The following is a 57,671-nucleotide window of genomic DNA, read 5'->3' on the forward strand; positions in this document are numbered from 1 at the left end:
CCTGAGTGCAACATTCTCACCAGAACTGGCAGACATCACACTTTATGTGATCGATGTTGCCGCTGGCGAAGAAATCCCCCGCAAGGGTGGGCCTGCGATCACGCGATCCGATTTGCTGATCATCAACAAAACAGACCTTGCACCCCATGTGGGTGCCTCGCTTGAGGTGATGGAGCGGGATGCCACGCGGATGCGGGCCGGGCGCCCCTTTGTCTTTTCCGCTCTCAGACATGGACAAGGGGTGGACGAAATCATCACTCAAATCCGCGCCCTCTCCGGTCTGGGCATGACCACCGCCTGAAAAACGCAAAAAACGGCCGGAGTGTGTTGCCACAACCACTCCGACCGTTTCGCACCAAAGGTTACTCGTTACATGCCTGCGGCTGTGGCGATCAGCCGACGACGACCTTGAAGCGTTTGAATGTCTTGAACAGGCTCTCGATGGTTTCGGTATTCAGAAAGCTGCCGGGCGCCGCGCTCTTCTGCAGAAGCTTGAAAATCGCCTTTGCGGTTGTTTTGTCTCCGGACATCCACGAATTGACCATGTCTTCGATACGATTGCGCACTTTCGCATCCGGCTTTTCAAACCCGCACAATTTCAGCTTTGTGATATCAACCTTGAAGGCTCCCGTTACGGTCAGACCCTTCTTGGTTTTAACCGCGTCAATGAACTCGGCAGGTGAGGCAGTCAGTTTGCCGCTACGGATCGCCACCTTGGCGCAGGCGACGGCACCGCTTTTGTCGCCCTTGATCATGCACACCATGACTCCGCGCAAGGCGGACATGTCGCTCACGTTCAGGCGGATAGAGATGTCATCAGCACTGCCAAACTTCTTTTCTGCAGCCGCGAGCAAGCGTGTTGTGTGATGGCTTTTGAAGGCCGGACAGCTTTTGACATCAAAGAAATCGGACATGATTTCCTGCTCGATAAAGTTTCGGCAGTTCGCCTCGACGAGGTCCGCAATGCCTTGCCAAAGGCGCGGTTCGTGGTCGTTGCTTTGGATCAGGTCTGTCGCCATTGCTTTGATGTGGTTGGGCAGATCGATACGATTGGATGCGTTGGGAGCAATGTAGTCCGTGTAGACGACCGCCCGCTTGGGTGGATTGATCAGAAACTTGATCCGGTTTTTGACCTCATTTGATGTGTAGGTCTGCAGCATCATGCGGCTCAGCTCACGGTTCGCCAAAAGCTCGGCTACGGTCGAAGGGTAGGTCAATCCGTCAATTTTCTGGGGCATCTTTTTATCTCCATGTTCAGGGCGCGGTGTGCGCTGGGGTTACGGAAAGAAAACACGGAGGCCCCACGGATTATTCATTTTCAGTTTCAATTTTTTCTCAGCTGCTGGTTCTGGTCACTTATTGCGCCGAGACAGCGCATGAAAAAAGGCGCACCGAAGTGCGCCTTGCTTTGTCGCGAATTGTAAGGCGGAGGTGTCTTCCGCAACGCGGCTTTAGAACTCGACGACCGCACGGATCGATTTGCCCTCGTGCATCAGATGAAAGCCGTGGTTGATCTCATCCAGTGACAATTTGTGAGTGATCATCGGATCGATCTCGATCTTGCCGTCCATGTACCAGTCCACAATTTTGGGCACATCGGTACGCCCTTTGGCACCGCCAAAGGCCGTTCCACGCCAGACGCGACCGGTGACCAACTGGAATGGGCGGGTCGAGATTTCCGCGCCCGCCGGGGCGACCCCGATGATGATGCTTTCGCCCCAACCCTTGTGGGCGCACTCAAGTGCGTCGCGCATCACCTTGGTGTTGCCTGTGGCGTCAAAGGAATAATCCGCACCGCCCTTGGTCAGTTCCACAAGGTGTCCCACCAAATCGCCGTCCACCGCTGTGGGATTGACGAAGTCGGTCATACCAAAATACTTGCCGACCTCGGCCTTGTCGTCGTTCAGATCCACACCGACAATCTGGTCCGCACCGGCAAGGCGCAGCCCTTGGATCACGTTCAACCCGATGCCACCCAGACCAAAGACCACGCAGCGCGCGCCAATCTCGACCTTGGCCGTGTTGATCACCGCTCCGATGCCCGTGGTCACGCCGCAGCCGATGTAGCAAATCTTGTCAAAAGGCGCGTCCTTGCGCACCTTGGCCAGTGCGATTTCGGGCACGACGGTGTGGTTGGCGAAGGTGGAACAGCCCATATAGTGGTGGATCGGTGTACCATCCAGCATCGAAAACCGCGTGGTGCCGTCCGGCAGCAGGCCCTGTCCTTGGGTGATCCGAATTTTCTGACACAGGTTCGTTTTGCCCGATAGGCAGTATTCGCATTCGCGGCATTCGGGCGTGTAAAGCGGAATCACATGATCGCCCACTTCCAGCGTTGTGACGCCCTCGCCCACTTCCAGAACGACGCCCGCACCTTCATGGCCCAGAATGGCCGGGAATATGCCCTCAGGGTCGTCACCCGAGCGGGTGAATTCATCTGTATGGCACAGGCCTGTGGCTTTTATTTCGACCAGCACTTCGCCCTTGCGTGGGCCATCCAGGTTGACCTCCATAATCTCAAGGGGTTTGCCAGCTTCGACGGCAACGGCGGCACGGGTTTTCATCATCGCTTTGTCTCCTCACGCATTTGCGCACACAAGGCCCGTCAAATTGGTGTCTGTCAATGCTGACGGGTTTGGGAAAAGTGGCGGATCGACCCTTCGGGGAGGATTTATTTTAATCAGAGAAGGACATAACCAATGTACCTTGCTTCTCTGATTGAAAAAATCCTCGGGGGGAGACGCCGAATGGCGTCGGGGGGCAGACAGCCCCCGACCGGCTTTGCAAAATATCGCGGCACTCTGGTCTACTCAGACAGTTATGTGCTCAGGACCGCTGACAGCACGCGCAGCAGGTCCGCTTGTGCCGTATCGCTCGCCCCACCGCTGCGCCATGCCACATGGTGATCCGGACGCACCAAAACGCATCCCCCGTCGCCGATTTCACGCGCACGTGCCCAATCCCCGGTGTGATCCACGAGGGTCTGGCGCGGCCCAATGACATAGGCTGATAACTTGATCCCAAGCTGTTCCGCCACCTTCACAGCCGCATCTGCCCAGGCCTGCCCGCTTAGTCCGGTCAGCAATGCAAACCCACCTTTGGTCAGGTCGAGCGTGGAGTGTTTCGCCCCGTGCCCATCGTATAGCCAGACATGGGGAAGACGCGCGCCCGGCCATGTGGTGGGTTGGTAATGCAACTCGGGGTCCGCTTCAAAACCCGGTTCGGCCTGCCCATCTGCAACAACTGCGTCAGAGCGATAGCGCTGGTTCATTTCTACTCCGTGGGCGTCGAACTCATACTTTTTGAAGGCGATCGCTTGGCGCAGGGCCTCCCGCTGCGCCTCAGCTTCATCCGTGCTCTCGCAGCGCTTTTCCATATTGGCCTGCATCACATCCGGGTCCGTATGCCCGATCAGCCCGAGCGCCTCAAAGATTGGCCCGAACTCCCCGATGGATTTGTTGGCGCGCGTCACGATCTGTTTTGCGACAGGCGCGCGTTCGGCGTTGTAGCTGTCAAGCAGCCCTTCGCCCGCCTGTCCTTTCAGCACCATCGCCAGTTTCCAGGCCAGATTGAACGCATCCTGGATCGACGTGTTCGACCCCAGGCCGTTGCTGGGAGGGTGCCGGTGCGCCGCATCCCCCATAATGAAAACCCGCCCCTTGGACATTTCGGTGGCGTAGGCGTCATTGACCGTCCAATAGCTGATCGACTGCATCTCGATCTCAAGCTCGGGATCCCCTACCAGATCGCGGATGATCTTCTTGGCCTCGTCATCGGTCAGTTCCGGGCGTTCGCCATCGATGTCATAGCCCCAAATCGCCATCCAATCATTCCACGGGCGGATCATACGTACGACGCCCATTCCGATGCCGCCCACATTCGATCCTGGCTGCATAACCCAATAAAGGACCGACGGGCGGTGCGCGACATGCGCAGTCAGGTCCGCCTTGAACAGAAGGTTGATGGAACCTGCGACACCCATTTTGCCTTCAATTGGAACACCAATGTGTTCGGCGACAAGTGAGTTGCCGCCATCGGCCCCAACGAGGTATTTCGAACGCACGGCAAAGGTTTTGCCCGTCAACCGATCGAGTATCGTGGTCGTCACACCCTCGGCGTCAGCTTCGTGGCTTTGGTACTCGCAAGACATGCGCGCCTGTGTGCCACGCGCGCAGGCCGTCTTGAACAGAAGTGGTTCCATGAACGTTTGCGGCAGATCGTTCATCTTGCTTGGCGAACTTAACTGATGCTCGGCACGGCTGTTGGGATGGTTGCCCCATGTCTGGATACGGCCCAACTCCTCGCCTGTCAGGCTTTCGCAGAACACATTGGTACCCATGAGATCCTGTTCGGTGGCATGCATGTAGGCCTCGGCTTCGACCTCGGGGCCAAGATCCCGCAAAACTTCCATGGTGCGTTGGTTCGTAATGTGCGCGCGGGGGCTATTGGCCAGCCAACGATAGCGGTTCACAGCCATGTTCTCGATCCCGTATGAGGACAGTAGTGCTGCGCAAGCTGAACCCGCGGGTCCGGTGCCGATGATCAGCACATCGGTGGTCATATCTGCCATGGTGTCTTCCCCTCCCAAGGATCTTTCTTCTTGTGACGGCACACCCTCCCAAGCGGCCAGCCTCGGTATTTGACATCACTTTGAACAATTTGGGGAGAGAAAAGTAAGACGCCTCAATGACTTTGTCGCCACCCGGCGCCACGCCGTTCTGGTTATGGCAGAACAGCCCAGACCATCACCAGATAGGTCCACTGGTGCAACGCCTGATCCACACCAAAAGCACGCCAGTAACCAGCCTGATCCGGGCCATGGCCCGAGCGATCCGACCACACACCCTTTGCCCAATCGATGTGAAAATGCACAGCCCATTCTACCACGGCGACCGTCACAGCCAGCCCCAAGGGCACTCCCATCAGGACAAATGCGATCAGCGACCCAGCACTGTGTACACCCGCGTGATAAAAGCGCCCAACGTGCACGTATCGACCCCGGTCGCGCAACATACGGGCGGTTTGCAGGTAGAAATCCGCAAACAGATGCTTGGCCTGCAGCAAGAACAGCAGCCCTAATACAAAAGAAACAGGATCACTCAAGGCCGCACCTTTACGGATTACACTGCCCCCTATCCTAGGATGGCAATCCGCTCTGGGCAATCCACCTCACGCATCTGTTCAATATCGTGCCACAAAGCATTGATTTAAGGACCCGCGCGCGCTTAGATTGGATGCAGGCGCAGGGCGTCAATATTGCGCAAGGTCAAAGCTATCGAATCCTCCATTTTTGCCTTTATCTGGAAGTATTCCAAACGCGATCAGCTGATCCTTTTGATGGTGACGCTGTCCCTTTTTCCTTTGCTGTACCTCACGCTGGAACTGCCCAAGCAGATAATCAACGATGCGATCGGGTCAGGTTCTTCGACGATCACGGCATTCGGAATGGACTTTTCCCAGATCAACTACCTGTTGTTGCTCTGTGGCGGATTTTTGCTGGCTGTGACTGCCCACGGTTTGATGAAAATGCGGATCAACACCATGAAGGGGGTGCTGGCAGAACGGTTGCTACGTCGCTTTCGCTATACACTGATCGCCCGCATTCTGCGCTTTCCCCAACCTTACTTTGAGCGCACGAGCCAAGGTGAGTTGGTCAGTATGGTCACCGCCGAGAGCGAACCTATGGGCGGGTTGATGGGCGATGCCGTGGCCCAACCTGTCTTGCAGGCGGGCCAGATGCTTACCATCCTTGGTTTTCTGTTTCTGCAATCGGTGGCCTTTGGCCTTGCGGCCTGCGCGCTGATCCCTTTGCAGGCTTGGCTGATCCCGAAACTACAGCGCCAGATCAACCTTCTGAACAAGAAACGGGTGATACAGGTCCGCGCATTGGCGGCAGAGATTGGCGAAGGGGCAGTCGGGGCCTCGACCCTGCGCGTGAATGGCGGCTGGCGCTATCGGATGGCGATGATTGGCGACCGGCTCGGGCGCCTGTTTGAGATCCGGTTCCAGATCTACCAGAAGAAATTCTTCATGAAGTTCCTCAATAACTTCATCACGCAACTTACCCCATTCTTTTTCTTTTCCATTGGCGGTTACCTGGTCATTCAGGGGCAGGTCACCATTGGCGCGTTGGTCGCCGCTTTGGCCGCCTACAAAGACCTGTCTTCTCCCTGGAAAGAGCTGCTGGCCTATTACAACCAGTCCGCCGACATGTCCCTGCGCTGGGAAACGATCACAGAACGCTTTGCCCCCGACGACATGGTGGATGAGACCTTGTTTTATGGCCCCGCCCCTGAGGCCCCGCGCCTGACGGGTGACATCGTTTTGGATCAGGTGACCGTGCGGGACGGCGACGGCAACCCGGTGCTAGAGGACATATCAATCACGCTGCCCGCCGGGGGTCTGATTGGCGTCAGCGCAGAGAACGACGAAGACCGACGCGCGCTGGCTGAGGTGCTGACGCGAGAAACGTTGCCCACCAGTGGCACAGTCATGCTGTCCGGGCACAACATCACAGCCTTGCATCAAGCTACCATTTCGAAACGGATCGGCCACGCCAGTTCACGGCCCATCCTGTTTCAGGGCAGCTATGGGCAGAACGTGATGATGCCAATGCGCGCGGCGCCACTTGAACCGGGAGATGACACCGAATTCGCCCGCGAGGCCGTGCGCGCAGGGAACTCCCCCGACATGCTCAAGGCCCATTGGGTCGACCCGACCCTTGCCGGGGTCGACGACAGAGATCAGTTGCGCGCTTGGTGGTATACGTTGATCGACGGATCGGGCAGTGGCGAGGTACTGACACGGCGCACATTGGATCAGGCATATGACGCCGAAAAGCACCAGGCTCTGACGTCCGCCCTGATCGACTTGCGCCCCAAAGTCGCGGCAGCGATTGAGGATGCAGGCCTGTCAAACTTTGTTCACCGGTTTGACAGAGAGGCGTATAACCCCGCGCTCCCAATTGCGGAAAACCTGCTTTTTGCGACTCCACGCGAGACGATCACACCCGAAATTATCGAAGCAAAGATCGAATTCCTGCGCCTGCTCCATGCACTCGAACTGGCCGGCAATCTCGAACAACTGGCCCGTAACATTATCGAAATGCTGCGTCAGATCTTTGGCGCCAATGGTACCGACCACCCCCTGTTTCGCAAGGTCGGGCTCGACGTCGAGGTTTATGAGGCCGCCCTTGATCTTGTGAACCGCAAACCGCCCGGATCAGAGATCACGGATGGTGACTTGGCACTGCTGCTTAGCGTGCCCTCGGCGGTGACCGCTGAACAGGTTGGTCCATCCTTTCCTGAGGAGATCAAAGGCCGCATTCTGGCCATGCGCACCCAGCACGGGGACACGCTGCGAGAGCAGATGGATGACCTTTTTGTCCCGATCGACGAAGGGTCATATGTCTTTGGGCTGACCGTTCTGGAAAATGTTTTGTTTGGCAAAGTGGCCGAAGGGGCCGGGACACGGGGCGAAGAGTTGCGGCGCATCGTGGTCCAGGTCCTTGGGGATGAAGGGATCAGTCCGCTGGTGCTTGAACTGGTCTTTGACGTGCCGATCGCCCTCGGCGGGGCCAACCTTCCGGCGCTTTTCGCCGAACCGCTGTCGATTAGCCGCGCCACGATCAAACGGCCTGATCTGTTGATCCTGGACAAGGTGATGTCCAGCTATGACGCCGAAACACGCGAGGCGTTGATCGCCAATCTGCGCAAGCTGCTGCCAGAGTCGATCATCGTATTCCTCGATGACGCCTTTGAGGATGAGGGCGCGTTTGATCTGCAATTTGAAATACAGCAAGGGCGCCTTGTCGGGGCCGAAGGGGCCCGGGTCGAGGCCGACAGTGAAGTGGGCGCAGACCTCGCACGCAAGCTAGAGGCCCTCAGCCGTACCCCCCTCTTTGCGGGCCTCAAACGCAAACAGCTGCGTCTTTTGGCGTTCGGAGCGCGCTGGTACAAGGCCATCCCCGGTGAGTACGTGTTCCGCAAACACGACGATCCCACCGACGGCGCATATATGATCATCGACGGGGAAGCGGACCTGCTCTTGCCCCGCCCGGGCGGTGAAGATCAACTGATCGCCACAGTCGGAGCCGGCGCGCTGGTGGGCGAATTGGGCCTGATCCGTCGCGAGCCACGCGCGCTCGACATGCGTGCCCGTACCCCCCTGTCCTGCCTGCGTATCAGCGAAGAAGACTTTATGGCCGTTGTCGAAAACGATGCCGCCACCGCCTTCCGCTTGCTTCAGGTGGTGGCGGGCTACATCAAAACGTGACTGTGATGCATCCAAGAGCACAAAACTTGTGCAATAAAGTGTGTTAGACACTGGTGCCCAAGGCGCACATTTGGCATTCATAGGACAAAGCCGCCCAAGATAGTGCGGTGAGGTGTTGTTTTATGTTCGGAACAATCCGAAGTGCTCTTGTTTGCGTTGTGATCGCAACTGGCGCCGCATCCACTGCGTTCGCGCTTGAAGTGACAATCAACGCTCCTGACGAAGTGGCCGATGATTTACGAATCGGCTCGCTTGCGGCGGCCCTTGTGGGCGGTACCGACACGGGCGAGCCCGCAAGCGGTATCGAAGTGCTGAGCGCAGCGCAGGCTGACTACAGCCGCTTGATCGGCGTTCTTTATGAGAAAGGGTATTTTGCCCCCACGATCAGCATTCAGGTGGATGGGCGCGAGGTGTCGTCCCTGTCTGCAGTGGCCGCGCCACCGACCATTCCACGGGTTGTAATTACGGTAGAGCCGGGTGCTGTGTTCACTTTTGGCAACGTCACCATTACGCCAGAGGCCCCAACATCTGAACCTGTGCTTGGCCTGATGCCGGGCGACACGGCGCGTGTGTCGACTCTGCGCGCCGGGACCGCCGCCCAGATTGATGGCTGGCGACATGCCGGACATGCCAAGGCGGCTGTGTCAGATCAGAAAATCACAGCACGCCACCCGGATAAGACACTGAGCGCTGCAGTCACCATCGATCCCGGTCCCCGACTGCGGTTCGGGGAACTAATCTTGCAAAGCGAAAGCGCGGTGCGCGAAAAACGCATCCGCGAAATCATGGGCTGGGAAAGTGGCGAGGTCTTTGACCCTGACCACATTGATGATGTCAGAACCCGGATGCGCCGCACCGGGACCTTTGCCGCCGTCACACTGACTGAAGCCGAAGAACCCAACGCTGATGGTACTTTAGACGTCACGGCGACCGTTTCAGACCAACTTCCGCGGCGCTACAGTTTCGGGGCCGAATTCAGCACGCTGGACGGTGTCAGCGTCAGCGCACTCTGGCTTCATCGCAACATTTTTGGCGGCGCCGAACGGTTGCAAATCGACGGCGAAATCTCGGGCGCTGGTGGACAAACCGGGGGTGAGGATTATCGCTTGACCGCTCTGCTGTCACGCCCTGCAACGTTCCGAACTGATCTTGAAGCCTTTGCGTTGGCCGAGATCGAACAAGTAGACGATCCAAACCTCTTCTCACGCACGGCCCGCCTCGAGGTCGGTGGGGTCTATTTCGCCAGCGACCAAAGACAATACAGCTATGGTATTGGTTTCCGGCGTTCACTGACCCGGGACGATCTGGGCGAACGCAACTATACCATCTTCACCGTTCCACTGAGCGCCACCTTTGATCATCGTGATGATTCATTGAATGCGACGTCCGGATACTATGCCAAAGTCGGACTGACCCCGTTCTTTGACATCAGCGGAACGGAAAATGGCATTGTGACCACGGTTGATTTGCGCACCTACCGGAAAGTCGGCGAAAAGGTCACTCTTGCAGTACGGGGCGTTTTAGGCTCCGTCGCAGGGCCCGACATCACATTGGCGCCTGCCGACTTCCTATTCTTCTCGGGTGGATCAGACTCGGTTCGCGGGCAGGAGTACAAATCGCTCGGCGTCGAACTCAGCCCCGGCGTTATTATCGGCGGCAAATCTTATGTGGGCCTCTCTGGTGAGGTCCGCGTCCAAACGGGCGCAAACCTTTCTGTCGTCGGCTTTTATGACGCCGGATATGTGGGCGAAGAGTCTTTTTACGACGGGTCGGGCGAATGGCACACGGGCTACGGAGCAGGTGTGCGCTACAACACTCCCATTGGTCCCATCCGATTTGATCTGGCGGTTCCGGGATCAGGACCCGGCGACAACTCAGGGGTCGAAGTCTACATCGGGATTGGGCAGGCCTTTTGATGCGTTACCTTCTGATCCTCATTGCCTTTGTGTTCTGGCCTCTCGCTGCGATTGCGCAAGAGTCCGAGGACGACGAAGACCGCGGCTTTATCGCAGGACTGCTTGAAAGCGCATTGGGGGGCGACGGGCGCACTGTGCAGATCATCGGCTTTGCCGGAGCGTTGTCCAGCACCGCAAGCATCGAGCAGATCACCATCGCTGATGATGAAGGTATCTGGCTCACGATCGACGATGTCGCACTGACATGGAAGCGCAGCGCCCTGTTGCGCGGTATCATCGACGTGCAAGAATTGCGCGCGACACGCATACAGTTGCCCCGCACGCCCGTCGCGCAGCCGGGGGTCGAAGTCCCGGATGCAGAGGCCACTCCCTTTGCTCTGCCTGACCTGCCAGCCTCAATCCTGCTTGAAAAACTGGACATTGGTGCCGTGGAACTAGGTGCCCCTGTGCTGGGCGAAGCGGCAACGCTGTCTCTCAGTGGCAGTGCCACGCTTGCGGACGGTGCGGGGGATGTCTCTTTGCGCGCGCAACGCTCAGACGGGCCGCGCAGCACAATCAGCATTGATGCGTCCTATGCCAACAAGACCCGCGATCTGGCGCTTGATCTTGAGGTCACAGAGGACGCGAATGGGCTTTTGTCTGGGCTGATGAACCTGCCCGGTCGGCCAAGCGTGGATTTGAACATCGAAGGAAATGGTGCACTCAGTGACTTCGCTGGCACACTGGATTTGCGCACCGACGATACGCCGCGGCTTGCAGGGACACTGGCCCTGCAAAGCGAAGAAGACGGGCCAATGGACTTTGAAGTGGACCTTGGCGGCGACGTCACAGCCCTGTTCTTGCCGCAGTACGCTGCCTTCTTTGGTCCCGATGTTTCCCTGAGTGCACAAGGCAATCAAGACAGCGACGGCGCGCTCACGCTCAGCCAGTTTGACCTGCAAGCCCGCGCACTGGAACTGAGCGGTCAGGTTGCGCTGAACAGCGATCGCTGGCCCATACTGCTGGACGTTAAGGGACAAATCGCGGACCCCAGCGGTACACCGATCCTGCTGCCCGGAGCAAGTGGAGCTGAAACACGCATCAACAGCGCTGACTTGGCCGTTACCTTTGATACCAACGACAGCGACGCGCTGACCGCGCAAATCTCCATCGCGGGTCTGGACCGGGCAGAATTGACCGCCGTAGCACTCACGCTTGATCTGGACGGCACCCTGTCGGGCGACGTGGATGCCATCGGGTCGCTCGCTACCCGCATCGATCTGGCCGCATCCGGCCTCGGATTTACCGACCCCGCGCTGACGCAGGCTATTGGCAAAATCGTGCGCGGTGGGTTGGATGTGCAATATGCCGATGACGCCCCTTTGCAGCTGACCAATCTGTCCTTGACCGGTGCGGCATGGCAAGCGAGCGGGTCCACAACAGTAAAAAGGCTGAGCGAAGACTTTTCCACCGCTTTTGATCTGAAACTGGACACCCCTGACTTGTCGGCCTTTGCCGCGCTCGCAGGTGTCGAGCTGACCGGCGCCGGGCAGATCGGTGTGACGGGCAACGCGGCATTGGGCGGCTTTTTTGACGTCGCGATCACTGGCACCACCCAAGACCTCGCGCTCGGCATCCCGCAGGCCGACGCGGTGCTGGCCGGTCAAACTGCGGTCAACCTGGCCGCGCGACGCGATTCAACCGGGACTTTTCTGGATCGCCTGACTCTCAACAACCCCGCTCTCTCTGCCGACGTCTCCGCCAATTTGCAGACCGGCGCTTCTGAGGCCCGCTATGCTTTCCGCCTCGACGATGCGGGACGGGTTGTGGATACTCTCGAAGGTCCACTCAGCGTCGAAGGCACGGCACGGCAGACCGGTAAGGCTTGGGATGTTGGGGCGACGCTGGCCGGGCCACTAGATGCATCAGCCACGTTGGATGCGCGGATTGAGGGCGCCCAGATCGATATCGACCTCGACGCGGGCGTGCCCGACCTGAAACCACTTGTGCCGCAACTGGAAGGTGGGGCGCAGTTCGCTGCCAGCGCACAACAGCGCAACGGGGCGTGGGACTTTGACACCGAAATAGACGGACCCTTTGACAGTGCAGTGACGGCCTCCGGGCGTTTTGCCGATGGCATTCTCAATGCAAACTATTCGGGCTTCCTACCTTCGCTTGATCCGTTTGCACCCGGCATTCCCGGAGCACTCAATCTGAACGGTGAGGTACAGCAGGTACCAGACGGCTACGAGTTCGCCACGAACCTGTCTGGCCCCTATGATGCTACCGTAAATGCAACGGGAGCGCTGCTCGCCGGCATCCTAAACGCCAAATACTCTGCCAATGTGCCGGACGTATCGACACTCGCCCCCGGCGTCACCGGCGCGCTCGACGTGAACGGAGAAGTGCAACAAGTGCCGACGGGTTGGGAATTCGTAACGGACCTGTCCGGCCCCTATGACGCTCAGGTCAATGCGACAGGGGCACTCCTGTCCGGCATCCTCAGCGCAGATTATGCAGCTCGTCTGCCAGATGTGTCTGCACTCGCCCCCGGCATCAACGGCGCTGCGACTCTGGATGGAAACGTGCAGCAGCAAGATGACGGTTGGGCCTTTGCCACCGATCTGACGGGGCCATTTGACAGCAGCGGCAATGTTACCGGCACCTACAAATCAGAGCGACTGGCGACCGACTTCGAACTGGCAATGCCAAACGTGGCCCCTCTTGCTCCCGGTGTTTCGGGGCCACTAAACGTGGCAGGCACAGTGGCGCAAGTCGATCAGGGTTGGACCGTTGAAACGGACATAAACGGCCCATACTCAAGCACCGCGAACATCGACGGCACCTACAGTAATGATGGGGCTGCGGCGCGCTATGAGGTTCAGGTGCCAGATGTGGGCGCACTGTTGTCGGGGTTCTCCGGGGCCGCTGCTCTCTCCGGAACGGCCACGCAGGTCGCGCGCGGTTTTGACGTCGATGCCACTCTTGAAGGACCCAGAGGCACCACCGCGCAGGTTCAAGGGCTGGTTGGGAGTTCTGGGGAACTCGAACTTGATGCCAAAGGACAGGCACAGTTGGGGTTGGTGAATACCTTCATTGCACCCCGCTCTGTTTCGGGGACTGTGGACTTTGATCTTACCGTTGATGGCCCTGCGGCGCCGTCTTCAGTGCGGGGCCGGATCAGCACTTCCGGAACACAATTTGCCGACCCCAGTTTGCCACTCTCCTTTTCAGACATCACCGCCTCTGTTGACCTATCGGGCGAACAAGCGAACCTGGGGGTGACCGCACAGGTGAGAGAGGGCGGGTCAATCGGCGTGAACGGACCGATCACTTTGGACGGGGCGTTTCCGGCGCAACTGGAGGTCGGACTGAACAGTGTCGTCGTGACGGACAACGTGAACTATACGAGCCTGCTCAACGGCGGGATATCCGTCAACGGCCCGCTTTTGGGCGGTGCACAGATTGCGGGCACAATCGATGTCGGGGAAACGACAGTGCGCGTCCCAAACAGCACTGTGTCCACCCTCGGAGCGATCCCGGACATCACACATATCGGCGAAACCCGGCCCCAACTGCGCACGCGCGAGCGGGCCGGTCTGGTGACACAAGACAGCGACAACGACGCAAGTGGAGGCGGCAGTTCCATCGCATACCCGCTTGATGTAAAAATCAATTTGCCATCGAAGGTCTTCGTACGTGGGCGCGGGATCAACGCGGAACTCGGCGGAGATTTACAGATCTCCGGCAGCTCTGCGGACGTGATCTCGATAGGGCAAATCGATTTGATCAGGGGACGGATCGACGTCCTCAACAGGCGGTTTGATCTGACTGAGGGGCGCGTAGAATTGGAGGGGCGGTTCGAGCCGTTTTTACGGCTGGTAGCAGAGACGACAACTGATACAGGCACCGCCAGCATCATTGTCGAAGGCCCGCTGGAAGACATAGAAGTGTCATTTGAATCCAGCCCCGAGGCTCCGCAGGATCAGGTTCTGGCTCAGGTCATTTTCGGGCGCGACATCTCGCAACTTTCTGCGTTCCAAGCGCTACAACTGGCCAGTGCCGTTGCCAATCTTGCTGGAGTAGGCGGCGAAGGGCTTGTATCGCAACTGCGCGGATCCATTGGCCTTGATGATCTGGATATCACAACAAACGAAGATGGGAGTTCCGCCTTGCGGGCGGGCAAGTACTTGTCAGACAACGTTTACACCGACGTAACGGTCGGTGGCCAAGATGGGGCCGAATTGTCCATCAACATTGATCTAAGCGACAGCCTGACAGTGCGTGGCAGCGTGGCGTCAGACAGCAACACAAGCCTCGGGCTCTTTATCGAAAAGGATTATTGAGCACGCGCTTTGACAGTGCGCGCCCAGAGTTCTAGTGTGCCCATGTATCCAAGCGGATACAAATATGAGAGCCTGCCATGACCACTCCTGATATGAGCCAGGGCGAAACCGCCTATGCCAAACTGCTTGCCGCAATTCGCAACGGAGGGTTCGCCCCCGGTGACCGATTGCGGGAAACGGACGTCGCCAGCCGGCTGAACCTGTCCCGCACACCAGTGCGCGAAGCCCTGCGCCGACTTGAAGCGGACGGGATCGTCGAACACCGCCCGCGCCTTGGGGCCATCATTCGCCAACTAAGCCACGGCGAGTTGGTCGAACTTTACGAAATGCGAAGCGTTCTGGAACGCACCGCCGCCGAGATGGCAGCCAAGCATGCAAGCCCCGCAGAAGTCGCCGCTCTGCGCGACCTCAATGAAAAAATTGCCTCTAGTGATCCGGCTGAGGCTGCCGCTCTCAATCAGGACTTTCACCGTGGTATTTACCTTGCCACCCGGAACCGTTTCCTGTTGGACGCTGCCCGCGCGCTCAACAATGCTCTGATGCTGCTCGGGCCGACCACGCTTGACGATCCCGCGCGCATTGCCGAGGTCAGCACACAGCATTCTGCGATCCTTGACGCCATCGCTGCAGGTGACGTGACGGGTGCAGGCGTAGCAGCAGAAACACATCTGCAAACGTCTCTGGTCCACCGTCTCAAGGTGCTGGCCCGGTGAAAAGCACCGCACTGACCTTTGCCATTGCAGCCATTGGAGTTGCGGTGTTTCACGCCGCCGCCCTGCCTCTTCCCTGGCTGCTTGGGCCGATTGCGGCCTGCCTGATCGCGGCGCTCTCTGGTGTCAGAATGAACGGGATCAAACCGCTCAACGAGGGGATGCGGACCATCCTTGGCCTCGCTGTTGGGGCCACGTTCACACCGCTCGTTCTGGCCTCAATGGTTCAGATGTGGCCAACGCTTGTGTTGATCCCGGTCATGGTATTGCTGATCGGGTTGATCGGAGTGCCCTATTTTCAGCGTCTCTGGGGCTATGACTTTGCGACCAGCTACTACTCGACCATGCCCGGTGGTCTTCAGGATATGCTCGTGTTCGGAGAAGAAGCCGGCGGCAACCCGCGCGCCCTGTCGCTGATCCATGCCACTCGGGTGCTGGTGATCGTCGTGGCACTGCCGTTCCTGCTGCAAGGGGTGTGGGGCGCGGACCTTAGCAACCCGCCCGGTGCGCCCGCGAGAAGCGTGCCACCCGGGCAATTGCTGTTGATGGTCGCCTGCGCGCTGATCGGCTGGCAAGGCGCCAAGCGGATCGGCATGTTCGGGGCCTCAATCCTTGGGCCGTTGATTGTGGCCGCCGTTTGTGCCCTCACCGGGCTTTTGCACCACCGCCCGCCGGTCGAGGCGATCTGGGCCGCACAGTTCTTTATCGGGATGGGCGTTGGGATGAAATATACCGGAATCACCATGCAAGAAGTGCGCCGCGATCTGACAGCAGGCTTAGGCTTTTGCGGCATCCTGATCGTTCTGACCCTCATCTTTGTCGAAGGGATCTACTTGATGGATCTGGCTGGCGGAATGGACGCCCTGTTGGCCTTTGCGCCCGGCGGTCAGGCCGAGCTTACGATCCTAGCCCTGATCGTGGGGGCCGACGTGGCCTTCGTCATCGCTCACCACGTCTTACGCATTTTCGTTGTGATCCTTGGCGCACCGCTCTTTGCGCGAATGTTCAAAAGACCTCAGGATTGATCATGTGAATCGGCGCGCCCGCGGCATAGGCATTGATCTGATCAAAGATGTCCGAAAACTGCATCTCGAACTCATCTTCGGTCACAAACCCGATATGCGGGGTGGCCAGAACATTGGGGTGGGTCGCCAGAATGCTATCCGTATCGACCACCGGCTCGTTGTCAAAAACATCGACAGCCGCATAAATACGGCCCCGTTCAATCTCGGCCTCTAGCACACCGGGGCCGATCAGGCCGGAACGAGAGGTGTTCACAAGCAGACTGCGGGGTTGCATCGCGGCCAGATCATCAGCAGTGATCAGCCCCCGTGTGTCCGGCTTCAGTCGCACATGAAGGCTGACAATATCGGAGGTCGCGAAAAACGCTTCGCGGCTCTCTGCCACAGTCTCTCCATCCGCAACAGCACGCGCGCGACCTGCTGGCGAGGCCCACCATTGGACATTCATCCCAATAGCCTTGGCATAGCTCGCCACAGCCCCCGCAATCCGGCCATAGCCATAAAGTCCAAGGGTGCGTCCCCGCAATGTCCGCCCCACACCCATCTGCCACTGCCCAGCCTTTAAGGACGCTGCCTGCTGCGGGATCTGACGGTAATGACCCAGCATCAGCGCCAGTGTCATCTCGGCGGCGGCATACGAAGGGGCGCCCGCGTGCATGTTTGAACACAACAAAACACCATTGGTAGTGCAGGCTGGAACGTCAACATGGGGATAGACGCTGCGCTGACTGATCAACTTCAACGCGTCGAGCCGGTCTAGCAGGTCCGCCCCAATCTTGGTGCGCTCTCGAAACAGAACCAAACACTCAGCATCCGCCACCCGTTGAGCGAGCTTGGTAGGGTCAGGTTCGTGATCCGTCCAAACGGTGACATCATGTCCATCTAGTTTAGTAAAACAAGGTAAGCCACGCAGCGTGTCGAACCAATCATCCAGAATATGAACCTTCACCGGCTTTCCATCCGATCCGCAGGAGTGGGCATGCGCGGCGTGGGCACAAAGACGGATGCGTTCAATTGAGACAGGGCATCCGCAATACGCACCCTTTCAGCCAACAGGTGATTGAACTGCGCGTCGCATCCCGAGATGGGCGTTGGATAGGCGCTGATTTCAGCGGCCAAAAGGCGTTGCGCTGTCGCCAGTTCCGACCGCGCAACGATCAAACAGTCGGTGTAGCTGTCTTTCATTTTTGATACTCTCCGCTGAATTGTATACTACAGTATACCAAAATTCGGCCTTATTCAATCCTGCATAATCCGCCGCGCTAGGTCCGCCATCAAAAGGGCCTCCTGCCCCGCACTCATATCCAGGTGGTTCTTACCATCAATCTCCAGAAACGCATGGCCATGTACAAACATATGGAGCATGTAAGAACGTCGCTCGATCTCCTGATCCGGGGGCCCTTCGCCCAGAAAGGTGCGCACCTCTCGCTTTACCACGTCAAAGCACGCCTCACCGTGAGCCTGCAACTCGGGATCTTCGTCGTGATCCTTTGTCAGGCCGAACATCAGGCGGAACACGCCCGGTTCGGTGCGAGCAAAGTTGGCGTAACACAAACCCAGCGCCATGATCGGGGCGAGAGGATCACCAGTTGCTGCTTTTGCCGCGGCATCCATCTGGTCCCGCATCCGGTCGATTCCCGCCAATGCGACGGCGCGCACGATCTCTCCACGGTCCGAAAAATGCTTGTAAGGTGCCGCAGAACTGACGCCCGCTCGGCGCGCCGCCTCGGATATGGAAAAACCATCCGCGCCCTTCTCTTCGACAAGAATGCGAACGGTTTCAATAAGATGCGCGCGTAAATCACCGTGGTGATACTGCGTGCGGGGGATAGTCTCCACGTCCTGCTCCAACTTTTTTTGCCTCATGCCCTTGCCAAAGTAAGTGGCTATTACATATGCCTTAGAACAGCAAGTAAGCGCCACTCACTTCGAGTCAAGGAATGACACCATGACCCAAAGACGCCCCGAGGATACACGCAAAGCGCCCCTTTGGAAGCGTGCGTTGCGCGGTTTTGCAACGCTCACAGGAACGGTGTCGGTGATCGCTCTTGCAACTGGCGCGGTTTCGCTGGCCAGCGCGACCCTTGCCACGCGGGCGTCGGCCGTCGACGCGCCTGCCCCCGCGCCAACAACCACGGTTGAGGCATTGCGCATCTCGCCCACAGATCAGATGCCTGTGACACGCCACTTCTATGGTCAGATCGAAGCGGCCCAAACCGTCTCCCTTGGGTTCGAGCAGGGCGGTCGCCTCAACGTCCTGACAGTGGACGAAGGTGACCGCGTCGAGGCTGGGGACGTCATCGCGAAACTCGACACGCGCATTCTGATGACCGAAAGGTCCCGTCTGGTGGCGTCCCGTGACAGGCTCGAGGCACAAGCGGAACTCTCCCGCCGCACGACACAGCGCCAAACCGAATTGCGCAATCGTGGATTTGCCTCAGATCAGGCCGTGGACAACGTGGCCCTCGCCCTCACCGCGATTGAGGCGCAGATGGCCGAAGTCGACGCGGCCATCACCCAAGTCGAAGTGCAGCTTAGCCAGACCGAACTCACTGCCCCTTTTGACGGCACGATCGGCGCGCGCCACGTCGATCCCGGCGCCATCATGTCTGTGGGCGCCCCCGTCCTGGATATCAGGCAGGCGGCAGCACCACTGTTCCGGGTTGGCATTGACCCCAAACTTGCCAGCACGCTGGCTGATCATCCGGCGAAAATAACCTTGGATGGATCGGAATACGCTGCGCGTTTCATTGGGTTCCGGCCCGATCTGGACGCCCAGACACGGACCCGGACCGCCTTGTTCGAAGTGGAAACCGACGCGCCTGTTTACCTCGCTGCTGGCACACTCAGTGTGCAGACCTCGCTGACGCAGTTGGGCTATGCCGTGCCATTGTCCGCCCTTCAGGACGGTGTGCGGGGCCTTTGGACCATACTGGTGCTCGAACCAGAAACAGACGGTTTTGCCTCAGCACGCGCAGCAGCCGTCGAAGTGCTGCAAATCGAAGGCGACACTGCTTATGTGCGAGGGACGCTGACCGGTGATGCGCTGATCGTCCCCCATGGCACACATCGCCTTGTTCCCGGAGACCGGGTGCAACTGACCGAGGCGGACTAATGGAAACCCTCACCTTCCGCCAACCCCGCATTGTCGCACTTGCCCTGTTGGTCATCATCGCGGCGGGCCTTGCGTCGCTGTTGGCCATCGGACGGCAGGAAGACCCGACAATCACCAACCTTTTTGGCACCGTCACAACCCAGATCCCCGGGGCAGACCCGGCCCGCGTCGAGGCACTGGTCACACAACCAATCGAAGACGTGCTGCGTGAAGTGGCCGAAGTAGACGTGATCGAAAGTACGTCGGCCACTGGTATCTCGATCATCTCTGTCGAACTGGGTGTCACCGTTGCTGACACTCGGATCGAGGAGGTCTGGGCCGAAATCCGCGATGATCTTGTCGCCCTCTCCCCCACCCTTCCAACGGATGCTTTCGAGCCGGAGTTTGACACCGAAGGGGGCAGCGCCTTTGCCGCCATCGCCGCCTTGTCGGCAGAGCCCGGCGTGCCCACCACGATCCTTGGCCGCTACGCCCGCGATTTTGCCCAAAACCTGCGCAACATCCCTGGCACGGAACTGGTCGAGCTGTTCGGCGCGCCGGAAGACGAGGTGCTGATCACGCTTGACCCTACGGCCACTGCAGCCCTTGGGCTGACAGCCAGCGACATTAGCCGCGCCATTGCCAGTGGAGATGCCAAGGGGCCAGCCGGGCGTGTCCGTCCATCGGGTTCAGACCTGCTGGTGTCCATCGCAGGCGAGGTTGAAACGTTGGACCGTCTGGCCGACATCGTAATCCGCCGCTCAGACACCGGGGCGGTTACTTACCTCTCCCAAGTGGCCGAGATCACGCGCGGGCCTCGTCTGCCACACACAGAATTGGCCATCTATAACGGCAAGCCCGCCGTGCTGGTTGCCGCCAAGTTGGAACCCGGCCTGCAAGTCGACGTCTGGTCCGGCTTTGTCCGCGATGAAATCGACGCCTACCAAGCGCAGATGCCTGTTGGTACACAACTGGACCTGACCTTTGATCAAAGCCGCTATACGGCTGACCGCCTGACTGAGGTTGGGGTCAACATGGCCATCGGTGTCAGTCTTGTTGTCGGTGTACTGCTGCTGACCCTCGGCTTGCGCTCGGCCATGATCGTGGCACTGATCCTGCCTGTGGTGACGCTCGCGACCCTATTCACCATGAACTTTATCGGTCTGGCCATTCACCAGATGTCTGTCACGGGCCTGATCGTCGCCCTTGGGCTCCTCGTCGACGCAGGCATCGTGATGACAGACGAAGTAGGCCAACGCTTGCAGAAGGGCATGAGCCGAATGCAGGCCGCAGGCAGCTCAGTCAAGCGACTGTTTGCACCTCTGCTGGCCTCAACCATCACCACGGCATTGTCCTTTACTCCTTTGATCCTGTTGCCCGGGCCTGCGGGCGACTTCGTGGGCTCCATCGCCATTGCGGTGGTGATTATGCTTGGGTGGTCCTTTGTTGTGGCGGTCACGTTGACACCAGCCATCGCAGGCCACCTTCTGCCAGCCAACGGCACACGCGGCGGAATGAAAGGAGGCGCAGTTGGTCGGACATTTGCAGCGTCCTTGCGCTGGTCCGTCAACAACCCGGTGCGATCAATCGCTTTGGCGCTGGTGCTTCCGATCACCGGTTTTGCCGCCATGCCCACACTGACGGCGCAGTTCTTTCCCGGCGTGGATCGCGACCAGTTCACCATTGAAGTTGACCTCGCCCCCGGCACCGGGATCGACGACACGCAAGCTGTCGTAGAGCGGCTCAATCAAAGGCTGGCGACCGTCGACTCAATCGAGCAGGTGATGTGGGTCGTCGGCCGCTCGGCCCCGGCCTTCTACTATAACATCGTCGGCGCGCGCGAAAATGCACCAGGTCACGCCCATGCGCTGATCACGACAGCCTCGCCCGAAGCGACCGAAATAATCTTGCGTGATTTGCAGCGCACCCTTGCCCCCGTCGCGTCAGAAGCCGACATTTTGGTGCGTGGTCTGGTGCAGGGCCCGCCGGTGAATGCGCCAGTCGAACTGCGCTTTGTCGGCAACGATCTGACCGAACTGCGCGCCCTCGGAAACGAAGCCCGGCGGGTTCTGTCGGGGGTTGAACCCGTGCTGATCACCCGGTCGACCATTGGTGCTGGCGCACCGAAAGCAACGATCACTGTGGATGAAGCGCAGGCACAAGTGCTTGGCCTCGACCTTGCTCAAATCTCTGGCCAGTTACAGGCGGGGCTCGAAGGGATCACCGGCGGGTCTATGGTTGAAGGGGATGAGGAACTCCCCATACGCGTCCGCCTCGGAGCTTCGACCCGCGGTTCTGTACAGGCGATCCGCGATCTCCCCATTCTGCGCCCAGACGCTCAGGCCCTCGCCGCCCAAGGCCGCTGGCCCGCCCTCCCCCTCTCTGCCATCTCAGAGGTCGCCATAGAACCTGCCGCCAGCACCATCACACGGCGCAACGGCGAGCGGGCAAATACGGTTCAAGCGTTCATTCTGCGTGATGTTCTGCCTGAAGAAGCCTTGGTCGAGGTGCAAGCTGCCCTGGACACCGCCGGGTTCTCTTTGCCTCAAGGCGTGCGGCTCGAATTGGGCGGAGACAGCGATGCGCGGGCAGACACCTTGTCAGACTTGCTTGCATCGCTGGGTTTGATCGTAACTCTGTCCATCGCGGCCATTGCACTGACGTTTAACTCCTTCCGCCTCACAGCCGTTGTGCTTGTGGTGTCAGGCCTCAGCGCGGGCCTTAGCCTGTTGGCACTGGCTGTGTTCCAATACCCGTTTGGGATCAACGCCATCATTGGCGTGATTGGCTCAATCGGCGTGTCGATCAACGCGGCGATTATCATCCTGTCGGGCCTTGCCCAAGACGAAGACGCTGCCGCCGGGGATCGCGCGGCCATGGTGACAGTGGTCATGGGATCAAGCCGACACATCGTATCGACCACGATCACCACATTTGGAGGGTTTTTGCCGTTGATCCTTGCCGGTGGAGGCTTTTGGCCGCCGTTCGCGATGTCCGTGGCAGGGGGTGTCCTTCTGTCCACAGTGGTGAGTTTTTACTTTACTCCCCCCCTGTTTGCACTGATCCATCGGCGACCCAAACCCAAAAAGGATGGCTTGATCATCGACCTGCCGAATGACCTGCCTTTTGTCCTTTATCCGCCGCACCAACAGGCCGCAGAATAAGTTCACAGCTGTCCGTTTTGGCGGCAAAAGTCATTGCAAGCGTTGTGTCCGGTCCCAAACCGACTTGCCAAGCGCTGCGAAGTCGCGAACACTCTGCCCCATAACGTAAAATGGGGAGTACCAAATGAAACTGACAACATTCCTGTCTGTCGCGGCACTGTTATCCAGCACTGCGCTGGTCAGCGCCGACACGCTGAAATGGGCACGCGCGGGCGATGCGCTGACACTTGATCCGCATGCCCAGAACGAAGGACCGACAAGCACGCTGGCCCACCAAATCATGGAGCCACTGATCATCCGGGATCACACTGGCGCCATCGAGGCGGCTCTTGCCACCGAATGGGGTCCCTCGGCTGACGATCCGAACATCTGGGTGTTTAAATTGCGCGAAGGTGTCACCTTCCATGACGGTGCGGCCTTCGATTCTGAAGACGTCGTATTTTCGATGAACCGCGCGATGACGCCGGACAGCGACTACAAGGAACTGCTCGCATCCGTCAAAGAAGTCCGTGCCGCTGGCCCCTACACAGTCGAGATTGTGACCGACGGTCCGAACCCCATCATGCCCAACAACCTCACCAATCTGTTCATCATGGACAAGGACTGGGCCGAGGCCAACGGCGCCACCAAAGTACAGGACTATGAAGGTGGCGAGGATACATACGCTGCCAAGAACGCCAACGGCACCGGTCCTTACAAACTGATCAGCCGCGAACCAGACGTCAAAACCGTGCTTGAAGCCTTTGACGGGTATTGGGGTGCAGGTGAATTCCCGCTGGATGTGACGGCCATTGAATACACGCCAATCCAGAACCCAGCCACACGCGTTGCCGCGTTGCTGTCAGGCGAGGTCGATTTCATCCAAGACGTCCCGGTCCAAGACCTTGAGCGGGTCGCAGGTACCGATGGTTTGGACGTGCGCACAGCACCGCAAAACCGCGTCATCTTCTTTGGGATGAACGTCGGCGATGCGGACCTCGCAAACGACAACGTCGAAGGCGCCAACCCGCTGGCAGACGTGCGCGTGCGCAAGGCGATGTCGATGGCCATCAACCGCGACGCGATCAAGCACGTGGTCATGCGCGGCCAGTCTGATCCCGCAGGTATGATTGCACCTCCTTTCGTGAATGGTTGGGATGAGGCGATGGATTCTTCGTCAACAACCGACTTGGAGGCCGCCAAGGCGCTGATGGCCGAAGCTGGGTATGGCGACGGTTTCTCGATCCAGCTTGATTGCCCCAATGATCGCTACATCAACGACGAAGCGATCTGCCAGGCGTCTGTCGGTATGCTGGCGCAAATCGGCGTGACCGTGAACCTCGACGCCAAGCCCAAGGCGCAGCACTTCCCGCTGCTCAGCAATCTGGAAACAGATTTCTACATGCTTGGATGGGGCGTTCCAACTTACGACTCCGAGTACATCTTCAATTTCCTCGTTCACGGACGTGACGACAAATACGGGTCGTGGAACGCGACACGCTACACCAACGACGACTTGAACGCCAAGATCGTCAGTCTTGCATCCAACACCGATTTGGAAGCGCGCAATGCCGACATCGCTGCGATCTGGGAAGTGGTACAGGACGAGGCGATCTATATCCCCTTGCACCACCAGGTTCTGAACTGGGGGATGAAGTCGAATGTGGGCACGATTGTCGATCCCGGCGATGCGCCCAAAATGAAGTATCTTGAACTGAACTGATCCACACGTTCAGCTACAGAAATGGCAGGCCCCGGCGCACCAAACCGCCGGGGCCTGTTTTGCTTTTGACCGGGCGCCCTGCTTTTGGGCAACCCGACCCACCCAAGGGGAATACCCTTGATGACGCAATCGCTCCCTTTCCATTGCACGGCTTCGTCGCATAGGCTCTCCCGATACACAGACTCGAATGAGGGGTAGAAATGATGCGTAAACTGACCGGAACGGCGCTGGCCGCAATGCTGATCGGCAATGTGGGCCTGGCCGAAGAATTCAAATGGGCCGAAACGACGGACCCTCAGACGATGGATCCGCATGCGGTGAACTCCGCCCCTGTTTTGGGCTTTCTCAACAACGTCTATGAAGGCCTCGTGCGGCGCGGCAAGGACATGGCCATCGAGCCCGCTCTTGCGACTGCATGGGAACCGATTGGCGAAGGAGAAGGTTGGCGGTTCATGCTCCGCGAGGGCGTCACCTTCCACGGCGGCGAAGCCTTTGATGCGGACGACGTGATCTTTTCCTACCAACGTGCCAGCAATGAAGCCTCCGACACCCGCAGCTGGTTTGCGCCTGTCTCGGATGTGATCAAGGTCGATGACTACACCGTCGACATCATGACAACGGCCCCCAACCCGATTTTCCCGGACTCGATCGCCAACTGGATGATCATGGATTCTGGATGGGCTGAGGCCAATGGCACATCGCTGCCGGACAAGGAAAACGGCAACTATGCCACGCTCAATACCAACGGGACGGGCGCCTTCATGGTCACAGCGCGCGAGCCGGGGCTGCGCACGGTTTTGGAACCTCATGCGAGCTGGTGGGATGAAGCAGAGCATAACATCACACGCGCAGAACTGACGCCGATCCAGAACCCGGCGACGGCTGTGGCCGCGTTGTTGTCCGGAGACGTGGACCTGATCAACCCCGTGCCCATTCAGGATGCAGCCCGGTTGAGCGCGGATTCGTCTGTTCAGGTTATTCAGGGCATTGAGGCGCGCGTGATCATGCTGGGCTTTCCACATGAAGCTGACGCGCTGAAGTATTCGGCCGAGACCACGGACGCCAACCCGTTTGCGGACGCCCGCGTGCGCCGCGCTGTCGCCCACGCCGTGAACGTGCCTGCCATCCTCCAGACCATCATGCGGGGCAGTGCGGAACCGGCCAGCCAGTTGGTAAGCCCTGCGATGCGTGGCTATTCCGCGGCCCTTGCCGAGCGGCCTGCATTTGATCCGGACATGGCCCGCGCCTTGCTGGAAGAAGCCGGATATGGGGACGGGTTCTCCTTTGGCCTTAAGTGCCCCAACGATCGCTATCTGAATGATGAAGCGGTCTGTCAGGCGGTCACGGGGATGCTGGCTCAGGTCGGGATCACGGCGGTTCTGGATGCGATGCCGGTTCAGAATTACTGGCCTGAACTGCGCGCCGACAACTATGACATGTACCTGCTTGGCTGGTCGCCGGGCACCTTTGATGCCGAGCATCCCGTGCGCTTTCTCGCTTCTACTCCCAACGAAGAAAAGAAGCTGGGATCGTGGAACTTTGGCGGTTTTTCGAACGCCCGCGTGGATGAATTGCTGCCTATGATCCAGTCGGAAATTGACGATACCAAGCGTCAGGCCATGCTCGATGAGACGGCTAAAATCTTGCAGGATGAGGTGGCTTACGTGCCTATGTATGTCCAGCCTTTGGTCTGGGGCGCTGGGGCAAATGTTGCCCTCACACAGCGGCCCGATAACTTCTTTATCCTGCGCTGGGTTACCGTCAACTAAAGGACGTGTCCCAGCATGGGACACATTCGCGCCTAAGCAAAATCAATGGCTTACAGAGGCGCATTTACAAATTATTAGGAAACAGGGGCGCCATCGGCGCCCCTGTTTTCGTTTGGCCAACGCCGTTGCACGACCCTGATCCGCCACGTTGTTTGTGAAGGCAAAGCGGTCTCGCCAAGGCGGTCAAAAAACCCCCGGCAAGATGGCCCTCGCACCGAAGGGCACGGGCGTACAATTTCGCAGACAAGTGTGGTATGGCCCGGCCAAAGCAAAAGGCGGGAGGGCCGTGCGATGACGGGTGACCACGTTTCGATCAACAAAGACATCTGGAATACGGACGCGCCCAATTGGGCAAAGTTTGCGCACCGCCAATGGACCCTAGACACCCCCGAGTGGGGCACGTGGAACAACTCAGATGACGGCATCAACATGTTGCCTGCAACGATGACAGACGTGGATGCGATCGAGCTTGGGTGTGGGACGGGATACGTGGCGTACTGGATGTACAGGCGCGGTGCGCGGGTGACGGCCATTGATATCTCTGCCGAACAACTGGCGACCGCGCGCAAGCTGGCGACACAGCACAGCGCGGACATCACGTTCATCGAAGGCAACGCCGAGGCGACCGGCCTGCCCGATGCCGCCTTTGATTTTGCGATTTCGGAATATGGTGCGTCGATCTGGTGCAAACCAGAGACGTGGTTGCGCGAGGCATGGCGGTTGCTGCGCCCCGGTGGGCGGCTGGTGTTCCTTGGTAACCATCCCCTGTCGCTGATCTGCTCACCCCTGAACGGAGCCCCGGCGGAGCGGGTGCTGCACCGCCCCTACAAGGACATGTGGGGCGCGGATTGGACCGAAGTGGAATTCGAGCCCACGGGTGTATGTTTTAATCTGACGATGGCGGGGTGGATGGACCTGTTTGCACAGATCGGGTTTGTCGTCACGCGGTATCAGGAGCTTTATGCGCCCAACGACGCCACCGGCACGCGGGACGAGGTGCCTGCGGACTGGGCCAAGGACTATCCCGTGGAGCAGGTTTGGCATTTGGCCAAACCGGGCTGACTGTTTGGAGCTGCCGGTTTTTTCGACCGACGCCCTCTGTATGCTCTGGAATTAAGTAAATTTTTCCTTTTGCCGCCTAAGCGTTGCACACGTGAAGCCATCCAGCGCAGCAAAGGAGCATGTCGCATGTTTCAGGCCAATCTTCGGCGTTCCCAGATTGAGGAGCGCAACACGACCATGTTGCAGGCTGCCGAAAAGTTTCGGAACGGATTGAAAGACGGGAGTGCGTCTGTGAATGACCTGCCCCGCCTTAAACAAGAGTTTCCGTCTTTTGGAGTGATGCCCTGCAAGGCGGGCAACATTGAATTTGTTATGTTTCACGCCCATGACGACGTGGTGGTGTGGGAGTATCTGTGGAATGGACCGGATGGCTATGAACGCAACCTGGTCCGCACCTGGATCGACTGGTGTCGCGCCCGTCCCGGCGACATTCTGGACATTGGTGCCTACACGGGTCTGATGTCTTTGCTCGCCGCTCACGCGCATCCCGACAATACCATCCACTTGTTTGAACCGCTGGAACGAATCATCGAACGGGCCAATGTGAACGTCAAACTGAACGGCATGGGGCGGCGCATTGCGCGCCATGCCGTTGCCGCGTCGGATACCAACGGGTCGACTGAGATCACGCTTTACCGGGGCGAAGATGCTTTGGGAACTGGCAGTGGGATCGGGACCAAGAAGGACAAGAAAGTGATCGGCACCAAAGCCATTGCGACCGCGCGGATCGATGATTTCTTGCCTGATCTCAATGCCAAAGCCATCAAACTGGATGTCGAGGGGCATGAACTGGCCGCCCTTTTGGGGCTGGAAAAAACCATCAGCCGGTGCCGCCCTCATATGCTGGTGGAAAGTTGGGAAAGTGATCGCACGCAGGTTTTGAAGATCATGGCCGAGCACGGTTATGACATGCAGCGCACCGAGCCCGAAGACCGCACGGTAAACAACTATATCGCCACGCCGCGATCTTAAGTCGCGCGCGCCGGACGGGCGTCTGTGTGGGCGTCAGATGCTTAGATAACTGGCATGTTCCACGCACAATGCGCGCATTCCCCTTGACCATCGTCGCGCAGCATTAGCATCCTACCCCAATGCTCGCCTATATCATCCAACGCGTTGTTCAATCCGCCCTTGTCCTGCTGGTCGTGGGGCTGGTGGCGTTTTCCATGTTCCGATTTGTTGGCGATCCTGTCGATAACATGCTGGGGCAGGAACGCACGCAGGCCGATATTGAGAGGCTGCGCGAGGTTCTGGGCCTCGATCAGCCGTTTGTGGTGCAGTATTATAAATTTTTGAGCAATGCAGCACAGGGCAATTTTGGTGTGTCCTACCGGCAGGGGCGCCCTGTGGCAGAGATATTGATGGAGCGGGCCCCCGCAACACTGGAGCTGGCCGCGGTCAGTGGTTTTCTGGCGATTTCCATCGGGATTGCGTTGGGCGTGTTTACCGCCATTCGCCGCAACGGAGTGGGTGCCAACCTGATCATGTCGGTGTCCCTGATTGGGGTCTCTTTGCCGACGTTTTTGATTGGTATCTTGTTGATTTACCTATTTTCTGTGGAACTTGGCTGGCTACCAAGTTTTGGGCGCGGGGATACGGTGATGATTGGCGGCTGGTCGACCGGGTTTTTGACCAGTTCGGGTTTGCAGGCGCTTATTCTCCCATCGATTACCTTGGGCCTTTATCAGATGACGTTGATCATGCGCCTTGTGCGATCCGAGATGTTGGAGGTGCTGAGGCAGGATTATATCCGCTTTGCCCGCGCCCGTGGTTTGCGGGAACGTGCGGTGAACTTTCGCCATGCGTTGAAGAACACATTGGTGCCGGTGATTACGGTGACGGGATTGCAGTTGGGATCTATCATTGCCTTTGCCATCATCACCGAGACGGTGTTTCAGTGGCCGGGCGTGGGATTGTTGTTCATCAACGCGATCCAGTTTGTCGATATCCCGGTGATGGCCGCATATCTGATGCTGATTTCGGTGATGTTTGTGGGGATCAACCTGATCGTGGACCTGCTGTATTTTGCCATTGATCCGCGCCTGCGCGTGGACCGGACAGGGGCGCATTGAGATGGTAGATACCCCCCTTCCCGAGGTCGTCGAAAAAGACCCGTCGCGCCTGAGCCTCGCGCTGCGTTCTGATTTTTTCTATGCATTCAAGCGGTCGCCTGTCGCTGTGGTCAGCTTTGCGTTGGTGGCGCTCTTGGTGCTGTCGGCAGTGTTTGCGCCTTTGATTGCGCCCTATGACCCGTTTGACCCTGCATCCTTGAACCTGATGAACGGGTTTTCGGCGCCCATGACCCCCAATGCGTTCACGGGCGAGACCTTTTGGTTGGGCACTGACGATCAGGGGCGCGACGTGTTTTCCACCATTCTTTACGGGATGCGGATATCGCTGTTTGTGGGGGCTGCGGCGGTCGCCTTTGCGATGGTGTTGGGCATCACTTTGGGGCTGTTGGCGGGCTATGTTGGCGGGTGGACCGAAACGATCATCATGCGCGTTGCGGACGTGCAACTGACCTTTCCGGCGATCCTTGTGGCGATGTTGATTTTTGGCGTCGCCAAGGGCGTGACCCCGGTGGAATACCGCGATCAGATGGCGATCTGGGTGTTGATCATTGCCATTGGCCTGTCTGATTGGGTGCAGTTTGCCCGTGTGGTGCGCGGTGCGACACTGGTCGAAAAGAACAAGGAATATGTGGCGGCGGCCAAGCTGATTGGCCGTACCGGCCCCGCGATCATGGTGCGTCACATCCTGCCCAATGTGCTGTCGCCCGTGTTGGTCATTGCCACGATTTCGCTGGCCTTGGCGATCATTGCCGAGGCCACTTTGTCGTTCCTTGGGGTCGGGGCACCGCCCACACAACCCTCGCTGGGCACGCTGATCCGCATCGGGCAAGGCTTTTTGTTCTCGGGCGAGTGGTGGATTTTGCTGTTCCCTTCCGTCACGCTGCTGGTGCTGGCGCTTAGCGTCAATTTGCTGGGAGATTGGCTGCGCGATGCGCTGAACCCGAGGCTGAGATGACACGGGCCTTGTGCGCCGCTGTCGCGATGAGCCTGTTTGCCACCAGCCTCTTGGCACAAGAGCGTGACACATCCGATCTTGCCCGCGAATTGATTGCGGCCCCGCCTTTTCAAACCAAGATCGACCGAATTGTCTTTCTCTCAAAGCACCGGGCGCTGCTGCCATTTACGGGATCAGACCTGAGGCCCGACCAGATTGAAATCATCCGCAGCATTTCGGTCAATGAATGGTCCGAGGCGCGCGGCGAGGTGGTCGATCTTTATGTTGAAGCCTTTGCAAAAACCTATTCCGAGGACGCGCTGAAGAAGCTGATCGCCTTTTACGCAGATGAGGAATTGCAAAACGCCCTTGCCATGCAAGCGAGCGCCGAGACGCGGGCAACAGACACTCTGATCTCGCTCACACCCCTCGTCGAGGCGCGGATCAAATCGCGGATGACCAAAGAATTGAGTGACTGACCCGGCCGCCGATCATCCAAGGCACGCGGGGCAGTCGTCGCTTAGATGCGGGTGACCGCATCATCCAGCATGGCCAGTGTTCCACCGTCAGGCGCTGTTGTGCACCACAAGGCACCGGTGGCCATCCAGGTCACGTCCCGGTCGGGCGTGTGTACGGTCACCAGCCCTTGTTCGACAGAGACGTTGTGCAAAGAGATGATGGAGAGGAACAATCCGAACGCTTCGGCAGTCAGGCACATGGGAAGGGATCCTTTCAAAAGGGGTTCAAGTCCTTTGGCGTCCTCCCGCATCGGTCGTGAGTCTGAGCGTATTGTGCACTTGCAGCATCTCGATGCGGCATTTGTTAAGGCCGGTGCATAGCAGGCAGATATGCCTGTATTTTTGGCCCACGCCCCCATTTGGCCCGCAAATTAGGCATGTGCGGCGTCCTCACACCGGGACTTGGGCGACATATGCGGACATTTGCGCGAACACCCGATTTGCTGTAGCGTCCCAAGTCCGGATTGCAGGCGTGGGCCACCCGCGCCGTCCCATCAACGGACAGGAGGCAAGTATGGAAGCAATCAAAGTCGCAGAATATGCACAGGCGCTTTATGCCGCCCACGGCGATAAGGCCGAGGTCGAGGCCGCGCGCAGAGCAAATGAAGCGCTGGATGCCAAAAAGATGGACGAGGCCGAAAACTGGCAGGCCGTCAGGGCGTCAATTCGTCGGCTGCGGGGCCCGAACCAAAGCTGACGGCGCAAAAGGCACAAGTGCTGCATGAAATGTGCACTGGATCGGTTTGCCCCGGACCGGTTGCAGTTTCGCTTGCCATGTCGCTTGCCATCGGGTGGCGAAGTTCCCATAAATGATGTGACCTAACCACTGGATCACCGTGTCTGCCCCCACCCTTTCCATTCGCGATCTGACGGTCGATATTCCCACCCGCCATGGCGTCCTGCGCCCTGTAAGCGGAGTGTCTTATGACATCGCGCCCGGAGAGATCCTTGGGGTTGTCGGTGAATCTGGTGCGGGCAAGTCTATGGCCGGGAATGCCGTGATCGGGCTGCTTAGCCCCCCTGCGCATATTTCGGCTGGTGAAATTCACCTCAATGGCACCCGGATTGATCCGCTGAAAGGCGAGGCGATGCGCCGGTTGCGTGGCAAAGAGATTGGGATGGTCTTTCAGGACCCTCTGACGTCTCTTAACCCACTTTTGAAAATCGGCGATCAATTGAGCGAGACGATGCTGGCGCATCTGGACATTTCGCAGTCCGAGGCCCGCACGCGCGCGATTGCCGCGCTGGACGAAGTGGGTATTCCGGGCGCGGCCCAACGTGTCGACAGCTATCCGCACGAGTTTTCCGGCGGTATGCGACAACGGGTGGTGATTGCGCTGGCCTTGTGTGCCGAACCATCCCTGATCATCGCGGACGAGCCGACGACGGCGCTGGATGTGTCGGTTCAGGCCCAGATCATTGCGCTGCTGAAACGCCTGTGCCGTGAGCGCGGCACCGCAGTGATGTTGATCACCCATGATATGGGCGTGATTGCCGAAGCCTGTGATCGTGTCGCTGTGATGTATGCGGGCAAGTTGGTCGAGCTTGGCCCGGTGCGTGACGTGCTGAGTGCCCCGCTGCATCCCTATACGGATGGTCTGATGGGCTCGACCCCGCTGGCCTCGCGCGGGAAGGATCGCTTGCATCAGATCCCCGGTGCGATGCCGCGTCTGGACAGTCTGCCGACGGGTTGTGCCTTTCATCCGCGCTGTCCGCGCGCATCCGATCAATGCCGGGTTGATCCGGGCCCTGCCATTGAGGATGGCGCGGGTCGGGCGGCCTGTTTCTTTCCCATCAATCGGGAGGCCGTCGCCTGATGTCTTTGGTCAGTGTGCGCAACCTCACCCGCATTTTTGATGTGTCCAAGCCGTGGCTGAACCGTGTGATCGAGCGTCGCCCCCGCGCCCTGCTGACTGCAGTTTCGGATGTAAGTTTCGAGATCGAAGAACGCACCGTTTACGCCCTTGTGGGGGAAAGCGGATCGGGCAAGTCGACCATCGGAAAGATGCTGGTGGGTTTGTTAGCCCCCTCCGATGGGGTGGTGGACATTCGCGGTGTTGATCTGTCGCGCGAGACCGACGCCGAAAAGGTCGACGCTGTGCGTGCGGACATTCAGATGATCTTTCAGGACCCGTTTGCGTCCCTCAACCCGCGCTGGCGGGTGCGCGATATCATTGTAGAGCCGGTGGCGGCGCGTGGCGGCGAGACGGCGGGGCTGGCGGAACGCTTGCTTGAGCAGGTGGGGCTGAGCGCGCGTGATGCGGGCAAGTTTCCCCATGAGTTTTCCGGCGGTCAGCGCCAGCGTATCTGCATTGCCCGTGCGCTCGCCTCTGAACCCAAGCTGATTGTGTGTGACGAACCGACTTCGGCCCTTGATGTGTCCGTTCAAGCGCAGGTGTTGAACCTGATGAGTGATCTCAAGGACGAGTTTGGTCTGACCTATTTGTTTATCAGCCACGATCTGACGGTTGTGCAGCATATGGCAGATCGGATTGGGGTTTTGTATTTGGGTCGTTTGGTTGAGGAAGCGGCCCCGTCAGAATTGTTTGAGAACCCCAAGCACCCCTACACGCAGATGCTTTTGGCCGCGGCCCCCAAGCTGGATGGCTTTGGGCGCGAAGTGGCCCCACCCACAGGCGAGATCCCTGACCCGATCAACCCGCCGCCCGGCTGTGCATATAACCCGCGTTGTCCTTTGGCCCAAGCGGTGTGTCGCGAAGAGCGCCCTGTGTTGCGTAACGTCGGCGGGGCACGCGTGGCCTGTCATATGGTGGACTGAGCCGAGCCGGTCTCTGATCAGTCCTTGCGCGACCGCAGTTCCACAATGTTGGCCCCATGTGCCCCCTCCACATCGCCAAACAGCGCGCGCAGATCCAGTGTGCTTTCCACTTCGATCTTGTCGAAGTGCGAAATTAGCCACCGATCCGCGTGTTCACGTCCCAGATCGCGCAGGTGCTCTAGGAACGCCCATTCGGAGTTCACCTTGGAGGACGCATCCAGTTCGAGCATGTCATCGCACCCGTCGATCATGTGCATGTTCATGGTGCGGTATTCGTCGTTCGACAGGGCCCCGTCATCGATCAGACGGTGGATCAGATCGATCGTGCGCAGATCACGCAACAGCGAGGCGTTGAACGTGATCTCGTTTAACCGGTTCTGGATATCGCGCGCCTGTTTTGGGGTGCCGGGGCGCAAAAGCGGGTTGATCTGAACGATCACGATGTCGTCCGAGGGCGAGTCGTCGATGAACGGGAACAGCACCGGGTTGCCCATATAGCCGCCGTCCCAATAGGGCACCCCGTCGATCTCGACCGCTTTGAACATCGTGGGCAGACAGGCCGAGGCCATGACCACGTCCAACGTCACTTCGTGCCGTTTGAAAACCCGCGCGCGGCCCGTTTCCACGTTGGTGGCCGAGATATACAGGCCCATGTCGGTGCAATTGGCGACCTTGTTAAAATCGATGAACTCTTCCACCAGATCGCGCAGCGGGTTGATCCCGAGCGGGTTGAGATCATAGGGCGAGGCCATGCGGCTGAGCGCGTCCATCATGATGTAGCCCGGCGATGTGTCCAGCGACCATGACCCGAACAGCACATCCAAGGGCGAGCGTTTGATGGGGCTGGCCTGTCCGGCAATGCTGACGGCGTGCCAGAATTCTTCCAGTGCCTTGCGCGCACCTGCCGCCCCGTCGTCATACATGCCTTGGGTGGCGACAACGGCGTTCATGGCCCCGGCAGAAGTGCCGCTGATCCCTTCGATCCAGAGCCGGTCTTCTTCGAACATCCGGTCCAACACACCCCATGTAAACGCCCCGTGCGACCCGCCACCTTGCAGGGCGAGGTTGATCGACTTCTCGTGGCGTTTGGCGCGGCCGTTTTCCTTGGACATGGGCTTGGGCCCCTCCGGATTGGTGTGCTCGACTTAAGGCGCGCCTACTGCGCTTGATTTAATGCGCACCTACTGCGCTTGGTTTAATGCGCGCCTACTGCGCTTGATTTAATGCGCGCCTACTGCGCGACCCACCCGCCATCGACAGGCAAGGACGCACCGGTGATAGAGGCCGCAGCTTCGCCCGACAGGAACACGCAGAGCGCGCCCAACTGTTCTACAGTCACGAATTCCTTGGTCGGTTGGGCCTTGAGCATGACGTCGTTCTTGACCTCTTCCTCGGTGATGCCGCGCGCTTTGGCGGTGTCGGCCACCTGACCTTCGACCAGCGGTGTCAGCACGTAACCGGGGCAGACGGCGTTCACGGTCACACCGTGCTCTGCGGCCTCAAGGGCCACAGTTTTGGTCAGGCCCACCACACCGTGCTTGGCCGTCACATAGGCCGATTTGAAGGGCGAGGCGACAAGGCCGTGGGCCGAGGCGATGTTGATGATCCGCCCGAACCCGCGTTCTTTCATGCCCGGCAGTGCCGCACGGATGGTATGAAAGGCCGAAGACATGTTGATCGCGATAATGGCGTCCCATTTTTCCAGCGGGAAATCCTCGACCGGGCTGACGAACTGGATGCCTGCGTTGTTCACCAGAATGTCGACGGCCCCGAAACGTTCCTGGGTCTGCAAAACAAGGTGTTCAATCTCTTCGGGTTTGGTCATGTCAGCGCCGTGATAGCCAACTTCGCCGTCGCTGATTTCTTCAAGGCGCGCGCGTGTTTCTTCGATCTCGGCAGCGTCGCCAAACCCATTGAGCATGATGTTGAACCCTTGGGCCGCAAAGGCTTCGGCAATGCCAAGGCCGATGCCGCTGGTCGATCCGGTGATGATGGCGGTGCGTGTCATGGGGTGCCCTCTCTTGGTCATGCTGCAGTGCGGAAACTCTTACCTACACCTAGCGGCCAATCGCGACAGGCACAATTCAACTTTCGTTTTGGCGCGGACCAGCGCGCCTCAGAGCGTGATGTCGCGCAACGGGCCTGTGTCCAGCCGGTGGATGTGATCGGCCATCGCCTGCGGGAAGTACGTGCGCACCAGCGGGTCGTGGCCGGGAATGATCAGGTTGGGTGCGCTGGAAAGCCGGTTCAACGTGTCAAAGCCGTCCAGCATGTCCTGAAGGTCTACAACGATGGGAAACGGTTTTCGCGCCATGAAATTTTCGTAGAAATGAGAGGCATCCGAGGCCAGCACCATCCATCCCGCCTGCGTGCGCACCCGCACTGCCTGAAGCCCGCGTGAGTGCCCGCCAATGCAGTGCAGCGTGATACCGTCGGCCACCTCGGCCTCTCCGTCGTGAAAGATCACCTGCCCCGAATAAAGCCGTTTGACCGCCTCGCAGACGTGGCCCGCCGTGAATGGCATGCGCAGCGTGTCGTGGCACATGCACGGACCCGTCGCATAGGCCATTTCCGCCGCCTGCATGTGAAGGCGCGCGTTGGGAAACAGATGCAGCCCGCCTGCGTGATCGTAATGCAGATGGGTGACGATGATTTCGGTGATGTCCTGCGGTGTCAGATCAAAGGGTTTGAGAGCCTCGACCGGGTCCAGCCTGATGGGGCGACCACGTGCGGTGGCTTCCTCCATGTCATAACCGGTATCCACAAGGATGTTGCGCCCCTGCCCCCGGATCAACCACATGTAATAGTCGATGGCGTGCGGCGCGTCGTGATTGTCATCAAAGATAAAGCTGTCCGCCCGCGTGCGCCCGCCTCGGTCGCCGTATTTAATGGCGTAGATTTCCCAAGCGCTCATCTGTCCACACGCTCGAATGTGCGCAGGGTTTTGTTGGCCACAAGGTCAGCAACTTTGGGACCTGTCGCCTTGTAGTGCGGCATTTGCTGATGCGCCTCGAAGGCGGCAAGGTCGTCGTAAAGTTCGTAGAGAAAGACGGTATTCGGCTCGCCCGGATCGGTGCACACATCAAACTGACGGCAGCCCGGTTCGTTGGCGACGGAACTGCGAGCGTTCAACAGGATGGCGTCCATAAACGCCTCCATCTGTCCTTCTTTGATGTCGAAAACGACGGTGACTGCATATGGCATGGCCTGCCCTCCCTTTGGCATTGTTTTGATGCGCGTGCATCAATGGATTTACAAACGCATACTTTAATGTATACGTTATTGCAATCCTCTGACGACTCAGTTGTCAGTCTAAGCACAATGAAAGGCCGACCCCCATGAAATCAACGTTTCAAATTGCAGTATTTCAGGGCGATGGGATCGGGCCAGAGATCATGGTGCCGACGGTGGAGCTGCTGTCTGGATTGGCCACTGCGGGTGGGTATGGTTTGAATTTCGCCGATGCCCCTGCGGGGGCGGCCCACTACCGGGACACAGGCGAAAGCTTTCCTGTCGCCTCGATGGAGGCGGCGCGGTCGGCGGATGCCATTTTGCTGTCGGCGATGGGGTTGCCGGATGTGCGATATCCGGATGGCACCGAGATTTCGCCGCAGATTGATTTGCGCAAGGCCCTGACCCTGTTTGCAGGCGTGCGCCCCGTCACCATTCGCCCCGGTCAGCCCACCCCGCTGGCCACCGACAAGCCGGTCGATTTCGTCCTGATCCGCGAAAGCACCGAAGGTTTGTTTTACACCCAAGGGCGCGGAGAGGTGGAACGCGATGAGGCCCGCGAGACGTTGCGCATCACTCGTGCGATTTGCGAGCCACTTTTTAAGTTCGCCTTTGATCTGGCCGCGTCGCGCAAGGCAGCGGGCCGTGGGCCGGGCAAGGTTACTTGCGTTGACAAGGCCAACGTGTTTCGCGCCTTTGCGTTTTTCCGCGAGATGTTTGATGCAGAGGCCGCCAAGCACCCCGGTTTGGAGGCCGATCACGCCTATGTGGACGCCACCGCCCTGTGGATGGTTGAACGCCCGTGGTCCTTTGATGTGATGGTGACCGAGAACATGTTTGGCGACATTCTGTCGGACCTTGGGGCGGGATTGATGGGGGGCCTTGGCCTTGCGCCATCGGCAGATATCGGCGCGGATCATGCGGTGTTTCAGCCCTGCCATGGGTCAGCCCCCGACATTGCAGGCCAAGGGGTGGCCAACCCCATGGCGATGATCCTGTCGGCGGCGATGATGCTGGAATGGCTGGGCGGGCGCCACGGCGTCCCCGCGATGACAGCCGATGGGGCGCGGTTGCGCGACGCGGTGGACAAGGTTGTCGCCGAGGCGCACGTTTTGACCCGCGATCTGGGTGGCACTGCGGGCACGGCTGACGTTGCTGCCGCTGTGAGGGAGGCGCTGGCATGACTGTTCGGGTGGCTTGTGTCGGGGCGGGCTATTTCAGTCAGTTTCACTATGACGCGTGGGCCCGGATCGATGGGGCCACGGTTGTGGGCGCATGCGATCTGGACCTTGCCCGCGCGACAGCCACCGGCGCGCCTGCCTTTGATGATCTGGGCCAGATGTTGACCGGGACAGCACCCGATCTGCTCGACATCATCTTGCCGCCCCCGGCACATGCCGAAACGATCCGCGCCGCTCTTGCGGCTGGTATCAAGTGGATCATCTGTCAAAAGCCGTTCTGCCTTGATCTGGATGAGGCCCGCGTGATCACGGGCGAGGCCCACGCTGCCGGTGCGCATCTGGTTGTGCACGAGAATTTCCGCTTTCAGCCGTGGTATCGCACGATGAAGGCCGCGTTGGAGGCAGGCACAATAGGCGAGGTTCAAAACGCCACCTTTCGCCTGCGCCCCGGCGATGGGCAGGGGCCGAACGCCTATCTAGATCGCCAGCCCTATTTCCAGACCATGCCCCGCTTTCTCATTCACGAGACCGGCGTGCATTGGGTGGACACGTTCCGCTATCTGTTTGGCCCCATCACCCATGTCTATGCCGATTTGCGCACCCTGAACCCGGCGATTGCGGGCGAGGACGCAGGGTTTGTGATCTTTGATCATGCCTCGGGTGTGCGGGCGTTGTTTGACGGGAACCGGCATCTGGACCACGTGGCCAACAACCTGCGCTGCACCATGGGTGAGGCGTGGATCGAAGGGACCGAGGGGACGCTGACCTTGTTTGGCGACGGGATGGTCACCCGGCGTCCGTTTGGAAAACCCAACCCGGACGTGCTGCTGATGGAACCGGAAACGCCGGTTGGTTTTGGCGGGGATTGCGTGCACGCGTTGCAGGCCCACGTGATTGCCGCCATGAATGGCGCACCTTTGGAAAACGAGGCCAGCGATTACCTGACCGTGCTGGAGATCAAAGACGCGATCTATGCCTCTGCCAAAGCGGGGCAGAAACGCGCCGTGTCGGGGGTGGTCTGATGGGGGCAATGTCGAATGTTGACCGGGCATTGAGTGCGCTGCGGGACATGATCTTTTCCGGGCAGCTTGCCCCTGGTTCCGACCATTTGGAGACCGAACTGGCCGCGCAGCTTGGCATGTCGCGCACCCCTGTGCGCGAGGCGGCGTTGATGTTGCAGGCCCAAGGGCTGGTAGATGTGCGCCCGCGCCGTGGCATCCGGGTCCGCCCCGTGTCTGCGCAGGACATGCGCGACATTTACGACATTCTGACCGAGCTGGAGAGTCTGGCCGCCGCGCGCGCAGCAGAAGCCGGCTATTGCTCGGCGGAACTGGCCACCCTTGCCAAATCCATTGCAGATATGGACGCAGCCCTTGAGGCGGACGATTTGCGCGCATGGGCGCAGGCCGATGACCGGTTCCACCGCGAATTGGTGCGCCTTGGCGGTAATGCACGCCTTGCCATGATTGTGGCCGTAATGCGCGATCAGGTACGCCGCGCGCGGGCCACCACGCTGTTCATGCGCCCAAAACCGTCGAAATCAAACACCGATCACCACACCGTTTATCAGGCCATAGCAGCGCAAGATTCAGCGCGTGCACATGCCACCCACCATGCCCACCGACGTGCGGCGTGTAAGATGCTGGTGGAATTGTTGGAAAAGCATCAGTTCCACGGGCTTTGAGCACAGCCCTGCATAGGCCCTTGCGCTAGTCGTCCCACTCTACGTCAAACGTCGTGACCACATCGCGCACCTGCGCATCGCTTAACCCCTGGGGGGACAGCCCGCGCGTCATCAGCGCGAGGCGTGCGGTGTCTTCCAACTCTTCAATCGCGTTGCACGCCGCCTCAACGTCCTTTCCGGCCACCACCGGCCCGTGGTTGGCCAGCATTACAGCAGAGCGTTTGCCCGCCAGCCCGCGCACTGCGGCCCCCATCGCCGGATCACCGGGCAAAAAGAAGGGTAGCAAGGTCACTTTCCCCAGCTTCATGATCCCGTAAGGGGTCAAAGGCGGAAGAAAGTTGTCGGCATCCGCACCCGGCAACATCGACAGCGCGACCGAGTGACACGAATGCAGGTGCACAACCGCGCCCGCCGCACTCCGCGTGTCATAAAACGCGGTATGCAGAGGCATTTCTTTGGTCGGTTGATCGCCACTTATATGAGCGCCCTTCGCATCGAACAGGCTGAGCACGGCCGGATCAAGCCGCCCAAAGCTGGTGCCTGTGGGAGAGACGAGCAGGCCTCCGTCAGCGGTGCGTGCCGAGATGTTGCCCGTGCTGCCGTGGGTCAGCCCCCGATCAAAGAGAGACTTGGCCAGCGTGCAAATCTGTTCGCGCAGGGCGCTGTCAGCACTCATGACCCGGCCAGCACAGCGTTGGCCTTTTCAAAGAAATCTGGCGCGCCGAAATTCCCCGACTTTAACGCCACGACCAGATCTGGCGCCGCGCGCAAGGCGGGCACACCGGGGTCGATTTCGGGGCCGATGTCGAGGGTGTCGAGGTTCAGCCCTTCGACAATCGCGCCGGAGGTTTCGCCGCCTGCCGTAATGATCCGCGTGGCCCCTTTGGCCCGCACGGCGCGGGCGACATCCGCAAAGAACGCTTCGAGTGCGGCGGCTGACCGTTCTCGCCCGTATGTATCTTGGACGGCGCGCACCTGATCGGGATCGGCCGAACTGTAGGCCAAGGGAATGCCATCTTGGGCCATGAGCCAATCGGCCAGAGCGTCCGGGGTCAACGCCCCCTCAATCACGTCGCGCGCCACGATCTCGCGCGCAGGATGGCGGGCGGCGTGATGGACGACTTGGGCCCGTGTCGCGGTGGAACAGGACCCCGACAGCGCCACCGTGCGCCCCGCCTGCCCGTCCCACGGCACCGCGCCGGGCGTGCAGCCAAAGTTCGCAGGCAGGCCAAGGGCCACACCGGATCCCCCGGTGATCAGCGGCAGGTCACGCGCCGCTGCACCGATGGCGCGCAAATCTTCATCCCGGATCGCATCAACAACGATCAGGCGGTGTCCTGCCGCGTGTTGATCAGCCAACGCCGCCGCAATCGCGCCTTGCCCACCAAAGACCGGCCCCGGACCAACATGGCCCACGCTGTGCCGCGTTTGAGGTGTCAGCCAGCGGCGCAGGTCCGAATCCGTCATCGGCGTGAGCGGATGGTTTTGCATCCCACTTTCACTCAGCAGGGTGTCATTGACGAACAAATGACCCTGAAAAACGGAACGTCCCGTGCCCGGAAAGGCCGGGCAAACAATGACTTGATGCGCTTCAAGCGCGTCGGCCAGTGCATCCGCAACCGGGCCGATATTGCCTTCGGGCGTAGAATCAAAGGTCGAGCAATATTTGAAAAAGAACTGCGTGCAGCCTTGCGCCTTGAGCCATTCCAAGGCCTCAAGCGACATCGCCACCGCATCCGCCACCGGGATCGACCGGGATTTGAGCGCAACCACGCCCGCCTCAACGCTTGGGTCCGCAGGACCGTCCGGCACGCCGGTATATTGCGTTGCGCGCATACCGCCTTTGGCCAATGTGTTGGCCAGATCGCTTGATCCGGTGAAATCGTCACCGATGCACCCTAGTTTCATAGTGTTTTGTCCGTCTGTTTAGCCCGCACCCGAAGAAACACTGCGACGGCGCGCGGCGCAAGGCCGCCATAAGAATTTCGAGATTTCACAAAAGATCACGCGGATTGGTCACATCCGCTCCGGCCAGACGCAGCATGTGCCACGCCAAGACCAGATTGCTGGACAGCACCGGCACGCCAAGATCGCCCTGCAACGAACCAATAACATCCAGCGTGCGCAGGTTCGTGCAGGACAGGAACACCGCCTGCACATCCGCGCCATCCATGACCTTTTGGGTGGCCGCGATAATTGAGGCATCGTCGATCTGCGTGACCGCCTCTTCGTTGGCCTCGTCAAAGCTGATGAAATGGGGTGTTTCGATCTGGGCGCGGCCCAACACATCACGCAACCGGTCGGACACCGAGGCCACATAGGGTGAGACGATGGCGATGCGGTCGAGGCCAAGGTGTTCGCAGGCCGCGATCAAGGCGGACACCGGTTCGGTCACATGGCCAGCCGGGGTGCCTGCGCGGACCCGATCAGCAATCACGTCGGCCCCAATCTGTGCTGTACCCGATGTGCACCCATAGCCCACGACGTCAAAGCTGTGTCCGCGTGGGAAAAGGGCGGCGGCCCCACTGAGTGCGTTTTCCATCTGTGCAAGGCTGTCGCGCGACACTTCGGTTCCTGACGGGACGCGCGACACCAAAAGGCTGATGTCGGCGGGCATCAGGCGGCGGAAATCATCTTCGATTGTGCGGTCTGATTGGAGTGTGATCAGACCCAGTTTGTTCCGTGTTTCGGGTCGTTTTGTGTAAGGGGCTGTCATGTTCAGATCACCGGAATTTCGCGCAGGGCCGGTGTAGAGAGATAGCGCGCACCTGAATCTGTGATCACGATATTTTCCTCGTGCACCAGAGTGTTACCTGTGTTGGTCGCCAGCCCCGGCTCTAGCGTCAGCACCATGCCGGGTTCAAGCACTGTGTGATCGTCCGGGATCAGCGAAGGCCATTCCGTCAATTGCATTCCCAGCCCGTGCCCATAGCGCCCGGCGTCAGACCCACCTGCCCCACCGGTAAGCACCTTGTCCATGGCGTGAAACAGCTCCGCAGCCGTCGCCCCGGGGCGCGCGATGGCAAACCCCGCGTCGCTGGCGTCTAGCAGTTTTGCGTAAGCGTCTTGGGTCGCGCCACTGGGCTGCCCCACGGACCAGTTGCGGTCAAAATCACTGAAATAACCGTCGCGCACGACGCCGGTGTCCAGCATCAACACATCACCTGTGTTCAATGGTGCGTTGGTTGCAGGCGCAATGATGTCGCCGTACCCGCCTGGCCCGGCCCCACCCGCAAGGTAGGACACCCAGTCGGCCCCTTCCTCAAGGCAAAGCATCTGAAAGGCGCGAAAAACCTGGGCAAGCGGAACACCGGCGCGCGCAATCTCGGGGACGCGCGCAAAGGCGCGGTCTGCGATGGCACAAGCGGCGGTGATTTTTTGCACCTCTGCTTGGGATTTGACGAGCCGGAGGCGGCGCAGGATTCCTGCGTCATCTGTGAAACTGCACGCATCCATGCGCTGGCGTAGGTCCGCCCAGCTGTCCAGCGGCAAACGCAGGTGCGTCTCTGGACCTGACGGTATGCCAATGCGCCCGCCCTTGGGCACAACGTCACCCAAGGCGTCGATCAGCAATCCAATCCCGTCATCGCTGTAATCCGGGCTGCGCCACGTGCGGATGTCCTGCACCCAGGTCTGGCCCATCAGCGGTGCACCGATCGACGGGATCACTGCAATGGGCGCGCCTGTGGCTGGCAGGATCACAAACCAAGGTCGCGTCGGGCTTTCCCAGAACCGTGTGAGGTAGCCGGTAAAGTAACGCACCTCCGGCTCGGTGGTCAGCAGCAGTGCGTCGAGGTTTGCGGCCTCCATATGATTTTGGGCACGCGCGACGCGAGCCTGAAACTCGGACGTCTCAAAGCCGATCATGCATCACTCTGTTCGGACAGGATCACCAAAACGCGTGCATCTGCGTCCAGCCCCAATGTGCCGTTTGCGGCCAACACTCCTGCGATCCCAGCAGCGCCAGACGGCGTGCTTTCAAAGCCAAAGCGGGCAGCGAACGCCGCGCCCGCGTCCCCTTCCGCCTCAGAGATGGCCATGAAATCATTGGCGTCCCGCGCGAGCCCTTTGAGGGCGATCAGCGAAGCCACCTTGCAATCAAGCCGCCCCATTGCGGACACAGGGCCAGTCGTTTCGACCAGTTTTCCAGCCTTGATGGACTCAATAAGGCAAGGTGCGGCCTCGGGCTCGACCACGATGATCCGGGTCGCGTCGCCCCAGTGCACCCGCGCGATGGCAGCGCAGGCCCCGGCAAGGCCGCCAACACCGGCTTGCAAAAAAAGATGGGTCGGAGAGGCGTCGATCTCCTCGAAAATTTCGGCCATCAAGGCAAGGTAGCCCTCCATCAAACGGTGCGGGCGCACGGTGTATCCGGGCCACGAACTGTCCGACAAGAGCACAGCGCCTGTGTCTGCGGCGGCTTGCATTGCGGCGTCCATGCTGGCCTCGTAGTCAGCCCCGGCGCGCACGACCTCAGCGCCTACGCTGCGCAACCTGTCCGCAAAGCTTTCGGGTACAGTGTCGGCCAGATAGATAATCGACTGCGCCCCAAAGGCTGCGGCCCCCGCGGCGACTGACAATCCGTGGTTTCCGGCGCTGGCTGTGACATAGGTGGTGCCTCGCGCCTGCCCCTGCTCCGCATCGCAAGCGATGACGTAGGCCGCGCCAAGTGCCTTGAAACTACCCAGCCCCATACGGGACCGTTCGTCTTTGATCAGCACCTCGGCCACCCCAGCGGCGGCCGCCAGTTCCGGGGCCACGCTCAGTGGGGTTACATTGGCATGTGGACAGCGCGCCAGCAACGCGCGCGGGGCCTCAGCGTCGACGCTTGGATGTGGTACATCCGTCAGGATTGGATCGGACAGCGCTGCGCCGCAATATGGGTTTGAGAGACTGCGCATCGTTTAGAACACAATCTGCGCTTTGATCGCCTGACTGCGATCGGCAGCCATCTCAAAGGCGGCGTTCGCGTCGTCTAGGGCAAAGCTGTGGGTCACAAGCGGGGTCACGTCGATCTGTCCTCCTTGCATCATGGCGATGGCTGTTCCGAATTCCTCGTGAAAACGGAAAGACCCGCGAAAACTGATTTCTTTGGCCGTCATGGCCTGTACTGGCAGGGTCATATCACCACCCAACCCCAGTTGCACGAGCACCGCGCGCGGGCGCAAGGCCGGAATGGCCGCAACCAGCGCAGGTGCGGCCCCGCTGCATTCGAAATGCACATCAAAGTGCCCCTTGTCGGCGTGGTATGCTGCTAGCCCATCTGGCGTTTCTGCCATGTTGATTGTGCGGGTTGCCCCCACTTTTTCGGCCATGGACAGGGTGAAGGGGGCAATATCGGTCGCCACAATCTCAACTGCGCCTGCCGCGCGCGCCACCAGAACACAGAGTTGGCCAATGGGTCCGCACCCCGTGACCAAAACCCGCTTGCCCATCAAATCGCCCGCCTGTTTTGCAGCGTGGAGGCACACCGCCAAAGGTTCACCAACTGCCGCTTCTGCCGCACTCAACCCGTCAGCGGGCCCACATTGTGCGGCGTCAGCGACGATGTACTGACGGAACGCGCCCTGAATGTGGGGGAACGGCATCGCAGAGCCATAAAAGCGCATATTTAAGCAGTGTTGTGGCGTGCCCTCGTGGCAATAGCTGCATGCATGGCAAGGTCGCGAGGGCGAGATTGCGACCAGTTGCCCAGGCGCGAGACCCGTAACGCCCGCACCCAATGTCTCGACATGCCCGGACACCTCGTGTCCGAGGATCATTGGTTCGCGCAGACGTACGGCGCCGAAGCCGCCATGCTGGTAATAGTGCAGGTCCGAACCGCAAATCCCACCCGCAGCCATTTTGACCAACACCTGCCCGGGGCCGACCTGCGGCACCTCGCGCTCTTCTACCCGCAAGTCTTTGGCGGCGTGGACAACGATGGCTTTCATTGGCGGGGTTCTCCTGATCTGTCTTGCGCGCAGCATGCGCAGTATGCAAGCAGGGTACAAGCACTGGTTGACCCCTTTCCTTGCCCTGAATATGTTACCGGTAACAGCTCAAAAAACAAAGGCCTTCGCACCATGTCCACTGCACTTTTCTCGCTCGCTGGCACGCGCGCTCTGATCACAGGTTCGTCTCAGGGGATCGGCCTTGCGCTGGCTGCGGGCATGGGGGCGGCAGGGGCCGAAATTGTGCTGAACGGACGGGACACAGCCAAGCTGGACGCCGCCGCGTCGGCCCTGAGTGCACAGGGCATCACAACCCATACACTGGCGTTTGATGCAACTGACCATGACGGCGTGCGGGCGGCCGTGGATGGGTTCGAAGACACCACAGGCCCGATTGACATCCTGATCAACAATGCGGGCATGCAGCACCGCACCCCTCTGGAGGATTTCCCGGCCGATGCGTTTGAGCGGTTGTTGCAGACCAATGTGGCATCGGTCTTTCATGTTGGTCAGGCCTGTGCGCGGCACATGATCAAGCGCGGCGCGGGCAAGATCATCAACATCGCGTCAGTTCAGACCGCACTGGCCCGCCCCGGCATCGCGCCCTACACCGCAACCAAAGGCGCCGTGGCCAACCTGACCAAAGGCATGGCCACCGACTGGGCCCGGTTTGGCTTGAACTGCAACGCGATTGCGCCGGGGTACTTTGACACGCCGCTGAACGCAGCCCTCGTGGCTGACCCTGAATTCTCGGCATGGCTGGAAAAACGCACACCCGCCGGGCGCTGGGGTCAGGTGGATGAACTGGTGGGTGCCGCTGTGTTTCTGTCTTCGGCAGCTTCAACCTTTGTGAACGGGCACACACTTTATGTCGATGGCGGGATTACCGCGTCGCTGTAATCCGCGCCCCAGCGGGTCGCGCAATTTTTGTTGGCCCGGCGACAAAACTTTGCCACACTGCGTGCCCATGCAGCATCCGGACATAACCGACACGCAATTGTATGAGTTGGAACGCAGGCTGGCCGATGACATTGGGCAAGTTGCGCGCAGCCTTGATGTGCCACCACACATCCGTGATCCCGAAGATTTGCGGCGCGCCTGGCGCAAAACCAGCGCCTCGCACAGCATACTTCGGACCCTGATCAAAGACATTCTGCGCGACACCTCAGATCAGGACAAACTGCCCGTAGCCCGCCGACGCGCATTACGCGACTTGAAATCCAACGCCCGCGCCATCCGGCGTCAATTGCTGGACTGGGCCCGCGTGAGCCACATCATTGAACACCAACACGCGCCCTCGGACACCGATCTCGTGCAGGTGTCCGAGTTGATCCATGGCCCGCAGGATGTTCTGGATCATGTGACTGCTTTGTTCATGCATGCCTTGCACAAAATCGCCAACCCGTCCGAACACACCCAAAGTGCCAGCGCTGAAAAAGATGGGTTGTACCGCGATATCCCGCTGCCAATGAGCCAGTTTTCATCGCTTATCGGAGCTGCTTATCGGTTATGTCTGGCCCAACGAAAAACGCACCCTTTGCGGTTTCTGGATGTGGGCAGCGGCGGGGGCACCAAGGTGTTGGCGGCCACCACCTGTTTCGACGTTTGTCATGGATTGGAATACGAGGCCCACACGTTTGCAACCGGATCCCAAGTGCTTGAGGGGCTGGGTGCGGACCGCTGCACCCTGTTTCACGGCAATGCGTTCGAGTTTGAAGACTACGGCAATTATGATGTGATCTACTACTTTCGCCCCATGCAATCGAACCCGGATATGATCGCGCTAGAGGCCCGTATACTGGCACAGGCCCGCCCGGGCTCGTTTCTGTGCGTGCCCGGTGAAATGGCGACGCCAAACCATGACGCAGCGGGCGCACGCAATGTGAGCGGGCATGTTTATGCGACCGGTATGAGCAAGGAAGAGGTCGATGACTTGCACTTTGCAGCCCGCCATATCGGGACATCGGTTCCCGGCTTTTACAAAACCCCGCCAAGGGTGTCCCCCCTGCTTGAACCTCTATTGAAGGCCTGTGCGCGCAACGGCTACCGCATCTAGACGCAGCGCCCACCCTTGCGGGCGCCACAACGCGCCTGTAGGTTTGCTCGACTTCTGATCACCCTCAAAGGGGCACGCCTTGACCTTCACTCCCGCGATCACCGGCACCGGCGTGTTCACGCCAGAATTGTCCATTTCCAACGCAGAACTGGTGGTCGCATTCAACGCCTACGCGGACCGGTTCAACGCGGAAAACGCGGATGCAATTGCAGCCGGAGAGATCGAAGCCAAAGCGCACTCTTCAGAGGAGTTCATCCTCAAAGCCTCTGGCATCGAACGCCGTTACGTCATGGACAAGGACGGCATTCTGGATCCCGCCGTTATGCATCCGGTCCTGCGCCAGCGCAGCGACGACGAACCGTCGATCATGGCAGAAATGGGGGTCGATGCCGCAAACAAGGCATTGGCAGCGGCAGGCAAGACGGCGGCGGATGTGGGGGCTGTGATCTGTGCGGCGTCCAACCTTGAACGCGCCTACCCCGCCGTGGCCATAGAAATTCAGGAATTGCTGGGCGTGCAGGGCTTTGCCTTTGACATGAACGTCGCCTGCTCGTCCGCTACATTTGGCATTCAGGCGGCGGCGGACATGGTGCGTTCGGGGTCCATCAAGTCGGCACTCGTGGTCAATCCGGAAATCTGCTCGGCCCACCTCGAATGGCGCGACCGCGACTGCCATTTCATCTTTGGGGACGTGGCCACCGCCACGCTGATCGAGCGGGCAGAAGACGCAACCGGCCCCTACTTTGAAATCAGGTCAACGCGCTGCGCGACAGAATTTTCCAACAACATCCGCAACAACAACGGCTATTTGCGCCGCTCACGCCCGGCCGGAATGGTGGACCGGCGCGACATGCAATTCATGCAAAACGGGCGCAAAGTGTTCAAGGAAGTGCTGCCCATGGTCAGCAGCCACATCGCCGGACATATGGGCGATGAAGGGGTCACCGCGGGCGATCTCAAACGGCTCTGGCTGCATCAGGCCAACAAATCCATGAACGATTTCATTGGTAAAAAGGTGTTGGGCCGTGATCCGGCACCGGGCGAACAACCCAACATCCTACAGGACTATGCCAACACGTCTTCGGCCGGGTCGATCATCGCGTTCTCACAGAATTCTGATGACATGCAGAGCGGCGATCTTGGCATCATCTGCTCGTTTGGCGCGGGCTATTCCGTCGGTTCAGTAATTGTGGAACGGCGGGGCTGACGCGGGCCTTCGTCACTCGGCATCTCTTCGACCATCGCGTTCATGGCTGCGGCCACCCCGCGCAACCGCTCAAGGCGACCTGCATGGGTGTCTGGCCCTTCCATCTGCGACAGCATCTCGGACACCTGAGTATAGGAAACGTTAAAGAACTCGCGCCCCCGCTTCCAGTCCATGAACCTCATACCCTTGAGCACAGAGATGTTCAGCAAGACGTCATCACCGATGTCTGTCAGGCGCAAAAGCTTGCGCGCATTGACGACCATCGCGCGGGCCAGAACTGCAAAGGCGGTGGGGTGGCGTTCCGTCTCACTCGCAGGTTTGCGCATCATGGTGGTCAGCGCTTTCATCCTTGTGGGATAGTCCTCGTATTTCGCACGCACCCTCCACGGCTTTCCAGGGACAAAGTTCAGGAGTACGTTCGATCCCGCCTTGAGCGACCGCATGGCACCAATCGGCACATTGTCGATCAATCCCCCATCAATCAGCACTTCGCCGTCGCTGCGCAGGAAGGGCGGGAAAATACCTGGGATCGCACTCGACGCGCGGATCGCCTGCCAAAGAGGACCTGTTCGGATCACCGAAACATCATTGTGGGTAAGACTGGTGGAAACGGCAAAAAAGTTCAGCTGCAGGTCCTCAACATCGCCCATCCCGAAATGTTTGCGAAATGCGTCATCTAACACCGAGTGATCGAGCAGCGAAAACCGCGGAATCGTCAGGCGCGCCATGGCTTTTGAGCGCAGGAAAATCTCCTCACATTGCTCCATGGTTTCGTCTGGATCATACCCCAAAGCGATTGCCCCAGCCATGGCCGCGCCTACACTGGTTCCGCCGACAAAATCGAAGGTGTAACCATGCTCGTGCAGTGCCTTGACCACTCCCAGATGCGCAGTGCCATAGGCCCCCCCGCCACACATCACCAGACCAATCGCTTCTCCGCGCACAAAGCGGGCGATACGGGCAAAATCCAGCTCTGAATCCAGTGCCAGATGGTGGTGCAAACGCACGGGCCGCCCCTCTAGCCATTTGGCCGTTTGCGCGGTGCTGTCGCCTGCTTTTGGTCTGTGCAACACCACATGAAGATGCGCCGGCAACGTCGCATCATAGATCGCACGTTCCAGATCAGATGGCGCATCCTCGGGGCCAAACGTTCCTTCTTTGGGCGCGATGATCATGATGGTGTCAGAGTTGTTGGCTGTGACCCTCTGCCAAATGGGGTTTTCCTTGGGATCCGCGCAAATCAACAGCAGATTACCGTAAGCCGCTTCTTGTTCTTCGAGCCATGCGGCCAAGGCGCGAGCGTCCTTCAGCAGGTCCGGAGCACAATCCCCCGCCTCTATTACTTTCCAGCGCGCCTCCCCCTCAAAACTCGCACAGATGCCCGCAACAAAAGCCGGGCTGATGACGGCACCGGCTCCGCCCGGGAACATCGCGCAGACGTGACCCGATTCAGGACGCAAATGCGGCGTGGCCGGAATAGTGCGCGCCAGACGCTGCGAGACAGCCGCCAGAATGCCATTGGCCAGCGCAGGCGTGGCAGCGGCAAGATCATCATAGGCCGCACGGCTCAGACACATGATCGCACTGTCGCGCGCGGCAACCACTGTGGCCGTGCGGGTGCCCCCGGCGAAAAATGCCAGCTCGCCAATCGGCTCGCCCTTGGTGATCTCGGCAATGGCCCGCCCGTTGTGCAGTACCGTAAAACGTCCGCGCAGCACGATGTACAGCGTATCGGCCGCGTCCCCTTCGTTGATCAGAACCTCGCCGCGACTCAAGTCGATATAGTCGGCAATGCGGGCCATCTGCTCAAGGATTTCGGGCGCCAAGGCACCAAACCCATCAATGTCGCGCAACAAAGCGATCAACTCTGCATTGCTTGTTTCACTGGCCACGTTTGCAAACCCCCTTACTCGCGCGCAGAGTGCACCGCGAGTTACTCCTCAAGCAAGATACTACTATACCGCGTAGCGCGGGATATCCGAACGCCGCCCCCAAAAGCACATTGCCCGGGGTCGGTGGGCGGGCGCCTTTTTGCACGCAGACGCAAAAACAGACGCACACCGGGCCTAGCTGTCAGTTTTGGACACCCGCAGGTGCACCGCCTCAACACTTTCGACCCGTTCGGAATAACGATTTACCAAATAGTCCGACCGGCCCCGCACCATCCACGTGAACTTGACCAGCTCTTCCATCACATCGACCACACGCGCATAAAACGGTCCCGCAGGAAGGCGGCCATTCTTGAACTCGAGCCACGCCTTGGGAATGCTTGACTGGTTCGGGATCGTTACCATCCGCATCCAGCGCCCCAGAATGCGCATCTGGTTCACCGCATTGAAACTTTGCGAGCCGCCGGTAACCTGCATCACGGCAAGCGTCTTTCCTTGCGTTGGGCGAATGCCGCCTTTCAATGACAAGGGCAGCCAGTCTATCTGGCTTTTGATCAAGCCGGTCATGGCCCCATGGCGTTCGGGACTGGACCAGACCATGCCTTCGGCCCAGACCGCCAGATCGCGCAGTTCAACGACTTTTGGGTGGGCGCCATCATCGGCATCAACCTGCGGCAGACCCGTGGGGTCGAATATGCGGGTCTCGCAGCCCAGATGACGCAAGATGCGTGCGCTCTCTTCGGCGGCACGGCGCGAATAGCTTTCTGGGCGCAATGATCCGTAAAGCAGCAGAATACGTGGCGGATGGCCGGGATCGCCTTTGGCGCGCAATGCCTCGGTGTCGATCTGAGGCAGGGCCGCTGCGACAAGCGCGGGCAGATCGTCCGCGCCGGTCTGTTCAACCACTTTCTTCTTCCAGATGCAGTTTCATGTCGATCAGCACCTGTTGCAGCAGCGTCGTTTCTTTCAACAGCCGCTTGGCTTCGTTTACGGTGATGATCCCGTCCTCGATGGATTGCTGATATTCACTCATCAACATCGCAAACCGCTGGCTGAGCGCGATCACATCGCTGTTCACACCTCCGGCTCGTTCGTCATTGGGACGGCGGTCATCATGGCTGAGAGTATTGCCCTGCAATTCGGCCAGCGCGCTGGTCACATGCGGATAGCTTGCGTCTTTCTCAAGAGCGGCCACCGCATCAATTGGCATGAACCGATCAGCATGTTCAGGATTATCAGAATAGTAACGCCCAAGCGTGGCCTTGGATTTACCCGTCAGGCCGCAAGCGGGCTCGATGCCGACGTCCTTCACCAGTGCCTCGGTGTGCTTTTTCAGATAGCTTCCAAATCCGGCCATACAGTGCGCCCCTCGTTTCCCAAAACTAATCGCCACAACCCCCGCGTGCGGGGAAACGATCCGGTCTTTTCCCATTAATCAACTCGAAAGCAAATGTCATTTGTAAATGGTCCCAAGGGTTCCGGGACGTAACGAGTAACTGGTGGTCCCATCACCGGGATAAGGTGGGGTCTGCTTTTAGTCTTCTGCCAAGTGGGAGTGGCAGGCCGGAGCAATCCAGCAGCAAGACAGGCAGATCCGTCGGACGTAACGCGTACCGGGGCAGGCTCATCCCCAAAATGAACGGGTGCAATTTCTGCATTCACCCGCCTGCCCCAATAGTAACAATGAACCGATCGCGGTCCGAGGATATGACTTGCCCAACCACAGGTGCAACGCGTCCTCGGGCCCGCCCATTGCTGGACCGGCAATGGCCAGATGGCAGCCGGGCTTTCGTGGCGACGTATCACTCCAAGCAGCATCACAAGTTAAATTGGCAGACATTCACAAGTTTTTGGCCAGCATTCAAAAGTACAGGCGCGCTCTGTGCCTCATATGCAGCGAAAGGGCCAAACCACTCACGGAAGTGTCCTTGGTTGCGCGGGGCAGGCCAGTGGCTCCCGATAGTCATGATTTGTCCCGCGCAGCTATTTCCCCACATCGTGTTTACCCTGTCCCGACGCGCCCTCTTCCAGATCCCCTGCGCGTGCGACTGAGGGGAAAGCAGCGCCGCGACGAATAAGCATTCTGTCGAGTATTGTCCTTGTATGTCGCAATGGATTAGATGAAGCTGCCTTTAACCACATGAAAAGGCTTCGCATTGTGGCAAAGCTCTACTTCAATTACTCCACCATGAACGCAGGCAAGTCGACTGTGCTGCTACAGGCCGCGCACAACTACCGTGAACGCGGCATGGTGCCTTATCTACTGACCGCGCGCCTTGATGACCGTGCAGGCGCGGGTCGAATCGCATCGCGTATCGGCATCGGGTCTGAGGCGGATATGTTTACCCCTGCTGATGATCTGTTTGACCGTCTCACCAAACAGCTGGCCGCAGGGCCTGTGGCTTGTGTCTTTGTGGATGAGGCTCAGTTTCTGACCGAAGATCAGGTCTGGCAACTTGCCCGCGCCGTCGATGATCTGAATCTGCCGGTGATGTGTTATGGCTTGCGTGTGGATTTTCTGGGCAAGCTCTTTCCCGGCTCGGCCACCCTGTTGGCCCTCGCAGACGAGATGCGCGAGGTGCGCACCATCTGCCACTGTGGAAAGAAAGCGACAATGGTCATCCGCCGGGACGCCGATGGGCGAACGCAAGCCGGTGGCGCGCAGGTGCAAATCGGGGGCAATGACACCTACGTGTCCCTGTGCCGTCGGCACTGGCGCGAAGCGATGGCCGAGGACTGAGCAGGGCGTAAAACACTCCGCCCGGCAGGACCGCGACCAATCAGACGGGGTTGGGCAGCGCCTCACCGGCACAAAACGCCGCCACGTTGCGTACGGCCATCAGCCCCATATCTACACGCACTTCAAGCGCAGCCGTCCCCAAATGCGGCAGCAGTGTCACGTTATCCAACACGCGCAGCGCCTCTGGCACCTCGGGTTCGCGCTCGTAAACATCAAGGCCCGCACCACCAATCTGTCCGGCCTTCAGGGCGGCAATCAACGCCGCCTCATCCACCACATCCCCGCGTGCAATGTTGATCAGATGCGCGTGGCTTTGCATCGCCCCAAGCACATCTGCCCCGATCAAGTGCCGGGTCTGCGCCCCACCGGGCACCGCGGTCACAACAAAATCAACAGTCCGAGCGAGAGCCAAAAGATCAGGCGCACGGGTTGCAGGAAAATCGAGGACTTTTTCGGACCGGTTCACGTAGTGCACGTCCATCTCAAACCCAAAATGGCAACGCCGCGCGATGGCCTGTCCGATCCGACCCATACCAACGATACCAACCCGCTTACCGCTCATGTGAAGGCCCAGCATTTGGGTCGGATGCCATCCGGGCCAGTTATTGCTGCGTACCATGCGCTCGCCCTCGCCCGCGCGGCGCGCCGACATCAGCATCAGCATCACAGCGATGTCCGCCGTGGCGTCCGTCACAGCTCCGGGCGTGTTGGTCACGGCAATCCCGGCCGCTCGCGCGACTGCGACGTCGATATGGTTGTACCCGACACCGAAATTGGCGAGCAGCTTACAGCGCGGGTTCGACACATCCGCAAACACCGCCGCCGAAAACTGATCCCCCAGCGTGGGCAGTACTATATCAAAGTCGGAAAGGGCCGCGCGCAACTCTGCATCCGTCAAAGGCAATGTCTCGCTGCGCACAACAACCTCGTCACAACACGCATGGGCCGCTGCAACCACGTTATCTGGCAAGGGCCGTGTGATCCAAAGCCGAGTCAATGGAGCCGCCCCCCCGTTGGTACGTCCTTGTCCGGCGTGGCCAGCACAATCGCCCCATCCGCATCAGGAAAGCCAAGCACAAGCACCTCGGACATAAAGGGGCCAATCTGGCGCGGGGGGAAATTCACCACTGCCATCACCTGCCGCCCGACCAGCTCCTCCGGGTCATAGTGCACTGTGATCTGCGCGGACGTCTTGCGTTCACCCAACTCAGGCCCGAAATCGACCCACATCTTGATCGCGGGTTTGCGCGCCTCTGGAAAGGGTTCTGCCCGCAGCACGCGGCCCACCCGCACATCCACTTTCAGAAAATCATCAAATTCGATCTCAGCCACGGGACAACTCCTTGGATCGTTTGGTGGCCGCCGCAACGGCCCGGGGCAACAGAACGGGCAAGCCCGAAGCCTCATCCATCAATACTTCCAACGCGGCCTGTGTGGTGCCATTTGGGCTTGTTACGTTGACGCGCAATTGCGCTGGATCATCATCCGATTGCATCGCCAAGGCCCCTGCCCCCGCGACGGTGGCTTTGGCCAGTTGCATCGCAAGGTCCGGCGACAACCCCTGCGCCACACCGCCCGCCGCCAGCGTTTCGATCAGATGAAAAACATAGGCCGGGCCAGAGCCGCTGACGCCCGTGACCGCGTCCATCTGCGCCTCGCCCTCCAATCGGACGACGTCACCAACCGCAGACAACAGTTCCGCCGCCTCATCCAACGCGCCCTGCCCGGCGGCATTGGCACAGATCGCCGTAATACCGCGCCCAATGGCGGCTGGCGTGTTGGGCATCGCGCGCACGATTGGGGTGTCGGCTCCAAATGCCGCCTCAAAAGAAGCCAAGGACGTACCTGCCGCCACCGAGACAAACACCGTTTCGCCCCCGCCCAGCGCCGAAATGGCAGGCAGCGCGTCCCCCATCATTTGGGGTTTGACGGCCACAAGAACCACGGCGGGCGCCTCGGGCAACTGGGCGTTGATATGCACACCTGTCCCGCGCAACCACAGCGACGGAACGGGCTCGATCACCCATACCTTGTCAGCTGGCAACCCGCGTTCCAGCCATCCGGCCAGCATCGCCGACCCCATCTTGCCACAGCCCAGAAGCACAAGGCCCTGGGCTGCGATCCGCGTCTTTTTCATCTATTCAGTTCCCCAAGTCATCTCAGGGCGAGAGGTTACGCGCGGCCATAGGCCTCTGCAATGGCGACCTGAATGGCATCCTTGGGCGTACGGTCACCCCAGATCAGCAATTGCAGGGCGGGATAGTAACGCTCGGCGCTCATCACCGCAGCGCCGATCATGGTGTCGATCTGCTCGGCAGATGCCACCTGACCACCGCTAAGGACCAAACCATACCGGTAAACCATCAGCTTTTGCTCTTCCCAATAGGTGAAGGACCCGGCCCAGCACTGATCGTTGATCAGGTTGAGCAGTTCATAAAGCGCGGCGCGTTTTTCTTCGGTTGGCTCCATCTCGAAGGTGCACACCATGCGCAGTGTTTCGTCATAGCCCGACCATGCCAGCGTGAGAGAATATGTTCGCCATTGGCCCTCAACGGCCATTGCGATCTGATCATCTGCAATACGGTCGAAATCCCACTCGTGATGTTCGGCGATGTGCTCGACGATATCGATGGGATGGATGTCATCGTCCAGGAACTGCTCGGAAAGGGCCATGGTGCCACCTCTTATTCGCTAGTAGCGATGGGGGCTGGCAGCGCCCCAAGCGCTAGGTGCCTGCTCTAGAAACCGGGGCTATTCCCCGTGCCTCTACGATATATGGTGACCGCGCCCATGGCGTCTGGCAACCCTTTATTTGGGGATAACCGCAATAAGTTGGGGACAAAGCGCCGTTGGGCGCAATATGAGGGCAGAGCGCTGGCGATGGTCTGGCGTGACCCAACATCGCCAAAATGGACTGAAGGTCAGACAACTGTGCGGCAAGGAGCACGGCACCAGTCTCACAGCGATGAAGAAGGGCAGACATGCGCCAAGGCCATCAGATGGACTGTTAAAAACCACCCCTGAACAGAGCAACGCGTTGACGATCTGACGCAGGAACCGCCCCTGATTCATAGGGGATAAAGCCTACGCGCACGGATAGCCATCAACTCGTTCGCCGATTCTCTCAAGCCACCGAGGGCGCTATTATTGATGGGACAATGCGGAGATTTCTGCGCGATTGTCCGTGAAATCACATGCGGTCACCACCATGACGTGAAACTGCCGCAATTTTGCCTGATTCAGCTTGCGCGGAGGACTGAAGAGTCGCATTCAGACTATTTGTTCGACCGTCTTTTCGGCGCGTAGTAGTTTTGAGGACTTTAAAATGAATCTGGTTTCCAAGTTTGCGTCTGTCGTAATCACATCTGCCATCATGGCGACTGGTGCGTCAGCGGCAACGGTCACGTACACAGAAGGCAACGGACAAAACCGCAAACTGGTTGCTGACTCGTCGGATCTAGAAGACTCGCCAATCCCCGGTGGATTTGCCCTTGGCAGTTTTGAAAGTGACGATGTTTTGCAGCTGCACGGTCGGATTGTGTCGTCGTAAGATGTATTTTCCCACACTTTCGCTTTTTCGGGTGCGTTTAATGTGGAATTCGATCTGGATGGTTATCAGCTAGCGGCAGGCCTCACTTCGTCGGATCTTGTGGACCCGGATTCTGGGTACGAAACACTGTCCGGCCTTGTGGGTCAGGTGGCAAAAGGCGGAAACCCTGTTGCCGGTACCACGGTTAAAAATGTCTCCTTTTCTCTGTCAGGCGGTGGATCGACCGTTTCAAAAACATTTGTAACTGACGTATTGGCCAGCAATACAACCGATGGATTTATCTTCTCCGGTTTGGGGAACGTCGAATACACTTTGACAGTGGATGGATCGCTCAGACCGACGTCGGGCGCGGTTGCACTTTACGACCTCAAGATATCCGCCGTTCCGATCCCTGCGGCAGGCTTTATGCTTCTTGGTGGACTTGGCGGTCTGGCCGCACTGCGCCGCCGCAAAAGTAAATCGCACGTTTGATCAACCCAACGCTGATCTGCAACATTTGAAAGGGCCGCACTTGGGTGCGGCCTTTTTCATTTACAAGGCACCGACAGAACCAACGTCCGAGGCGCACAGCGTGTTCGTGGTATGACACCAGACCGCGCTAGATAGGTTTAAACAACACAATCTCGATCGGCGAGCTGTCGTCAGAAAAAGACATGTTGGCCTCGTTCCTGATCTGCTGCGCGCTGGCGTCAATGATCAGATCATTGCCCTGCAGCGTCAGCAGTCTGGTTTTGGTTTGGACGACGATGTCCTTTCCACCCGCTCGAACAGCAAAGATCGAGCCACCCTTTGCCAGAAGGAACATATACACCCGGTCGTTGTTCACAGAAATGCCGTCCGCGACACCAATCACAGCGCC

53 protein-coding genes (2 of these 53 only partly in view) are annotated in these 57,671 nt (G+C 59.3%); 27 read left to right on the plus strand and 26 right to left on the minus strand.

Features of this window, described 5'->3' with window-relative positions; all coding sequences use genetic code 11:
- Positions 1-301, plus strand: the 3' end of a protein-coding gene (gene ureG, locus DHN60_RS01360) for an urease accessory protein UreG (RefSeq protein ID WP_108835461.1). Its footprint begins 326 nt before the window's first position; only the last 301 of its 627 coding nucleotides appear in the window; the start codon falls outside the window, past its left edge; it ends in the stop codon at positions 299-301.
- A 91-nt stretch (positions 302-392) separates the two neighbouring features.
- Here the strand turns inward: ureG and DHN60_RS01365 are convergent, their stop codons facing one another.
- The 4 genes from DHN60_RS01365 to DHN60_RS01380 form a co-directional block, all read right to left on the minus strand.
- A complete protein-coding gene (locus DHN60_RS01365; RefSeq protein WP_108835462.1) occupies positions 393-1,238 on the minus strand; it encodes a hypothetical protein in 846 nt (281 codons plus the stop codon).
- Between the two features lie 213 nt (positions 1,239-1,451).
- Positions 1,452-2,564: an S-(hydroxymethyl)glutathione dehydrogenase/class III alcohol dehydrogenase gene (locus tag DHN60_RS01370; RefSeq protein WP_108835889.1), complete on the minus strand. Its 1,113-nt coding sequence runs from the start codon at positions 2,562-2,564 to the stop codon at positions 1,452-1,454.
- A 254-nt stretch (positions 2,565-2,818) separates the two neighbouring features.
- Positions 2,819-4,570, minus strand: coding sequence for an FAD-dependent monooxygenase (locus DHN60_RS01375; protein ID WP_108835463.1), 1,752 nt, complete (start codon positions 4,568-4,570; stop codon positions 2,819-2,821).
- A 152-nt stretch (positions 4,571-4,722) separates the two neighbouring features.
- The gene (locus tag DHN60_RS01380) at positions 4,723-5,103 is read right to left on the minus strand and encodes a DUF3307 domain-containing protein (RefSeq protein ID WP_108835464.1); all 381 of its coding nucleotides are present in this window, start codon (positions 5,101-5,103) and stop codon (positions 4,723-4,725) included.
- Positions 5,104-5,337: 234 nt separating this feature from the next.
- Between DHN60_RS01380 and DHN60_RS01385 the strand changes: the two genes are divergently transcribed.
- The 5 genes from DHN60_RS01385 to DHN60_RS01405 all read left to right on the plus strand — a co-directional run bounded on the left by DHN60_RS01385 (position 5,338) and on the right by DHN60_RS01405 (position 16,250).
- On the plus strand, positions 5,338-8,274 hold the full coding sequence (locus DHN60_RS01385; protein WP_108835890.1) for an ABC transporter transmembrane domain-containing protein: 2,937 nt from the start codon (positions 5,338-5,340) through the stop codon (positions 8,272-8,274).
- A gap of 122 nt (positions 8,275-8,396) precedes the next feature.
- The gene (locus DHN60_RS01390; protein WP_108835465.1) at positions 8,397-10,190 is read left to right on the plus strand and encodes an autotransporter assembly complex family protein; all 1,794 of its coding nucleotides are present in this window, start codon (positions 8,397-8,399) and stop codon (positions 10,188-10,190) included.
- Entirely contained in the window at positions 10,190-14,515 is a 4,326-nt protein-coding gene (locus DHN60_RS01395; protein WP_108835466.1) for a translocation/assembly module TamB domain-containing protein, read from the plus strand. The genes DHN60_RS01390 and DHN60_RS01395 overlap by 1 nt, the downstream gene beginning before the upstream one ends.
- 77 nt (positions 14,516-14,592) lie before the next feature.
- Positions 14,593-15,228, plus strand: coding sequence for a GntR family transcriptional regulator (locus tag DHN60_RS01400; protein WP_108835467.1), 636 nt, complete (start codon positions 14,593-14,595; stop codon positions 15,226-15,228).
- Entirely contained in the window at positions 15,225-16,250 is a 1,026-nt protein-coding gene (locus tag DHN60_RS01405) for an AbrB family transcriptional regulator (protein ID WP_108835468.1), read from the plus strand. The genes DHN60_RS01400 and DHN60_RS01405 overlap by 4 nt, the downstream gene beginning before the upstream one ends.
- Here the strand turns inward: DHN60_RS01405 and DHN60_RS01410 are convergent.
- The 3 genes from DHN60_RS01410 to DHN60_RS01420 are packed head-to-tail and all read right to left on the minus strand — an operon-like array spanning position 16,231 to position 18,113.
- Positions 16,231-17,196: a D-2-hydroxyacid dehydrogenase family protein gene (locus DHN60_RS01410; protein ID WP_108835469.1), complete on the minus strand. Its 966-nt coding sequence runs from the start codon at positions 17,194-17,196 to the stop codon at positions 16,231-16,233. The two genes, DHN60_RS01405 and DHN60_RS01410, sit on opposite strands and share 20 nt — an antisense overlap.
- Complete coding sequence (locus DHN60_RS01415; RefSeq protein WP_108835470.1) at positions 17,193-17,432, minus strand: hypothetical protein; 240 nt, start codon at positions 17,430-17,432, stop codon at positions 17,193-17,195. The genes DHN60_RS01410 and DHN60_RS01415 overlap by 4 nt, the downstream gene beginning before the upstream one ends.
- Positions 17,433-17,486: 54 nt before the next feature.
- Entirely contained in the window at positions 17,487-18,113 is a 627-nt protein-coding gene (locus DHN60_RS01420) for a TetR/AcrR family transcriptional regulator (RefSeq protein WP_108835471.1), read from the minus strand.
- 82 nt (positions 18,114-18,195) lie between these two features.
- Here DHN60_RS01420 and DHN60_RS01425 point away from each other — a divergent pair, with 82 nt between their 5' ends.
- The 9 genes from DHN60_RS01425 to DHN60_RS01465 all read left to right on the plus strand — a co-directional run bounded on the left by DHN60_RS01425 (position 18,196) and on the right by DHN60_RS01465 (position 30,523).
- Positions 18,196-19,362 carry an efflux RND transporter periplasmic adaptor subunit gene (locus DHN60_RS01425; RefSeq protein ID WP_108835472.1) on the plus strand — a complete coding sequence of 389 codons (1,167 nt, stop codon included), beginning with the start codon at positions 18,196-18,198 and terminating at the stop codon, positions 19,360-19,362.
- Positions 19,362-22,505: an efflux RND transporter permease subunit gene (locus DHN60_RS01430; RefSeq protein ID WP_108835473.1), complete on the plus strand. Its 3,144-nt coding sequence runs from the start codon at positions 19,362-19,364 to the stop codon at positions 22,503-22,505. The genes DHN60_RS01425 and DHN60_RS01430 overlap by 1 nt, the downstream gene beginning before the upstream one ends.
- 124 nt (positions 22,506-22,629) lie before the next feature.
- Positions 22,630-24,207, plus strand: a complete 1,578-nt coding sequence (locus tag DHN60_RS01435) for an ABC transporter substrate-binding protein (protein ID WP_108835474.1) — start codon at positions 22,630-22,632, stop codon at positions 24,205-24,207.
- Positions 24,208-24,407: 200 nt separating this feature from the next.
- The gene (locus DHN60_RS01440) at positions 24,408-25,976 is read left to right on the plus strand and encodes an ABC transporter substrate-binding protein (protein ID WP_108835475.1); all 1,569 of its coding nucleotides are present in this window, start codon (positions 24,408-24,410) and stop codon (positions 25,974-25,976) included.
- 291 nt (positions 25,977-26,267) lie between these two features.
- Positions 26,268-27,038 (plus strand): class I SAM-dependent methyltransferase, encoded by a 771-nt coding sequence (locus tag DHN60_RS01445; protein WP_108835476.1) that lies wholly within the window; start codon positions 26,268-26,270, stop codon positions 27,036-27,038.
- 126 nt (positions 27,039-27,164) lie between these two features.
- Positions 27,165-28,010, plus strand: coding sequence for an FkbM family methyltransferase (locus DHN60_RS01450; RefSeq protein WP_108835477.1), 846 nt, complete (start codon positions 27,165-27,167; stop codon positions 28,008-28,010).
- A 119-nt stretch (positions 28,011-28,129) separates the two neighbouring features.
- Complete coding sequence (locus tag DHN60_RS01455; protein ID WP_108835478.1) at positions 28,130-29,110, plus strand: ABC transporter permease; 981 nt, start codon at positions 28,130-28,132, stop codon at positions 29,108-29,110.
- Between the two features lies 1 nt (position 29,111).
- Complete coding sequence (locus DHN60_RS01460; RefSeq protein ID WP_108835479.1) at positions 29,112-30,065, plus strand: ABC transporter permease; 954 nt, start codon at positions 29,112-29,114, stop codon at positions 30,063-30,065.
- Positions 30,062-30,523: a hypothetical protein gene (locus DHN60_RS01465; RefSeq protein WP_108835480.1), complete on the plus strand. Its 462-nt coding sequence runs from the start codon at positions 30,062-30,064 to the stop codon at positions 30,521-30,523. Before DHN60_RS01460 ends, DHN60_RS01465 begins: the two co-directional genes overlap by 4 nt.
- Before the next feature lie 41 nt (positions 30,524-30,564).
- On the opposite strand, the gene DHN60_RS01470 is transcribed toward DHN60_RS01465, so the two are convergent.
- Complete coding sequence (locus tag DHN60_RS01470) at positions 30,565-30,762, minus strand: hypothetical protein (RefSeq protein WP_159089079.1); 198 nt, start codon at positions 30,760-30,762, stop codon at positions 30,565-30,567.
- Between the two features lie 314 nt (positions 30,763-31,076).
- On the opposite strand from DHN60_RS01470, the gene DHN60_RS01475 reads away from it, so the two are divergent.
- From DHN60_RS01475 to DHN60_RS01485, 3 genes are all read left to right on the plus strand, one after another.
- Positions 31,077-31,259, plus strand: a complete 183-nt coding sequence (locus DHN60_RS01475) for a hypothetical protein (protein ID WP_108835891.1) — start codon at positions 31,077-31,079, stop codon at positions 31,257-31,259.
- Positions 31,260-31,398: 139 nt separating this feature from the next.
- Entirely contained in the window at positions 31,399-32,379 is a 981-nt protein-coding gene (locus DHN60_RS01480; RefSeq protein WP_108835482.1) for an ABC transporter ATP-binding protein, read from the plus strand.
- Positions 32,379-33,341, plus strand: a complete 963-nt coding sequence (locus tag DHN60_RS01485) for an ABC transporter ATP-binding protein (RefSeq protein ID WP_108835483.1) — start codon at positions 32,379-32,381, stop codon at positions 33,339-33,341. Before DHN60_RS01480 ends, DHN60_RS01485 begins: the two co-directional genes overlap by 1 nt.
- 17 nt (positions 33,342-33,358) lie before the next feature.
- On the opposite strand, the gene DHN60_RS01490 is transcribed toward DHN60_RS01485, so the two are convergent.
- The 4 genes from DHN60_RS01490 to DHN60_RS01505 all read right to left on the minus strand — a co-directional run bounded on the left by DHN60_RS01490 (position 33,359) and on the right by DHN60_RS01505 (position 36,545).
- On the minus strand, positions 33,359-34,453 hold the full coding sequence (locus tag DHN60_RS01490; protein WP_108835484.1) for a patatin-like phospholipase family protein: 1,095 nt from the start codon (positions 34,451-34,453) through the stop codon (positions 33,359-33,361).
- Between the two features lie 119 nt (positions 34,454-34,572).
- Positions 34,573-35,349: a 3-hydroxybutyrate dehydrogenase gene (locus tag DHN60_RS01495; RefSeq protein WP_108835485.1), complete on the minus strand. Its 777-nt coding sequence runs from the start codon at positions 35,347-35,349 to the stop codon at positions 34,573-34,575.
- Positions 35,350-35,457: 108 nt separating this feature from the next.
- The gene (locus tag DHN60_RS01500; RefSeq protein ID WP_108835486.1) at positions 35,458-36,255 is read right to left on the minus strand and encodes an N-acyl homoserine lactonase family protein; all 798 of its coding nucleotides are present in this window, start codon (positions 36,253-36,255) and stop codon (positions 35,458-35,460) included.
- Positions 36,252-36,545, minus strand: a complete 294-nt coding sequence (locus DHN60_RS01505) for a putative quinol monooxygenase (RefSeq protein WP_108835892.1) — start codon at positions 36,543-36,545, stop codon at positions 36,252-36,254. The genes DHN60_RS01500 and DHN60_RS01505 overlap by 4 nt, the downstream gene beginning before the upstream one ends.
- A 134-nt stretch (positions 36,546-36,679) precedes the next feature.
- Here DHN60_RS01505 and DHN60_RS01510 point away from each other — a divergent pair, with 134 nt between their 5' ends.
- The 3 genes from DHN60_RS01510 to DHN60_RS01520 are packed head-to-tail and all read left to right on the plus strand — an operon-like array spanning position 36,680 to position 39,437.
- A complete protein-coding gene (locus DHN60_RS01510) occupies positions 36,680-37,756 on the plus strand; it encodes an isocitrate/isopropylmalate dehydrogenase family protein (RefSeq protein ID WP_108835487.1) in 1,077 nt (358 codons plus the stop codon).
- Positions 37,753-38,775, plus strand: a complete 1,023-nt coding sequence (locus DHN60_RS01515) for a Gfo/Idh/MocA family protein (protein ID WP_108835488.1) — start codon at positions 37,753-37,755, stop codon at positions 38,773-38,775. Before DHN60_RS01510 ends, DHN60_RS01515 begins: the two co-directional genes overlap by 4 nt.
- Positions 38,776-38,783: 8 nt before the next feature.
- Positions 38,784-39,437: a GntR family transcriptional regulator gene (locus DHN60_RS01520; RefSeq protein ID WP_234423481.1), complete on the plus strand. Its 654-nt coding sequence runs from the start codon at positions 38,784-38,786 to the stop codon at positions 39,435-39,437.
- A 25-nt stretch (positions 39,438-39,462) separates the two neighbouring features.
- Here DHN60_RS01520 and DHN60_RS01525 read toward each other — a convergent pair whose 3' ends face one another.
- From DHN60_RS01525 to DHN60_RS01550, 6 genes are all read right to left on the minus strand, one after another.
- Positions 39,463-40,113, minus strand: coding sequence for an aldolase (locus tag DHN60_RS01525; RefSeq protein ID WP_108835490.1), 651 nt, complete (start codon positions 40,111-40,113; stop codon positions 39,463-39,465).
- Positions 40,110-41,345 (minus strand): 3-oxo-tetronate kinase, encoded by a 1,236-nt coding sequence (gene otnK, locus DHN60_RS01530; RefSeq protein WP_108835491.1) that lies wholly within the window; start codon positions 41,343-41,345, stop codon positions 40,110-40,112. Before otnK ends, DHN60_RS01525 begins: the two co-directional genes overlap by 4 nt.
- A gap of 85 nt (positions 41,346-41,430) precedes the next feature.
- Complete coding sequence (locus DHN60_RS01535) at positions 41,431-42,153, minus strand: aspartate/glutamate racemase family protein (RefSeq protein ID WP_108835492.1); 723 nt, start codon at positions 42,151-42,153, stop codon at positions 41,431-41,433.
- A gap of 2 nt (positions 42,154-42,155) precedes the next feature.
- Positions 42,156-43,304: a Xaa-Pro peptidase family protein gene (locus DHN60_RS01540; RefSeq protein ID WP_108835493.1), complete on the minus strand. Its 1,149-nt coding sequence runs from the start codon at positions 43,302-43,304 to the stop codon at positions 42,156-42,158.
- Entirely contained in the window at positions 43,301-44,338 is a 1,038-nt protein-coding gene (locus DHN60_RS01545) for a pyridoxal-phosphate dependent enzyme (protein WP_108835494.1), read from the minus strand. The genes DHN60_RS01540 and DHN60_RS01545 overlap by 4 nt, the downstream gene beginning before the upstream one ends.
- Positions 44,339-44,341: 3 nt before the next feature.
- Positions 44,342-45,370, minus strand: coding sequence for an L-idonate 5-dehydrogenase (locus DHN60_RS01550; protein WP_108835495.1), 1,029 nt, complete (start codon positions 45,368-45,370; stop codon positions 44,342-44,344).
- 132 nt (positions 45,371-45,502) lie between these two features.
- Here DHN60_RS01550 and DHN60_RS01555 point away from each other — a divergent pair, with 132 nt between their 5' ends.
- The 3 genes from DHN60_RS01555 (at position 45,503) to DHN60_RS01565 (ending at position 48,633) form a co-directional block, all read left to right on the plus strand.
- Positions 45,503-46,270 (plus strand): SDR family oxidoreductase, encoded by a 768-nt coding sequence (locus tag DHN60_RS01555; RefSeq protein ID WP_108835893.1) that lies wholly within the window; start codon positions 45,503-45,505, stop codon positions 46,268-46,270.
- A gap of 67 nt (positions 46,271-46,337) precedes the next feature.
- Complete coding sequence (locus DHN60_RS01560) at positions 46,338-47,426, plus strand: class I SAM-dependent methyltransferase (RefSeq protein ID WP_108835496.1); 1,089 nt, start codon at positions 46,338-46,340, stop codon at positions 47,424-47,426.
- A gap of 79 nt (positions 47,427-47,505) precedes the next feature.
- On the plus strand, positions 47,506-48,633 hold the full coding sequence (locus tag DHN60_RS01565; protein ID WP_108835497.1) for a beta-ketoacyl-ACP synthase III: 1,128 nt from the start codon (positions 47,506-47,508) through the stop codon (positions 48,631-48,633).
- Here the strand turns inward: DHN60_RS01565 and DHN60_RS01570 are convergent.
- The 3 genes from DHN60_RS01570 to DHN60_RS01580 form a co-directional block, all read right to left on the minus strand.
- Positions 48,594-50,525, minus strand: coding sequence for a patatin-like phospholipase family protein (locus DHN60_RS01570; protein WP_108835498.1), 1,932 nt, complete (start codon positions 50,523-50,525; stop codon positions 48,594-48,596). The two genes, DHN60_RS01565 and DHN60_RS01570, sit on opposite strands and share 40 nt — an antisense overlap.
- A 174-nt stretch (positions 50,526-50,699) precedes the next feature.
- Positions 50,700-51,428 carry an arsenical resistance protein ArsH gene (gene arsH / locus DHN60_RS01575; RefSeq protein ID WP_108835499.1) on the minus strand — a complete coding sequence of 243 codons (729 nt, stop codon included), beginning with the start codon at positions 51,426-51,428 and terminating at the stop codon, positions 50,700-50,702.
- A complete protein-coding gene (locus tag DHN60_RS01580; RefSeq protein ID WP_108835500.1) occupies positions 51,421-51,879 on the minus strand; it encodes a hypothetical protein in 459 nt (152 codons plus the stop codon). The genes arsH and DHN60_RS01580 overlap by 8 nt, the downstream gene beginning before the upstream one ends.
- Before the next feature lie 801 nt (positions 51,880-52,680).
- Between DHN60_RS01580 and DHN60_RS01585 the strand changes: the two genes are divergently transcribed.
- Complete coding sequence (locus tag DHN60_RS01585) at positions 52,681-53,262, plus strand: thymidine kinase (protein WP_108835894.1); 582 nt, start codon at positions 52,681-52,683, stop codon at positions 53,260-53,262.
- A 40-nt stretch (positions 53,263-53,302) separates the two neighbouring features.
- Here the strand turns inward: DHN60_RS01585 and DHN60_RS01590 are convergent, their stop codons facing one another.
- Genes DHN60_RS01590 through DHN60_RS01605 form a run of 4 tightly spaced genes read right to left on the minus strand, consistent with a single transcriptional unit; the run spans position 53,303 to position 55,935 of the window.
- Positions 53,303-54,232: a D-glycerate dehydrogenase gene (locus tag DHN60_RS01590; RefSeq protein ID WP_255415544.1), complete on the minus strand. Its 930-nt coding sequence runs from the start codon at positions 54,230-54,232 to the stop codon at positions 53,303-53,305.
- A gap of 23 nt (positions 54,233-54,255) precedes the next feature.
- Positions 54,256-54,594, minus strand: coding sequence for a tRNA-binding protein (locus DHN60_RS01595; RefSeq protein WP_108835502.1), 339 nt, complete (start codon positions 54,592-54,594; stop codon positions 54,256-54,258).
- Entirely contained in the window at positions 54,587-55,399 is an 813-nt protein-coding gene (proC, locus tag DHN60_RS01600; protein ID WP_108835503.1) for a pyrroline-5-carboxylate reductase, read from the minus strand. Before proC ends, DHN60_RS01595 begins: the two co-directional genes overlap by 8 nt.
- Positions 55,400-55,434: 35 nt before the next feature.
- Positions 55,435-55,935, minus strand: a complete 501-nt coding sequence (locus DHN60_RS01605) for a YbjN domain-containing protein (RefSeq protein WP_108835504.1) — start codon at positions 55,933-55,935, stop codon at positions 55,435-55,437.
- Positions 55,936-56,587: 652 nt separating this feature from the next.
- Between DHN60_RS01605 and DHN60_RS01615 the strand changes: the two genes are divergently transcribed.
- Together DHN60_RS01615 and DHN60_RS01620 are read left to right on the plus strand one after the other, a co-directional pair.
- Entirely contained in the window at positions 56,588-56,812 is a 225-nt protein-coding gene (locus DHN60_RS01615; RefSeq protein ID WP_108835506.1) for a hypothetical protein, read from the plus strand.
- A gap of 42 nt (positions 56,813-56,854) precedes the next feature.
- Positions 56,855-57,283: a VPLPA-CTERM sorting domain-containing protein gene (locus DHN60_RS01620; RefSeq protein WP_108835507.1), complete on the plus strand. Its 429-nt coding sequence runs from the start codon at positions 56,855-56,857 to the stop codon at positions 57,281-57,283.
- Between the two features lie 127 nt (positions 57,284-57,410).
- Here the strand turns inward: DHN60_RS01620 and DHN60_RS01625 are convergent, their stop codons facing one another.
- Positions 57,411-57,671, minus strand: the 3' portion of a protein-coding gene (locus DHN60_RS01625) for a hypothetical protein (RefSeq protein ID WP_108835508.1). 132 nt of this gene lie beyond the right edge of the window; the window shows 261 of its 393 coding nt (coding positions 133-393); the start codon falls outside the window, past its right edge; the stop codon is at positions 57,411-57,413.

It is taken from the genome of Tateyamaria sp. Alg231-49 (assembly GCF_900143535.1).
GTDB lineage: Bacteria > Pseudomonadota > Alphaproteobacteria > Rhodobacterales > Rhodobacteraceae > Tateyamaria.

Bases quoted from the DNA above. Each gene is read 5' to 3' on its own strand.
- DHN60_RS01365 (WP_108835462.1), bottom strand. From the start codon at position 1,238: ATGCCCCAGAAAATTGACGGATTGACCTACCCTTCGACCGTAGCCGAG.
- DHN60_RS01370 (WP_108835889.1), bottom strand. From the start codon at position 2,564: ATGAAAACCCGTGCCGCCGTTGCCGTCGAAGCTGGCAAACCCCTTGAG.
- DHN60_RS01375 (WP_108835463.1), bottom strand. From the start codon at position 4,570: ATGGCAGATATGACCACCGATGTGCTGATCATCGGCACCGGACCCGCG.
- DHN60_RS01385 (WP_108835890.1), top strand. From the start codon at position 5,338: ATGGTGACGCTGTCCCTTTTTCCTTTGCTGTACCTCACGCTGGAACTG.
- DHN60_RS01390 (WP_108835465.1), top strand. From the start codon at position 8,397: ATGTTCGGAACAATCCGAAGTGCTCTTGTTTGCGTTGTGATCGCAACT.
- DHN60_RS01395 (WP_108835466.1), top strand. From the start codon at position 10,190: ATGCGTTACCTTCTGATCCTCATTGCCTTTGTGTTCTGGCCTCTCGCT.
- DHN60_RS01400 (WP_108835467.1), top strand. From the start codon at position 14,593: ATGACCACTCCTGATATGAGCCAGGGCGAAACCGCCTATGCCAAACTG.
- DHN60_RS01415 (WP_108835470.1), bottom strand. From the start codon at position 17,432: ATGAAAGACAGCTACACCGACTGTTTGATCGTTGCGCGGTCGGAACTG.
- DHN60_RS01420 (WP_108835471.1), bottom strand. From the start codon at position 18,113: ATGAGGCAAAAAAAGTTGGAGCAGGACGTGGAGACTATCCCCCGCACG.
- DHN60_RS01425 (WP_108835472.1), top strand. From the start codon at position 18,196: ATGACCCAAAGACGCCCCGAGGATACACGCAAAGCGCCCCTTTGGAAG.
- DHN60_RS01430 (WP_108835473.1), top strand. From the start codon at position 19,362: ATGGAAACCCTCACCTTCCGCCAACCCCGCATTGTCGCACTTGCCCTG.
- DHN60_RS01435 (WP_108835474.1), top strand. From the start codon at position 22,630: ATGAAACTGACAACATTCCTGTCTGTCGCGGCACTGTTATCCAGCACT.
- DHN60_RS01440 (WP_108835475.1), top strand. From the start codon at position 24,408: ATGATGCGTAAACTGACCGGAACGGCGCTGGCCGCAATGCTGATCGGC.
- DHN60_RS01445 (WP_108835476.1), top strand. From the start codon at position 26,268: ATGACGGGTGACCACGTTTCGATCAACAAAGACATCTGGAATACGGAC.
- DHN60_RS01450 (WP_108835477.1), top strand. From the start codon at position 27,165: ATGTTTCAGGCCAATCTTCGGCGTTCCCAGATTGAGGAGCGCAACACG.
- DHN60_RS01455 (WP_108835478.1), top strand. From the start codon at position 28,130: ATGCTCGCCTATATCATCCAACGCGTTGTTCAATCCGCCCTTGTCCTG.
- DHN60_RS01460 (WP_108835479.1), top strand. From the start codon at position 29,112: ATGGTAGATACCCCCCTTCCCGAGGTCGTCGAAAAAGACCCGTCGCGC.
- DHN60_RS01465 (WP_108835480.1), top strand. From the start codon at position 30,062: ATGACACGGGCCTTGTGCGCCGCTGTCGCGATGAGCCTGTTTGCCACC.
- DHN60_RS01470 (WP_159089079.1), bottom strand. From the start codon at position 30,762: ATGTGCCTGACTGCCGAAGCGTTCGGATTGTTCCTCTCCATCATCTCT.
- DHN60_RS01475 (WP_108835891.1), top strand. From the start codon at position 31,077: ATGGAAGCAATCAAAGTCGCAGAATATGCACAGGCGCTTTATGCCGCC.
- DHN60_RS01485 (WP_108835483.1), top strand. From the start codon at position 32,379: ATGTCTTTGGTCAGTGTGCGCAACCTCACCCGCATTTTTGATGTGTCC.
- DHN60_RS01490 (WP_108835484.1), bottom strand. From the start codon at position 34,453: ATGTCCAAGGAAAACGGCCGCGCCAAACGCCACGAGAAGTCGATCAAC.
- DHN60_RS01495 (WP_108835485.1), bottom strand. From the start codon at position 35,349: ATGACACGCACCGCCATCATCACCGGATCGACCAGCGGCATCGGCCTT.
- DHN60_RS01500 (WP_108835486.1), bottom strand. From the start codon at position 36,255: ATGAGCGCTTGGGAAATCTACGCCATTAAATACGGCGACCGAGGCGGG.
- DHN60_RS01505 (WP_108835892.1), bottom strand. From the start codon at position 36,545: ATGCCATATGCAGTCACCGTCGTTTTCGACATCAAAGAAGGACAGATG.
- DHN60_RS01510 (WP_108835487.1), top strand. From the start codon at position 36,680: ATGAAATCAACGTTTCAAATTGCAGTATTTCAGGGCGATGGGATCGGG.
- DHN60_RS01515 (WP_108835488.1), top strand. From the start codon at position 37,753: ATGACTGTTCGGGTGGCTTGTGTCGGGGCGGGCTATTTCAGTCAGTTT.
- DHN60_RS01520 (WP_234423481.1), top strand. From the start codon at position 38,784: ATGTCGAATGTTGACCGGGCATTGAGTGCGCTGCGGGACATGATCTTT.
- DHN60_RS01525 (WP_108835490.1), bottom strand. From the start codon at position 40,113: ATGAGTGCTGACAGCGCCCTGCGCGAACAGATTTGCACGCTGGCCAAG.
- otnK (WP_108835491.1), bottom strand. From the start codon at position 41,345: ATGAAACTAGGGTGCATCGGTGACGATTTCACCGGATCAAGCGATCTG.
- DHN60_RS01535 (WP_108835492.1), bottom strand. From the start codon at position 42,153: ATGACAGCCCCTTACACAAAACGACCCGAAACACGGAACAAACTGGGT.
- DHN60_RS01540 (WP_108835493.1), bottom strand. From the start codon at position 43,304: ATGATCGGCTTTGAGACGTCCGAGTTTCAGGCTCGCGTCGCGCGTGCC.
- DHN60_RS01545 (WP_108835494.1), bottom strand. From the start codon at position 44,338: ATGCGCAGTCTCTCAAACCCATATTGCGGCGCAGCGCTGTCCGATCCA.
- DHN60_RS01550 (WP_108835495.1), bottom strand. From the start codon at position 45,370: ATGAAAGCCATCGTTGTCCACGCCGCCAAAGACTTGCGGGTAGAAGAG.
- DHN60_RS01555 (WP_108835893.1), top strand. From the start codon at position 45,503: ATGTCCACTGCACTTTTCTCGCTCGCTGGCACGCGCGCTCTGATCACA.
- DHN60_RS01560 (WP_108835496.1), top strand. From the start codon at position 46,338: ATGCAGCATCCGGACATAACCGACACGCAATTGTATGAGTTGGAACGC.
- DHN60_RS01580 (WP_108835500.1), bottom strand. From the start codon at position 51,879: ATGGCCGGATTTGGAAGCTATCTGAAAAAGCACACCGAGGCACTGGTG.
- proC (WP_108835503.1), bottom strand. From the start codon at position 55,399: ATGAAAAAGACGCGGATCGCAGCCCAGGGCCTTGTGCTTCTGGGCTGT.
- DHN60_RS01605 (WP_108835504.1), bottom strand. From the start codon at position 55,935: ATGGCCCTTTCCGAGCAGTTCCTGGACGATGACATCCATCCCATCGAT.
- DHN60_RS01615 (WP_108835506.1), top strand. From the start codon at position 56,588: ATGAATCTGGTTTCCAAGTTTGCGTCTGTCGTAATCACATCTGCCATC.